We start from the raw sequence: 54,040 nt of genomic DNA, 5'->3' as shown, positions 1-54,040 counted from the left end.
ACGTTAAAAGATTTAGAATTTTCTTATCCTTCTATTGTATGGGTTCATGGAGTAGAGGCATTGGGATGGTACAGAAGGTTATTTAATCTATATAATAAAGGTTTCATTAAATATATTCTTCGTAATATGATACAAATGTATAGTTTGAAAAAATTTATTGAGAAAACAAAGAATAAGAATGTTACTTTTGTTTTTGTTTCAGAGTGGATGAAGCATATTACAGAAACCGACACGTTAACTAAAATCGAGAAATATGAAGTTATTCCTAATGTAATTGATACAAATGTTTTTCAATATGAAGAAAAAGATAAATTTTTAAGAAAAAAAATATTATTAATTCGACCATTTGAGTCTCGAAAATATGCTAATGATATAGCGATACAGGCTATTGTAGAGTTAAGTAAAAGAGATGTTTTTAAAGATATGGAATTCACCATATATGGTAAAGGAAGGCTATTTGATGAGTTAATACAGCCACTATTAAATTTTGAAAATGTTCATATTTATAATAAATACCTAACTCATGGTGAGATTGCAAACGAACACAAAAAAAATGGTATATTCCTATGTCCAACAAGACAAGATTCTCAAGGGGTTTCGATGTGTGAGGCTATGGCCAGTGGGTTAGTCCCTATTACTTCGCACAATACAGCAATTCCCGAATTTGTTACAAATAAAATGACTGGTTTTACGACAAAGAATTATAAAGAAATAGCTGATAGTATAGAACAGTTATATAATAATGCAGATTTATTTTCTAAGATGTCAAAGGCAACAGCTCAGTCTATAATTAGTAAATGTAATCCAGTAGATGTAATTGATAAAGAATTGAACTTAATTATGTCTAAATAAAAGTTTATTGAATGTTGGGAGTATATGTATGAAAGCAGGGTTATTAAAGAAATTTCTCTCTTTTTCTATTGGAAGTTGGTTAAGTATAATAATTGGTTTTATTAGCACACCTATTATTACAAGAATACTTTCCCCAGAAGAATTTGGGAAATCATCATTATTTATGGTGATTTTAAATGTCTTATTATTGATTTCATTATTTGGAACAGATCAAAGCTTTGTCCGTTTTTTTTATGAAAAAGATAAAGAATCTAGAAAAAAATTATTATGGGATTGTTTAAAACCACCGTTTGTTAGTTTTATAGTTCTGTCTATAATTCTTTTAATTTTTTATAAACAAGCTTCATTCTTTGTATTTTCCGAAGAAAGTATATGGCTAGTGTTAATTTTAGTTTTTTCTTTATTTGTGCAGATTGCTAATAGATATGCAGTTTTAGTTATTAGGATGGAACAAAGAGGATTATTATTCTCATTACTACAATTATTTAACAAGTTATTTGAGTTTATAGGTATTTTAGTATTTGCTTATTGTTTAGGGACAACTTATAAAATATTAATTTATTCTCAAGCATTAAGTTATTTCTTTGTTACCATTATTGCGATTGTATGTGCATTATCTTATTGGAATTTTTTTAAAAGAAGTAAAGTGAAATCACACGAGAGTATGAAAGAAATTATATATTATGGAATTCCTTTATCAATTACGTTATTAATTACATGGTTATTTCAGTCAATTGACAGAATTGCTATTAAACATTGGTCTACACTTACAGAGTTAGGATTATATACAGCCGCATTTAAAATCATCTCGATTTTAATGATTATTCAAACTACCTTTACGACATTTTGGGTTCCAGTAAGTTACGAACGTTATGCTAAGAATCCTGAAGAAACAGGATTCTTTTCAAATATGAATCAAATTATTACATTAGTGATGTTTATAGTAGGAATTGGAACTTTAATGTTCAAAGATATAATTATATATCTACTAGGATCTAATTATAGAGAAGCAGCAAATATTATGCCATTTCTTGTATTTCTTCCAGTTATGTATACAATTTCAGAAACTAGCGTGATAGGTATTAATTTTTTTAAAAAAACAAAGTGGCACATTGTGATTTCAATAATCGCTTGTTTGGTTAATGTTATTGGGAATATTATTTTAGTCCCAAATCTAGGGGCTAAAGGGGCAGCGATTTCAACAGGGATTGCTTATTTCATTTTTGCTAGCCTACGTACACATATTTCTTTAATGTATTACAAAGTAGATTACGGTTTAAAGAAATTTTATTTTTCGAGTCTATTATTAATTATCTATTCTTATATTAATACTCAATATGATTCTACATTATTGAATTTCACATTAGGTATAATTAGTATAGTAATTATATGTACTTTATATAAGAACATTTTAATGAGTGTTTTATATAAAAAAATAATTTAGAAGACAAGATACAGAATAGAGAGGAGGGTCATTACATATCATATGTAATGAATAAATATTGAAGGTATTAGGCATTCTATTAATTTTATTATTCACATCAATACCTTTATTTCTTAACTTTAAGAGGGGGAGCACCTTAGTTATATATTTTACTATGGCTTTTATTGCTTCCAATCTATATTTAAATATAGATACAGGTGGCTCAACAGTCTATGTACATTCTCTTTTAATGGTATTAATATTTTATCTATTTGTTATCAAAATTGCTTTATTAAAAGTACGGGGAAATTCAATTTATAAAGATTCATATTTTAACATAGTAATGGCATTGACGTTGGTTAATCTCATTTTTGTGTATCAATTTCTTTTTATAAATAAATTAGAGTCAATTCTTTTTGTTAGAACCTGGGTTAGTTATTTATGCATACAATTACTAATAATTGTATTGTATAACTTATCAAAAAAAGGATTAGCAGAGTATACCATTATAAATAGTATACTGATATTTTCTTTTTTAAATTCAATTTTATCGATATTACAGTTTGTCACTAATAAAACATTATTAATAGGGAACTTTAATAATAGCATAAATTATACAGAAGGATTAATGGTAGTTAAAAGAGTTGTGGGATTTGTAGGAGCAAATAATGGGGCCGGTAATTTAGCGGCGATTTTATATCCAGTTCTTTTATATGCGCTAGTAAAAAGAAAAAATTTATATACGTTGGTAGTATTTATATTAAACGTAATTTTTGTAATATTAACTTTGACAAGGGTTGGTATGCTAGCAATAATAGTCTCAACTACTATTTATTATATTTTTACTCAAACGAAATCTAAGGAAAAAATATTAGGCAGGATGCTTTCTATAGTTTCTATGGCTTTAATGTTAGGTTTGTTTTATGTCTTATATGGAAATAAGTTAATAGATTTATTGTTTAAATATAGAGGAGAGACAGGAGATTATAGATTATATCAATTTGAGTTTGCGGGAAATCTTATTAAGGAAAATTTGTGGTTTGGAATAGGAGCTGGCAATTTTAATGATATAGTTTCTATAAAATTTAATATTCCTCAGATCGGAATTTTACATTCCCAGTGGCTAAATATTATAGTTGAACAGGGAATTATAAGTTTTTTACTAATAATGATTATTAATTTAATAATATTCCTTCGTATGATAAGGGTGTATAACAAACAAAATTTGTGGCTCCCATTATCGTTATTCTTAGGTAATGCTATTGTAATTAATGCAAATGCTAATCAATATTATGAAATAAATAATTTTATTTTTTATTTTATAGTATGTGGTTTATTATTTTCTAAACATGAAAATTCGAGAAATATTATGAAATAAGGGTGTTAAATGATGAAAATATTATTTATTGCGACACAGCTCCCTCCCTTTATTGGTTCTGGTAATGTAAGAGCTTTAAACTATATTAATTACTTAAACCGTTTAGGGCATGAGATAGATGTAATTGCAGTAGATTATCCTAAGGATTCTATCGCATATGATAAAAATTTAGAGGCTGTATTTGATAAAGAAGTGCGAGTTCATAGGGTGAACCCTGGTCTTCTTTATAATCTTTCTTATACTAAGAAATTAAATGTTAACAAGGATGCTATTAAGACAAGGAAAAAATTAAATTTAAAAAAGAAGATTGGTGGACTTGTAAAAAGGAATATCTTAATTCCAGATCCCTTTTTGCAATGGATTAAACCAGCATATAAAAAGGCATTGTCCTTATTAAAGGATAATGAAGGATATACTTGTATATTTTCAATGCACGAAACGCCTTCTAGTCATATCGTTGCGTATAAGATTAAAAAAAAATATCCCAATTTGCCATGGATAGGATATTGGAGTGACCCTTGGAATGGCGATAGTTTAAGAAAAGATAGATCTGGTATAAAAATGTTAATAGAAGAGAAAATTGAAAAGAATCTTATTAAAAAAGTAGATAAATTGCTTTTTACAACTGATAGTACTAGAAATATGTATATTAATAAATATAATTTAAATGAAGATGTTACAGATATTGTATATCGTGGTTTCGATGAAGATTTATATTCAGATATAGAGAATAGGGAAGAAAAGCCATTAGAGTTAAACAATAATAAAATTAATATTGTACATACTGGGACAATTTATAAGGAATTACGTGATATTACCCCACTATGTAATGTACTAGACAAACTGCAAATTGAAGATAGGGAATTATTTGAGAGATTACAGTTCATTTTTATTGGTCAATTTGATAATAAATCGGATGAATTGAGATTAAATAAGCTTAATAATGTGGTAATAAAGCCACTTATTCCTTATAAGGAAGCATTAAAGTATATGGTATATGCAGATGTTTTGTTGTTATATGGAAATAAAAATAGTACGCAGATACCTGGAAAAGTATATGAATATATAGGAAGTAAAGCATCTATGTGGACAATACTAGGTGACGAACAAGATGAACTAGGGCATCTTGTTCGTCAAATTGATAAGGGGCCTATTGTGCTGAATGAGGAAACAGAGATATTAGAGGCAATCCAGTCTTTAAATAATATGATGTTGGGAACAAACACACGGGAAGATTGGAAGAAACCAGCAATTACTTATAATTGGGAGAATATAGCTAGGGATTTAGAGAGTAAGATATCTGGATTAAGGGCCCGCTAACTAAGTGTTTTGTTGAATATAGTTTAATAATAAAGGAGGGAAGAGTTTGAGGATTTTGCATGTTTCGTTAGGTTTACCGCCATATCGTACAGGTGGCTTAACAAAATATTCATTGGATTTAATGATTGAACAATCTAATGAACATAATGTCTTTCTGTTATACCCTGGAAAGTTTACTGTTTCCCAAAAAGTGGCTGTTAAAAAAAATAAACCATATGAAGGCATAGGGGTTTACGAATTAGTAAACCCTTTACCTATTTCTTTATTAAATGGTATTAATCAACCGCCTTTATTTATGAAAAAAATAGATAAATGCATTTATGAAGATTTTCTAAAAAAGATAAATCCAGATGTTATTCATGTTCACACATTAATGGGAATGCATAAAGAATTTTTTGAAATAGCAAAAGAGTTATCTATAAAAATAATATTTACTACACATGATTATTTTGGCCTTTGCCCCAAAGTAAATTTAATGGATGCAGAAGGGAAAATTTGTGAGGATTATGAATCTGGTCGTAGTTGCCTGTCGTGTAATGTTAATGCTCTAAGTATTCCAATGATATATGCCATGCAATCCTATCCATATCGTTATTTAAAAGATAGCCGGATTGTCAAGAGATTAAGAAGAGTAAAAAAGAACCAAACCAAAGAGAATATAGGAATAGCTGATGTAACAGGCGAGGTAAAAAAATTAGATGACAGTCTGGCAATTCAATATGTAGAATTACGCGAGTATTATTTAGACATATTAAAATTGGTAGACTATTTTCATTTCAATAGTTCCATTGCAAAAGAACAGTTTGAAAGTTTTCTAGATTTAAAAGGAAAGGTTATTTCTATTAGTCATAACAATATTCATGATTACCGTAGAGAGCGCCCTTCTAGAAAGAAAAACAGTTCGATTTTAAGGTTGGGCTACTTGGGTCCTATAGATGTGTATAAGGGATTTTATGCTTTAAAAGATACATTGGACTGTTTAAAAGGAAATGGATACAAAAATTGGCATTTAGATGTGTATGGTGATTTTATGAATAATCCAGAAATCTATAGTCCAGAACATTATACTTTTCATGGTCGATATGAATACAGTCAGTTAAAGAAAATGTTTGATCAAATTGATTTATTAATTATTCCGAGTGTTTGGAAAGAAACATTTGGATTTATTGGGCTAGAAGCTCAATCTTATGGCGTTCCAATCATGGTTTCTGAACATGTGGGATTTAAGGATCTAATAAAAGACGAGGAGACTGGATTTATTTATAAAACAGATGGAAATGATTTTATTAGTAAATTATCTTCAATATTAGATAACCCTTTGAAACTAGAGAGAATAAATGAAAATATATCTAAAATGAAATTTCCTTACATTATGCAACAACATACGAATGAAATAATAAACCTATATCAAGAGGTAAGAGCAGGAGTAGAAGAATAAATGAGGCATGTATTTATAATCGGATCCAAAGGGATTCCCGCAAAATATGGTGGATTCGAAACATTTGTAGAATACTTAACAGCTCGAAAGCAAAGTGAAGATATTCAGTATCACGTATCTTGCCTAGCTAATAATAATGATGAGTTCAAGCATAATAATGCAAGATGCTTTAATGTAAAAACACCTGAAATCGGTAGTGCTAAAGCAGTAGCATATGATATTTTAAGTTTAAAAGAGTGTATCCATTATATTAAAAGAAATAGCCTTGCAGATTGCACTGTTTATGTACTTGCTTGTCGTATTGGCCCATTCTTTTCTTTCTATAAACATAAACTAGAAAAAATGGGTGTAAAAGTATTTGTAAATCCAGATGGTCATGAGTGGAAGAGAAGCAAATGGAGTCCTGCTATTAGAACGTATTGGAAAATATCTGAGAAGTTAATGGTTAAAAATGCAGATTTATTAGTGTGTGATTCTAAAGGAATTGAGTCATATATTAAAACAGACTATAAAAAGTATAGCCCTAAGACGACATTTATTGCCTACGGTGCGGATGTTACATCATCATCTTTAGAAGACGATGATGTAAAACTAAACGAATGGTATAAGAAACATGATATAAGTGCCAATGAATATTACTTAGTAGTTGGTCGTTTCGTTCCAGAGAACAATTACGAGTTAATGGTCCGTGAATTTATGAAATCAGATTCTAAAAAAGACTTTGTGATTATTTCTAACGTTGAACAAAATCAATTTTATCAAGATTTATTAGCAAAGACGAATTTTGATAAGGATCCTCGTGTTAAGTTTGTTGGAACTGTATATGATCAAGAACTATTGAAGAAAGTTCGTGAAAATGCATTTGCATATTTCCATGGGCATGAAGTAGGTGGAACGAATCCATCATTATTAGAAGCGTTGGCTTCTACAAAATTAAATATGCTTTTAGATGTAGTGTTTAATAGAGAGGTTGGGGAAGAAGGAGCTGTTTACTTCTCTAAAGAAAGTGGCTCTTTAGCTAACTTAATTCATGATGTTGAGCGATATTCACAAGAGAAAATTGATGAATTGGGTAGTAAGGCGAAAGATAGAATTATCCATGAATACTCATGGGAGAAAATTGTAAGTGATTATGAATCTTTATTTTTAAAGTCATAACAGAAATTAGAAGGGGATGAATCTAGGCAGATTCATTCCCTATTTCTATGATATAAAAAGGAGTGCGAGTAATTTATGAAAGGTATTATTCTAGCTGGAGGTAGTGGAACGAGATTATATCCACTGACACAATCGGTATCAAAGCAATTGTTACCCGTGTACGATAAGCCAATGATTTATTATCCATTATCAGTATTAATGCTTGCTGGTATTCAAGAAATTTTAATTATATCTACACCACAGGATACGCCTCGTTTTAAAGAGCTATTGGGAGATGGTTCACAGTTTGGAATAAAGCTTGAATATGCTGTGCAACCTTCTCCAGATGGCTTAGCTCAGGCATTTATTATTGGAGAAGAGTTTATTGGCGATGACTCTGTAGCTCTTGTTCTTGGTGATAATTTATTCTATGGACATGGTTTAACAAAATTATTACAAAACGCTGTAGAACGTCAAGAAGGGGCAACTGTTTTTGGATATTATGTAAATGATCCAGAACGTTTTGGGGTAGTGGAATTTGATGAAGATGGAAAGGCTATTTCTATTGAAGAGAAACCTCAAGAGCCAAAATCGCATTATGCTGTAACGGGTTTATATTTTTATGACAATCGGGTAGTGGAAATTGCAAAGAATATTAAGCCTTCACCTCGTGGTGAATTGGAAATTACTGATATAAATAAAGTTTATTTGCAATTACAAGAGTTACACGTTGAAATTCTTGGACGTGGTTTTTCTTGGTTGGACTCTGGAACGCACGAGTCATTATTAGAAGCATCTCAATTCATTGAAACAATTGAAAAACGTCAAAGTTTAAAGGTAGCTTGTTTAGAGGAAATAGCGTTTAGAAAAGGATATATTACCCGTGAGCAACTACTTGAATTAGCAGAGCCAATGAAAAAAAATCAATACGGTCAATATTTAATTCGATTGGCAGAACAAAGTAAACAAAAACAACCAATTTATCAATAAAGGAGTACGTATAATGAAGATTGTTGAAACTAAAATTCCTGATGTAGTTATTTTAGAGCCTAAAGTATTTGGCGATCATCGCGGATATTTTATGGAAAGTTATAATAAAGAGATTTTTAATAAGCTTGGTTTAGATTATGAGTTTATTCAGGATAATCAATCTTTATCCGTACCAGCCGGAACATTACGTGGATTACATTTTCAGTTAAATCCTAAAGCACAGACAAAGATAGTACGCTGTATCACAGGTGCTATTTATGATGTAGCTGTTGATATTCGTAAAGGTTCACCTACATATGGCCAATGGATTGGTGTTATTTTAAGTGAACATAATAAGCGCCAATTAGTCGTACCAAAAGGATTTGCACACGGATTTTGTACATTAGTGCCAAATTCGACAGTGGCTTACAAAGTAGATGAATACTATTCTCCTAATCATGATGCAGGTATTCTATGGAATGATCCAGCATTAGGAATCGATTGGCCGGTAAGTGAACCGATTCTTTCAGAAAAGGATACTAAACATCCACTATTAGAAGAAGCAAATATTAATTTTGTGTACGAGAAATAAGGAGGAATAACATGAAAGTATTAGTAACGGGTGGCGCAGGGTTTATTGGAAGTAATTTTGTTCGATATATGGTGAAGAAGTATCCTGAATATAATATTGTAAATTTAGATGCGCTAACATATGCAGGGAATTTAGAGAATCTAAAAGATATTGAAGAATTATCTAATTACAAATTTATCAAAGGCGATATAGCAGATCGTCAGTTTATTAATCAATTATTTAAAGAAGAAAATTTTGATTATGTGTTAAATTTCGCAGCAGAGTCGCATGTTGATAGAAGTATTACAAATCCTGATATCTTTATTCAAACAAACATTCAAGGTACACAAGTATTACTAGATGCTGCTAAAAATGCGGAAGTAAAAAAATACTTGCAAGTTTCAACAGATGAGGTATATGGAACTTTAGGCGAAACTGGTTACTTTACGGAAGAAACACCTTTGGCATCAAATAGTCCGTATAGTTCAAGTAAAGCTGGTGCAGACCTATTAGTTCGTGCTTATCATGAAACGTTTGGTTTACCAGTAAATATTACACGTTGTTCAAATAATTACGGACCATTTCATTTCCCAGAAAAGTTAATTCCTTTAATGATTATTAATGCACTGAATGATAAACAATTACCTGTATATGGTGATGGTTTAAATGTACGTGACTGGTTACATGTGGAAGACCATTGTCAGGCAATCGATTTAGTACTTCATAAAGGAAAAAATGGTGAAGTTTACAATGTTGGTGGAAACAATGAACGTACAAACATTGAAATCGTAAAAACAATCTTAAAAGCATTGGATAAACCAGAATCTCTGATTAAGTATGTTACAGATCGTCCAGGTCATGATCGCCGTTACGCAATTGATGCAACAAAACTCCGTGAAGAATTAGGGTGGTCACCGAAGTACAACTTTGATACTGGTATTGAGCAAACTATTAAATGGTATTTAGAAAATCAAGATTGGTGGAAAAATATTATTTCTGGAGAATACCAAGAATACTTCAAGAATCAATATGCGAATAGATTAGAGGTATAAAACATGAAAGTATTAGTAACAGGGGCTAAAGGTCAATTAGGACAAGATGTATTATGTTTATTAGAAAATCAACAATGGGAAGTTTTTGGATTTGGTAGAGAAGAGCTAGATATTACAAATGAAGAAAAAGTACGTGAAAAAGTACTATCTATAAATCCTGATATTATTATTCATACAGCAGCATATACACAAGTAGATCAAGCTGAGAGCGATGAAGAAACTGCTTTCAAGGTTAATGCTGAAGGTACAAAATATTTAGCGCAAGCTGCCGAAGCAGTGAAAGCAAAGTTTTGTTATGTAAGTACTGATTACGTTTTTGATGGAACGAAAAATGAACCATATAAAGTGGATGATCAAACGAATCCTCAAACTGTATATGGTAGCTCAAAATTAGCTGGAGAACATTATACACAAAAGTACTGTTCAAAAAGTTATATTGTCAGAACGTCTTGGGTATTTGGCTTATACGGTAATAATTTTGTGAAAACGATGTTGCGTTTAGCGGAAGAGAAGACAGAATTAGGAGTTGTTCATGATCAGGTAGGTTCACCAACCTATACACCTGATTTAGCGAGATTTATTATTAATCTTGTGAAAACTGATAAGTATGGCATATATCATGGTTCTAACTCAGGAGTTTGTTCTTGGTATGAATTTGCAAAAGAGATATTCAAGCAATCTAATATTGAAATAGTGGTCAATCCACTAACAACAGAAAACTTTCCAAGGCCTGCTGCACGCCCTAAATACTCAGTGCTGGACAAAGGGATGATTGAAGAAAATGGATTTGAATCATTCCAAGATTGGAAGGAAGCTTTAAAAGATTTTCTCAAGAAGCTATAAGATAGTGGAAGAATGAGTGGTTTACAAATGATTTGTAAATCTGTATAGTTTTATGTGAAATAATAGTAAGTATAAGATTACTGAATTTGTTATTTGAAAGAAGGAAAAATGATGAAGAAAAAGATTCTATTTTGGATTCTAGGTATCATTGGTGTTCTTGTTATTGCTGGTGGTGTATATGCATATACTGTTTACTCTAATGTATCTAATACGTTAAATACAGTTCATAAGCCTTTGGATCGTGATAAGTCTGATAAACGAGATAAGAAAGTAGATGTTTCGGATAATAAACCTATATCTATTTTACTGATGGGTGTAGATCAGGAAGATAATGGGACAGGTAGATCGGATTCACTTATGTTATTTACCTTAAACCCAAAAACAAAATCTATGAAAATTACGAGTATCCCACGAGATTCTTATACGGAGATTGTAGGGAAAGGTAAAAAAGATAAGATCAACCATGCCTATGCTTTTGGTGGTATTGATATGTCTGTAAAAACAGTAGAAAATTTCCTGAATGTACCAGTTGATCATTATATTGAAGTAAATATGGCTGGATTTAGAGATATTGTAGATGCTGTTGGCGGTGTTGATGTAAATAATGATTTAGAGTTTACATCAAGAGATCAACATTTTGCTAAAGGCAATATTCATTTAAATGGTGAAACTGCATTAAAGTATACTCGTATGCGTTACGAGGATCCACGCGGTGACTTCGGTCGTCAAATGCGTCAGCGTCAAGTAATCCAAGCGGTAATTAAAAAGGGCGCAAGTGTATCTTCTCTAGCAAGCTACGGTGATGTATTAAAAGCAATTGAGAAAAACGTAAAAACAAGTTTAACGCAAGAGCAAATGTTTGAGATTCAAAAGAACTATAAAGATTGCATGGAGAACAGTGAAGAGATTCAAATCCCAGGCGACGGCCACAAAGCCGCTGATGGCATTTGGTATTACTATGTTCCAGATGCAGCGAAACAAGATATAACGAATAAGTTAAGAGCGCATCTTGAAGTGACTAAATAATATGTAATAACCCAACTCCTTTGGAAGGAGTTGGGTTTATTTTTGCATGGATTTATATTAATATTATATGTTGTGAGATTAATAGATGAGGTGAATCGATGAATAAGAAAGCAGTACTTGTTCTTGTTGTTTTTGTATTGTTTGTTGCTTCGATTGTGAGCGGTAAATTGTACTGGAATAAGAAAGTTGCAAATGCAACGGGACAGACGAGTGAAGTAACGAAGGCAAAGGCTGAAGTGAAAGATAGCGGAGCGAAGAAAGAAGAGAAAAAAGCAGAGAAAAAGCAAGATGCGAAGTCATCTTTTAATGAAGCATATGCAAAGAATTTGCCAGATGAAGTGAAAGAGAAGTTGCAGAAAGCTGCTAAAGAGAAAAAGGCAGTGAATCTTGTTATTGTTGGTGATGAAGCTTCTTCATCTGAAAAGGATGCTTGGGCAGCTAAGTTAACAGCTAATTTAGAAACTGCTTATGGTAAAGGTTTATGGAATGTGACAGTAAAGGAATATAAGGGTGAAAGTACAGAAGAGTTAATCGCGAATAAGCGTGATAAAGAGATCGCGAAAGAAAAGCCAGATGTGATTTTATTTGAGCCACCATTTATTACTGATAACGGTAAAACTGGTAATGGGAATTCTGTTGCGAGTACACAGAAGTTTGTTCAAGCACTTTCTACTAGTGCAAAAGACGCTACAATTATGATTCAACCATCAAACCCAGTGTATGGTGCGAAAAATTATCCGAAAGCAATTGAGGCATTAAAGCAATTTGCGACGCAAAATGGTTATACATATGTTGATCACTGGGGAGCATGGCCTGATGCAGCAACAAAGGCTATTTTACCGTACTTACAAGAAGAGTTTGGTTTCCCAAGTGCTAAAGGACATGAAGTTTGGGCACAATATGTAACGGATTATTTCGTGGCTAAGTAATGAAAGATACACAAAAGGTATACGAGAAATCGTATGCCTTTTATTTATGTAAGTACGGGGTTACTGTTTAAGCGTAAGGGTTATTTGTTATAGCATAAGTAATTTGCTTGCATTTATACAACACGATCACTCCAAAAATCTGACTTTCCCTTTGAAAAATTTGTTGTCAAATAGTATGATGGTGTAGGAAACGGAGAAAATAACGGAGATATGTGAGTGATTTTATTCCGTTATATTACTTTAAATAGATGTTATTGCGAGGATTTTTATATGGGATTTAAACAAGAAATTAGAAAATTTATTGAAGGAAATAAGCTAGTTCGTACATTGTTAAAAAAGCCTTTAGAATATCGTGCGAATAAGCAATTGCAATTAGTACGAAACAATATTAAACAATATGGAGTAGAGTGTTTACTATTAGTGCAAGAAGCTTTTAAAGAGCATGATCAAGAATTTTGGTTAGATTATGGCACGTTACTTGGCGCTGTGCGAGAAAAAGATTTCATAAGCCATGATTTAGATATGGATATTGGTACTTTTAATATAAGTGAAGAGAAGAAAAGAGCACTAGAGAAAACGTTAAATGATAAAGGTGTTAAGACGTTTAGGGAGTTCACAGTTGATGGTCATGTTGTAGAGCAAACTTTCACTTATAAAGGAACTCATATCGATCTTTTCTATTATTTTTCGGAAGATCCTAATAAAGTATGGTGTTACTTCTTTGAAGGAACTGATGAGATGTCGACGCAGGAAAGAGGAACTGAAAAGATCCTTACAGGATGGAAAACGAAAACAGCAAGTTCTACATTGTTAGGAACGAAATTAATGCCATTCAAGGGCGAAAAATTCCCTGTTCCTTCAAATGTTGAAGAGTATCTTATTGAAAACTATGGTCCTAATTATATGATTAAGGATGAGAATTGGGATTTTGCAAATTCTGCTAGTAATATTAAGGTTGTGACAGCCCATAACGTTGAGGCTATTTATAAATAAAAAGAAGTGCCCCTGTGCAAAATAAGCAGGGGCACTTCTTTTTATTTTAGATGATAGGAGAAATGTAAAACTGTATTTACTGAAATTTTACAACAAATTTACATTGCACCTTATTAGTGATAATATTAATGTTGCGTTCAAATTTTGAATGTATTATCGATGTTATGGGGGACCACAGATGCAACATATGATTGATATATTAGAAATTATTAATAAAGAACCACATTTAAGTCAGAAGAAAATTGCAGAACGTAGTGGGATATCTACCGGAAAAGTGAATTATATTATAAATGATTTGACGAAAAAAAATTATGTTGTTAGTGAAAAAAATGGAAAACATATAAGCTATTATGTGAAAGAACAGGGTCTTAAATTTTTGCAGAGCGAGTTAGCTACAATGCAGCAAAAAAAGATTCGTGTTCATCAGCGAGAGTATAAAAAAGTTAAGCAAGCAGTTATTCTTGCGGCAGGAAATCGTAAGGAATTAGGTAAACCATCTGGGTTATTATCCATTGGTGATAAAATACTTTTAAATCGAAATTTAGAGATATTACACAATAACGGAATTGAAAAAGTTGTTATTGTTTCTGGATATAAAAAAGAAAAATTTGCTTCTTGGAATAAAGAGCAAGGAGTATACTTTGTAGAAAATCCGAAATATAAATGGACAGGCTCTATGGCTTCACTTTCAAGTGTTCAAAGTTTAATTACAGATGATTTTCTATTAATTGAAGATGATATTTTAATAGAAGAAGATGCGATTTCTCAATTGCTACAATATCCGGAACGGGACTGTGTATTGATTACGAATGAAAGTGGTTCTGGTGATGAGGCATTTGTAGAGATTCAAAACGGGAATTTGTATAAAATCTCGAAAGATGTTCATCAATTAAATCGTATTGATGGCGAGATGATTGGAATTTCAAAACTTTCTTATGATGTTTTTCTTAATATGTTGGAGTTGTTTAATCATAATCAAAATCCGTATGTGAATTATGAATATTTACTTCTTGATGTTGCAAGAACATATGATATTGGGCATATCAAATTACAAAATATTGTGTGGGCAGAAATTGATACAAAACAGCAATATGAAGTTGTGAGGAATAAAATTTACCCTCGTTTATTGAGAAAAGAAGCAGAGTTTAAAGAAAAACAAATTAAAGGCCACGTTATGGAGGCTTTAAATATTTCAGAAGATGCTATTACAAATATTCAACCATTTGGTGGTATGACAAATACGAATTTCAAGGTAAGTGTCGGGGATTCAGAATATGTACTTCGTATTCCAGGAAGCGGTACGGAAGAAATGATTAGTCGTCATGATGAAATGGTGAATTCTAATTTGGCAAGTGAGCTAGGAATTGACGCTGAGCTTCTATATTTTAATGAAGAAACAGGTGTGAAGTTAGCAGAGCTTATTTCAAATGCAGAAACATTGAATCCGAAAACGGCGCGACGTAGTGATAACATGCAGTTAACGGCAGCTATTCTGAAGGAATTACATGAATCAAGTGCAGCGATGAGTAATACGTTTAATGTATTTGAGAAAATTGAGCATTATGAAGGTTTATTAAGTAAATCAAATGGTTCAAACTTTGCTGATTATAAAAAGGTAAAGAAGCAAGTTATGCGATTAAAAGCAATGTATGAGAAAATGGATGTTCAGTTAACACCTTGCCATAATGATACTGTTGCTGAAAACTTTGTGAAAAACGGAGAAAACAAGATGTATTTAATCGACTGGGAGTATGGCGGCTTGAATGATCCGATGTGGGATATTGCAGCGCATAGTTTAGAGTGTGAATTCTCAGCTGAAGATGAAGAGTTATTTTTAGATTACTATTTTAATGGAAAAGTAGAAGAAATGCATCGACAAAGAATCTTATTAAATAAAATTTTCCAAGACTTTTTATGGAGTATTTGGACAAAGATTAAAGAAGCAGCGGGTAGTGATTTCGGAACATATGGAATGGATCGATATACGCGGGCAAAAGAAAATTTACAGTTATTTTTAGAGTACTATGGAGGATACCAGTATGAATCGAAAGCAAAGTAGAGGGATTTTTTATGGTGTTTTCTCCGGATTTGCTTGGGCTATAGATACGGTTTTAATTGGAATTATATTATCCTCGACAGTTATGTTGGAAACGGAGCAAGTTATATTCCTTGCGCCGCTTGTTAGCACATTTTTACATGATTTTATGTCGACATTGTGGATGATGGTCTATATGGGACTTAAAGGTCAATTACGAACAGCACTTTCTAAATTAAAAACAAGAAGTGGTCGTTTCGTAATGTTAGGTGCTTTAATGGGCGGACCTTTAGGGATGACTTTTTATGTATTAGCCGTAAAGTATATAGGGGCTTCGTATACGGCAGCAATTTCAGCCATATATCCAGCCGTTGGAGCATTTTTTGCATTTATGTTTTTAAAAGAACGTTTACGCTCTTGGAATTGGTTAGGACTTGTAATAAGCATTAGTAGTATTATTATTCTTGGCTTTACCGGTGATGGATTTGCAACACAAAACTATATGTTAGGTTTTATTTTTGTTTTGATTTGTATTATAGGTTGGGGATTAGAATGTGTTATTTGTGCCTACGGTATGAAGGATGGGGAAGTTTCACCAGAAGAGGCGTTGCAAATTCGCCAACTTGTTTCGTCTGTAACATATGGACTGATCATTTTACCGACATTAGGCGGGCATTTTTTAACGAAAGAAGTTATGGTAAGTAGTGAATTTATCTTAATTATATTTGTGGCGTTAATTGGGACAGCTTCGTACATTTTTTACTATAAAGCAATCCATGAACTGGGCCCAACGAAAGCTATGGGGCTGAATATTACATATTCAGCTTGGGCGATTTGGATTTCTATATTAGTAATGGGAACACCATTTTCTTGGAAATTAATTATTTGTTGTTTATTCATTATTGTAGGTGCTGTTTTAACAGTCGCGGATGCAAATGAATTTATTAAGAGAAAGAAATATAGAGGAGAGGTAGCATGAGAGCGATTTTATTAGCAGCTGGTATGGGGACACGCTTGCGCCCATTAACATTAACGAAACCAAAGTCATTAGTAGAGGTAAACGGGAAACCGATGCTAGAACGACAAATTGAATATTTACAAGAAATTGGTATAGATGAAATTATTGTTGTTACTGGATATTTATCGGGAAAATTTAATTATCTTGTTGATAAATATGAAAATATACGTCTTGTATATAACGATAAATATAATGTGTACAACAATATTTATACGATGTATGTAGTGCGTGAATATTTGGCAGATGCGTATGTGGTAGATGCTGATGTGTATTTACATCGTAATATATTTATTAAAAAACCAGAGTCATCTTTATACTTTAGTGCAAGGAAAGAAGATTTCCGCAATGAATGGATTATTAAGCATGATGAAAGCAAGAAAGTGTACGATATTGAAATTGGTGACGGTCATGATGATTACATTTTATGTGGCCTTTCCTATTGGTGTAAGGACGATGCGGATTATATCGTAAAAGAGTTAGAAAAAGCAGTGGAGCAAGAAGACTTTAGTGAGCTGTATTGGGATAATATTGTGAAAGATAATATTGGTCATCTGAATGTTCATTTATATGAAATTGATAGCAATGACAGCTTTGAAATAGATTCTGTCGAGGATTTAGAGAAGGTTGAAGAGAAGCTTGCCACTTTAAGAAGTTAGTTGTCGTTACGGTTCACATTATATTATTTTAAATGAGTGTTTATGGTAAAATATAGGTAAGCATAAAATGTATGAGAGAAACTATATATTTGTTGTATTGAGTATAGTAGGAGGAATAACATGAGTTCAATTTTGGTTTGTGGCGGAGCTGGCTACATCGGTTCACACGCTGTGAAAAAATTAGTAGATGAAGGTTTATCCGTAGTAGTAGTGGATAACTTACAAACAGGTCATGAAGATGCCATTACAGAAGGCGCAAAGTTTTATAAAGGAGACCTTCGTGATAAAAGTTTCTTAAGAGACGTCTTTACACAAGAAAATATTGACGCGGTTATGCATTTCGCGGCTGATTCTTTAGTTGGTGTTAGTATGGAGAAACCTCTTCAATATTATAACAACAACGTGTATGGTGCACTTTGCTTATTAGAAGTAATGGACGAGTTTAAAGTAGATAAGTTCATTTTCTCTTCTACTGCGGCAACTTACGGCGAAGTAGATGTGGATCTTATTACTGAGGAAACTGTAACAAATCCAACGAATACGTATGGCGAGACAAAATTAGCAATTGAAAAAATGCTTCATTGGTATAGCCAAGCGTCTAACTTAAAATATAAGGTCTTCAGATACTTTAACGTGGCTGGTGCAACTCCAAATGGTATTATTGGGGAAGATCATCGCCCAGAGACGCATTTAATTCCTCTTGTATTGCAAGTGGCGTTAGGTCAACGTGAGAAGATTATGATGTTTGGTGAAGATTATAATACACCAGATGGTACTTGTATTCGTGATTATATTCATGTTGAAGATTTAGTAGCAGCTCATTTCTTAGGGCTTAAAGACCTACAAAACGGCGGAGAAAGTGATTTCTATAACTTAGGAAACGGTAATGGTTTCAGTGTAAAAGAAATCGTTGATGCAGTTCGTGAAGTTACAAATCATGAAATTCCTGCTGAGGTAGCACCGCGTCGTGTGGGAGATCCAGCACGTTTAGTTGCTTCTTCTCAGAAGGCGAAAGAGAAGTTAGGATGGGATCCTAAGTATGTAAATGTGAAAACAATCATTGAGCATGCTTGGAATTGGCATCAAAAACAACCGAATGGATATGCTAAGTAAATATAATAAGTGAAAGAGAGGGTATTGTCGTTCAACATATGTTCGACAATATCCTCTCTTTTTTTGTATGATTTTTGCTATACTAAACTGTACTATAATACAGGATGGAAGGAGGATAAGGATGAAAATACTTGTAGTTGATGATGAATCGAGTATTCGTAATTTGATTCGAATGCAGTTAGAGATGGAAGGATATGAAGTATTAGTAGCGGCTGATGGTAGAGAAGCGCTAGAAAAGTGGAATGAAGGACCGGATGTATTGATTTTGGATGTTATGCTTCCAGATACAGATGGGTATGAGTTACTTCGCTTGTTCCGTGAGAAGGATAGAGATATTCCAGTACTCATGTTAACTGCAAAGAGTCAGATGAATGATAAATTGCTCGGCTTGCAACTCGGTGCGGATGATTATGTAACGAAGCCTTTCAATTATGCGGAGCTCATTCTTCGTGTGAAGAATATGAGTCGGCGTGTGAAGAAGGAAGAGGTTACGGCAAGCCACGAAGTAATTCGAGCTGGAAAGTTAATAATTTGTCCTAAGGAAAGAAAATTACATGTTAGTGGACAAGAGATTCAGTTAACGTACCGAGAATTTAATTTATGTCAGCTGTTTGTTTCAAATCCACAGCGTGTATTTATGAGAGATGAGTTACTCGAGAAAGTGTGGGGCTTTGAGTATATCGGAAATACGAGAGCGGTTGATATTATGGTGCAAAGATTACGTAAGAAGCTTGGTACGAGCGGAGAATATATTAAAACAATTTATGGCGTTGGCTATAAGCTGGATTGTTAAGTGGTGATGATATGTCGTTAAAACGGAATATGGTATTTGGAATAGTTGGATTGTTGATTCCAATTCTTTTTCTTTTGTATACGGTTGTTTATATTTCACTAGAGAAGAATATGTATCATAATGCAGCAGATTCTCTTGAGAAGTTAAGTGTAGAGGCACAAATTTATACGATGAATTATTTAGAGAAAGAAGCAGAAATCGAGACGTTAGGTCCGAATTCGCTTTTAATTGCTTCGTACTTAGCGAAGCGGATGGATGTCCGTGTACAGATGATAGGAAAGAATGGAGATGTTGTTGCAGATACACAAAAAGGAGCGTTACTTCATCGAAATATTGATATTGAGAGTTCTTTGAAGGGTAAGAAAGCTTATGTTTTTGCGGAAGGAGAGCCAGCACCCATTCTTTTGTTTTCAAGCCCGGTTTATTATGGAAACGATGTCATTGGGAGTATTCGTTTTATAGATGAGTTAACGGGTGAGAAGGAAGTTTTAACAAATGTGAGCTGGACTTTTTTAATGACATCTCTTTGTTTAGTGGCTGCAGGTATTTTCTTTGCGGTTCGTTTAGCTAGGTCTCTTCATAGGCCAATTGATCAGTTGAGACAAATGGCAAAGCGGCTTGCGAATGGCGATTATGAAAGTAAGATTGAGCTAAATGAGTATGTGGAAATTGCACAGCTTTCAGCATCCTTTAATGCGATGGCTGATGGAATTGAACTGCATATTAAGCAATTGAAGGAAGAAAAAGAGAAACAGAAAGATTTCTTGGACCGTATTACGCATGAGTTGAAGACACCACTTACGGCAATTATCGGTTATGTTGATTTAATTCCGAAGTTACACTCGAAGGAAGATGTGCAAGAGAGTCTCCGGTATGTAGCTGTAGAAAGTGAGCGTCTATTATCACTTGTAGAGGAATTACTTAAGTCTTCAAAGTACGGGACGAGTACGTTTGAAGTGTCACCTACAGTTGTGAATATAAAAGAATTAGCAGAAGAAGCAGTTTCAATTGTGAAACCTCGTCTGCAGCAATTTGAGATTGAAGTGATAAATGAGTTAACGGATGTACATGTCGTTGCGGATTTTGATAAGACGAAGCAAATCTTTTTAAATGTACTTGATAATGCAATTAAATATAGTGATGCTACGCAAATTCGCATGAATGTAATTGTAAGTGAGCATGAGGCGAAGGTTTTTGTTCATGATGATGGTATCGGTATAGATGAGGATGTACTTGCCGAGTGGAATGGGTCTCCAGGAGGGAAAATGCTTCCTTCTAGTTATGGGAACGGCTATGGTTTGTATATTTGTCAGGAGATTATGAATAAGCAAGGCGGAAGTATGCGAATTGAGAGCAGTGAAGAGATTGGTACTACGATATTTATTACATTTTTGCTTCCAAGACGAATGGAAGACATAAAAAACTTGAAAGCGGTTAAATGATACATTTATGAAACAATTATGCGGTATTTTCGAAACAACGTTTTTTTATCTTGGAGGTAGGCAGAAATGAAAAGGCTATCATTTCAAATTCTTATGTTTGTCTTTTGTATCATTGTTTCTCTTGTTTTGTTTTATGTTGTGGAGAAACAAACATATAATCGAATCACAATTGTGAATGACAAACAAGCCGTTTTACAAAGAGTGAACGAATCTCTTCCAATTGAAGTGAAAGTAAGACATGAAAAGTGGGGAGAAATTGTTGTAACGGATGAAGTTCGTTTACATACAATTGTTTCATTCTTTGACCGAATTCGAATAGAACCGAGAGAGGCAGAGAGCCAAGAACAAGTATTTACTGGAGAAGTAACGTACTTGAATGGACATAAGCGTACTTTTGCAGTAGGTGACTTGTTCCAGTATGAGGCGAACGTATACGGGAAGAAGGGCACTGATCCGATGATCTCGGCATTTCAAACGTATTTGTTAAGCCTGTATTACACGCCAGAGCGTATTAGTGATTTCTTCGCTTCAGCAAAGGATGTCATAGTACGTCAAGGGAATGTAGTACGTACTATCAATCTTACGCACATGCTTGATTCTATTCGGTACGCAAAACAAATTACAGATTACGGAGAAATTCAGAAATTATTACAATCACAGAATGAACCGATTGCTTATATTACAGCTTATAAATCAGGTAAGCATGTAAAGAATGAGCGTGAAGATATTCTTACGATTTCTGTATATCCATCGTACTTTGTTGTGCAATACCTCGGTGATAATAACGGGAATGTCATGTATATGAAAGGCTCTCTAGCAGAGTTATTCGTAAAGGAGAATGCGTCATGAGAAAGATAGCCTTTTTCTTCTTTTTGCTAGTAATTGGAGGAGCGATGTCTAGTTGCTCTCGAGATACAACCTCTATTAAATATAATAAAAGTGGTCTCCCTATTTTGGATGATCGTCATCTTGTTGCATATGTAGCGGCCCGTGAGGAAGTTGGTGAGGCATTGCTTTCATCATTTTGTAAACCGCGTGGATGTACGTATGAATTTATTCGTCTTTCGACAGAAGAACTTCTTCGAAGAGTGGAAGAAGAAGCTGGAAATCCGAAAGCGGATATTATTATTGGCGGTACAGTAGATGCACATCAAATGATGAAGCAAAAAGATCTGTCTATTCCTGTGACGAGCCAGCATGCGAATCGTATTTCAAAAACTGTTAAAGATAAAGATGGTTATTGGTACGGTTACGAAGTAGAGAAATTGGCAATCGCAATTAATAAAGAGCGGTGGAACGAAGAAATAGCACCGCTTGGCCTACCGTATCCATCCAGGTGGCAAGATTTATTAAACTCTGCGTACACAGGAAAGATTGTTATGCCAGATCCAAATGTTTCGGGTACTGCATATACGTTTTTTCAATCACTTATTGATACTTTAGGTGAAGAGGAAGCGAAGGCGTATGTGAAGCATCTTGCAGGACAGGTTGGAGAAGTAACAGTGAATGGTTACATACCAGCAGAACTTGTGGCAAGTGGTGAATATATGATAGGCATCAATTTTATGGGAGATCAGAGAATGCTTCAAAAACGAGGCTTTCCTATTTTAAGTAACGAACCTGAGCAAACAGGTTTGTCTGTCAATGCGATTTCGAAACTAAAACGTGCACCGAGTGGTATTATTGCGGATTTATTTATTGATTATTGTTTATCAGAAGAAGCGGGTCACATTTTAGAAAAAGTTTCGTTTGGCGTACCAACGATGTTTGCGAAGAATGAGAAAGAAATAGAAGGACAGCCGGTTAGAAGGGCGAACCAAAATATATCAAATAGTGGAATAATCGAGATATGGAATAGACAGCGTCTCTCTCAAAAGTGAGAAAAGGAGACGAGTGTATATGTTTAAATGGCTTAAGCCAGCACCTGCAATTGAGAGATTACCAGCGGATATGATCGCGAAAGTATATACGTTACTACGTATTCGTGTGCTAATCGGAATCTCTGTTGGATATGCTGCTTATTATTTAGTACGCAGTAACTTTACGTTATCAAGTACGTATTTAGTACAAGAATATGGTTTTAGTACAGCTGAAATTGGACTACTAGGTTCAGTAATGGCGATTGTTTATGGGTTTAGTAAGTTCTTTATGGGGAATTTATCAGATAAAGCTTTTGCCCAGCGCTTTATCGCAGTCGGATTATTCTTATCAGGGCTTGTAAATATTTGTTTCGGGTTTGCATCTTCATTTGGAATGATTGTTACATTACTTGTCCTCAACGGTATTGTACAAGGTATGGGAGCACCACCTTGTAGTATCGTTATGACGAAATGGTTCTCAAAGAAAGAACGCGGTACGAAAACAGGTATTTGGAATATTTCACATAACGTTGGCGGAATGCTTGTGCCACCACTTGTCGGAATTGGTGTAGGTATTTTCGGTGAAAGTCATTGGCAAGGCGGCGTGTTTATTTTCCCAGCGATTATCGCAATGGTAATTTCAGTTCTTGTTTGGATCAATGCGAAGGATACACCAGAGTCTGAAGGTCTTCCTCCAATTGATGAGTATCGTAATGACTATGAAAATCTTGAAAAAGCAGATAATGCTAACAAGATGTCACCAAAAGAGATTTTAATGAAATATGTAGTAAAAAATAAATTTGTATGGTTCTTATGTATTGCGAATGCATTTGTTTATTTAATTCGTTTCGGTGTTATTAACTGGGTTCCACTTTATTTAACGACAGTTAAAGGTTTTTCAAAAAATGAAGCACATGCAGCATATGCAATCTTTGAAGGTATGGCAATTCCAAGTTCATTAATCGTTGGTCTTTTAAGTGATAAATTATTTAAAGGGAAACGTATGCCATTGTGTATTATTAGTATGGTTGGAGTTGTTATTGGTACGTTTGTATATTGGCAAGCAACTAGCGTACTTGTTGTAAGTATTGCAGTTTCTATTATCGGATGTTTAATTTACGTACCACAGTTCTTAATCGGTTTAAGTGCGATGGAATTAGTACCGAAATTTGCGGTAGGTACGACAGTTGGTATGTGTGGTCTGTTCGGTTATGTGGGCGGAAGTCTTGTAGCAAACGCAGCAATTGGTGTTATTGTTGATCGTTCTGGCTGGGATGGTTGCTTTATCTTACTATTAACAGGTGCGATTTTATCAACAGTCTTCTTGTTCATCGTTCAACGTGGACATGAGAGAAAAGATCCTAAAGCGGCGTAATATTTTGTTTGAAAAGCTATTCAATTTTTATATTGGATAGCTTTTTCTATATAATATAATATTTCCTTAAATCTATCTTAAAAGACAAGATGTCATATTTCTAATCATTGGAATTTTTGTTACAATATAAATGGATGTGTAAAACTCTGTAAAAATAATGTAATAATATGTAATATATTTTCAGAAAGTTTTATACAATTTTTTATATTAAACTATTAAGTTATAAAGGGAGAGAGAATATGTTACCAAATACGGTTCGTACTCCAAATAAGAAGAAAAAATGGATTATTATCGGAGTTATTGCACTAATTGTTATTGTAGCAGCAGTTAATATTTTTATTATGCAAGGTAAGAAGAAGGGCGCATCAACAACGGCTGATGCTGTAAGTTTTGAGAAAGTGACAGAGCGTAAGCTGAATAATACGAAGTTAGTTTCTGGTCAGGTGAAGCCTGGGAATATTGAAAGTTTCTATGCGGATCCGGCCAAAGGAAAAGTGAAAGATATTGAGGTAAAAGAGGGACAAGAGGTAGAGAAAGGTACGAAGTTATTCTCTTATGATAATGAAGAGATTAATCTTCAAATGAAGCAAGCTGAGCTTGATCAGAAGATGGCAGATATGCGTTATGATCAAGGGAAAAAGAAGATTGATTCGCTTAAGAAAGAAATTAAGAAGGTGAAAGATAGCGGAGCTGGGAAAGAAGTAACAGATCCGATGGAAGAGCAAGTAAGTGAGTTAGAAATAGCGCAAAAAACAACTGATCTTGAGAAAGAGAAAGGGAAGTTACAGAAAGAAGAGTTAAATAAAAAGCAGAAAGAGCTTACGATTTATAGTAATTTTGCTGGTGTTGTTCAAAAGTTAGATAAAGATGCGGCGCAAAGTTCATCTCAAGCGTTAGGTGGACAAGGGAAGGCATTTTTACAAGTTGCTTCTAAAGACCCGTTCCAAGTTCAAGGGACTTTAACAGAGCTTCAGAAGTCACAAATCCAAAAGGATCAAACATTCACTGTAACTGCGAAAGCAAATAATAAGAAGAAGTGGACAGGTAAGATTACAGAGGTAAGTGAATTCCCAACGAGTGCAGAGATGGGTCAAGCTGGTGGTGTAGGTGAAGCAACTCAAAATATGTCCCAATATACATATAAAGCAAGTCTTGATAGCCAAGACGGTTTATCTCCAGGTTACCATGTTTCATTACAAGTAAACTTAGAGAATAAGACGATGATTGCTGTTCCAAGTAAGAGCATTGTAGAAAAAGACGATGATGCATTTGTTTATATCGAAGAAAAAGGAAAGCTTCGTAAACAAAATGTGAAAAAAGGTGCTACTGATGGAGATTGGACAGAGATTACTGAAGGCGTAACAGTGGGGCAAAAGGTGGTTAAAAATCCTTCCGACAACGTGTATGACGGAATGGAAGTGAAAGAGAAATGATTACGCTAAATAATATTGCTAAGACGTATTATCAAGGGAAGCTTGCGGTACCGATTTTGCATGGTATTAGTTTAACGATTCAGAGTGGTGAGTTTGTTTCGATTATGGGGCCTTCTGGTTCCGGTAAGTCAACGCTTATGAACATTATTGGTTGTTTAGATCGTCCAACAGAAGGCGAATATATGCTGAATGATGTGAATATCTTAACAGCAGACGAGTCAAAGCTCGCTTTAATTCGTAATGAATATATCGGCTTTGTATTCCAACATTTTAATTTACTGCCGCGTCTCTCTGCGGTGGAAAATGTTGAACTTCCGCTCGTATACGGTGGCGTGAAGAAAGCAGAACGTCGTAAGCGTGCCTTAGAGGCGTTAGGTAAAGTTGGATTAGCGGACCGCGTACATCATTTACCGAATGAATTATCAGGTGGACAGAAGCAACGTGTAGCGATTGCAAGGGCAATTGCGAATAACCCAACGTTCATTATGGCCGATGAGCCGACTGGTGCGCTAGATACGAAGTCTGGTGAGCAAGTTATGGATATTTTTACGAAGCTTAATGCAGAAGGTACGACAATTGTTATGGTTACGCATGAAGAGGAAGTAGCGGCTTATTCGTCTCGCCGCATTGTACTGCGAGACGGGAAAGTTACAGAAGATAGAAGGTGTGCAGTATGAGTTTACTAGATAGTATGAAAATTGCCTTATCGTCTATTTTAGCTCATAAACTACGCTCGGCTTTGACGATGCTTGGGATTATTATCGGTGTAGGCTCTATTATTACCGTCGTTGCGATTGGGCAAGGCGGGGAAGCGGCATTGAAATCTCAATTTGTTGGATCAGGTAATCAAACGGTTCCGATTCATTATAGTGCTGATATGAATGATCCTTTTGGTATGGGGATGGTAGAAGCACCGAAAATAACTGAAGAAGATATTTTTGAAATTAAAAAAATTCCAGAAATCTCACATGTTGTAACAACAAATTCAAGTATGGAACCACTTGATATTGAAGATAAAGTAGAAATGGTGAGTATTACTGGATTAGACAGTGAGTATTTTTCAGTAAATAAAGTAAAGTTGTTAAAGGGACGTTCTTTACAAGAATCAGATGTGGATCAAGGTAATAACGTTGTCATGATTAGTAAACAAATGGAGGAAAAGGTATTTAAGGATGCCAATCCAGTCGGTAAAATTATTGAAATGAAGGGTCAACCGATGCAAATTATCGGTGTCTACAAATCAGATAACGAGTTTATGGGAATGGGACCATCAGAAGCATTAATTCCAATTTCATTATGGCCGACACTGTATGGAAAAGATGAAATTCAAAATATTTCTGTTCAAGCAAAAAATGTAGATAACTTAGAAAAAGCAGGTAAAAAAGCTGCAGATGTCTTAAACAGTCGTAAACCGAGTGATGCAACTGGTAAATACGAAGTTATGAATTTAAAAGAACTTCAAGAAGGTATTTCAAAGATGACCGGTATTATGACAATGATCATCGGCGGTATCGCTGGTATTTCACTAGTCGTTGGTGGTATTGGTGTTATGAACATTATGCTCGTATCTGTAACAGAACGTACGCGCGAAATTGGAGTACGTAAAGCACTTGGAGCGACGCGTAGTAAAATTTTATTACAGTTTTTAATTGAAGCAGTTATGTTGACGCTTCTAGGTGGTTTAATCGGAATTGGTCTTGGCTATGGCGGGGCATATATCGTTTCCACATTTGCGAAGTGGCCACCGCTCGTTTCATGGGAAGTTGTCGTTGGAGGAGTACTATTCTCTATGACACTTGGTATTGTTTTTGGATTAATTCCAGCAAACAAAGCTGCGAAATTAGATCCAATTGAAGCATTACGTTATGAGTAATTAATAGTGTAGTAGAACTACACATTACCGTTCTAGTGGGCGGTTCGTAGCCTCTTACAATGAGGAAGTGAACCGCCCGTTAGAACGGGTTATATAAATAGAAGGAGGCGTTATAATGGAAGCGGATTTGAATACGCAAAAGGTTGGCGGAGAGAAGCCATCATTATTTGGAATGATTACTTCTCCTGGTTTACAGTTTGAGAGAATGAAGGCGAGCGAGAAAGTTTGGGGTATGTTCTTTTTAGTTGCGTTGTTACAAGGGCTTGTAGGTGGTTTGACAACATATGTTGTGAACACGTCACCTGAAATGGTTAAAATGCAGAAAGAATTAGGTGAACTTGCTGGTAAGGGTTCAATAACATCAGAAGTTATTTATGGAATTGGATCTGGTTTTGTTGGAGCGATGATTGGAGCGCTATTTGTCGCAGCTATTTATAAAGTATTTATGATGTTCTTTGGAAATGATACGTCTTATAAGAAGTTATTAACGATTGTTGTATATACTAATATTATTCTTATTATTGGTGGACTTATTAATGGTATTATAGCCCTAATTTTAGATGGTGGAGCAACCCAGTATACAAGTTTAGGACCATTATTTGATCAAGGTTCACTTGCATATGGAATAGGTAATACAATTGAATTGTTCTATTTATGGAATTTAGTTTTAATTTGGTTAGGATTACAAGTTACAGCTGGATTAAGTAAAGTGAAAGCAGCTATTCCAATTATTGTTTTATTCATTATTAAAGCGGCATTCTTAGCTGCATTTGTTGTGTTAATGGCAAAAATATTACCAAATATTCCTGTATAATATGATCTGACAAAAAAGGTGGCTCTCTAGAGTCACCTTTTTTATTTTTGCCCTTACTTCAAATACCACCAACAAAATTTCAAATACTGCCTAGTGTAATTTCAAATTCCTTCGGTAGTATTTGAAATTACTCACAGTGAAGTCTCTTCTTTATTTTTATATTGTAAAGGTACCGCGGAATAACAAAGAGGTATACCTTTTAGAAATAGGTACTATGTGAAGCCAGCCACTTTTACAGAGACGGTTGTTTTGTATGAAGGAATGATTATAAATCAAATAAAGAAGTTAAGTATTTATCAAGATCATGAAGAGTATTATCAATGTGGTTTAATCGGTCTTTGGTATGCGTATGAAAGATATGAGGAGGGGAAAGGAAGTTTTCCTGCTTATGCGGTGATAACGGTACGTGGTTATATATTGGAAAGACTAAAGAAAGAATGCGTAATGCAGGAGAGGTATGTGTGCGTCGGAGAGTACGATGAACAATTTGAGTCTGAAGAAACGGGAATGAGAGCACAGGATTTTATGAGTGTGTTAAATAAGAGGGAGAGACACATTATTTCGGAACGATTTTTTGTAGGGAAAAAGATGGGAGAAATAGCCTGTGAAATGGGAATGACATATTATCAGGTGAGGTGGATATACCGGCAGGCACTTGAGAAAATGCGAGATAGTGTAAAGGGATAAAGAGAATAAGTAGAATGGAAGATAAGAGAAAGATCACCTTCCATTCTATTTGTTTTAAGATAGTAAATGTGGCATGAGGTTTTATGAGTGTAGTGAATCTTGCATGTTCATTTGGGATAAAACATATCCAGCTTTCCATAATTGCTGACTTAACTTATGGGAACTAATTTGTATCGTTACGGTAAATCCGTTTGAGAAAAAAATTTTAGCTTTTTTAGTTTTTTTGAAAAACTCTATTGTATGGATATGCTTGTAGAACAACCAAATACAGTTTGGAGAAGCAGGAGATTCTGTTGGAAAAGCGCAAATATATTCCTTATGATTAATTGGAATCGGAACGTTTTGTTTGAATTTAAAGTTTGCTTGGACTGCATTACGTCTGCCCTGATAAGTAGAATAAACATCTGTTAGACAAGATTTCTGTATGAGCTGGAGAGCGGTTTGGCGGGAGTAAAGGTGCTTCCCGCTACTGTCGATAATTTTTGTACGGTAAGAGGGGTGCTTACATGGCTCTAACATCATTGTAGAACTAGAAATAAAAATATCATTTTCATTGTTCATTAGTATAATGCCTCCCTTGTAATTTTTATTCTGAATATAATTATATATAAATTTTGTAAAGTCACTATTAATATTCTGTTTTATATTGTAAATTTTAGTTATTCGTTTACAATCAACAGATGATAGTCTTTCTAATTTGCATCGCTTGTACATATATATGAAAATAGAAAAGAATAGGCGGTGATATAGCATGAAGAAAAAGTATATTATTATAGTTCTAGCTGTTGTTCTCCTAGTTTATTTAGCGAATAGTAATCCGAGTAAAGGAGAATATACGGATTGGGCAGCGAAGCAGTTTATGAAACGTAATGATGTAAGTAAGAAGCTAGATGAGGTTCAAAAAGAAAATGAAGAGGGTCTTCTTGGCGATTTAGCATCGGCAGGTAAGAAGTTGGCGAAAAAGTATGTTGAGCCACAAGTTGGATTATTAATCGACCATTATACAAAGCGAAATGATTATATTTTCTTCTCAACATATACGACTGATTTCGATTTAGGTGGAGAAAATTATAAATATGTATGCGTCGGTTTTTCAAAGATTTTTATTCCGATTGAAATGCCGAAGAAAAAAGACGAATCTGCAAAATAATGCAGATTCGTCTTTTTCGTTTATTCCGCTGTTTGTGGGCAGTCAGACTCCTAGCTCAAAATTCGGCTGGAGAGAAGAAGTTAGTTGGGAGCCTTACTGCCTGTAAATGCCCGATTGGTGAAGGTTAATAATCAGTAGGGATGAACAAAATCCCCACTGATTAAAGTTTTACTTTATAGAGTAATTGGAACTTCGGATACATTTTTTTCTACGAGACGGGCTCCTTTTTTTCGGGTATTTTCATCAATTGATGAAAATATAGATGACGCAAGAATGGTATCCATTACTTGATTTACGACTTGTGCATCGACGGGTGTGATGGGCTTATCGATAGAAAAAACAACTGTTTTTCCATCTTCTTTCGTGAAAATCAATTCGAGTACTTGCATGCTTTATTCCCTCCTTATTATTTATACGTTAGCAAGATCTGAAGTACTTACAAGTTGTACAGCGTGAAGTGATGATTCTTGTAAGGAAGCAAGGGCACGGGCTACGTTGTGTACTTGCTCTAAGTTTGCATTTGTTTTAACGCGTTTAAATTGTTTGTTCTTCAAAGTTGTTTTTCCATTCTTATCTAATCCATTGTTTAATACAAGACGTAGAGTTAAATCCATTACAATTGTTTCAACTGCCATGTGTATCACCCCCTTTCACTTTATAAATAGGGGGCAAATGTCATGTTTTGGCGTGAAATTTTTTCTTTTTTTTGGTACTCTTAAAAGACTAAGAGAGGGGTTTCGGAAGAATGAATCGTAAATGGTTATTTTGGATTCCTGTATTACTATGGATGGGGCTTATCTTCTATTCCTCAGCACAACCATATAAAAAACAGGATATGCGCTCGGATATTGAACAATATGTAAATGTTGAATTTGTGAAAGAGCATTTTTCGTGGGTATCTATCGATTATGGTGGAGGTACACCTGTTAGTATTGCAAATAAAGGTGTGGGCGGATTTGTTGAATTTTTCCTTCGTAAAGGTGCTCATTTTATGGTGTTCTTCATGCTCGGTTCTTTGACGTATTATGCTTTTCATCGATCGGGTTGTTCGAGAAAAAGATGCTTTATATATGCCCTTCTTTTCGTTGCAGGGTATGCAACATTGGATGAAATCCATCAATGGTTTACGGGAGACCGTACACCGATGTGGCAAGATACATTACTTGATACGTGCGGCGGATTGACAGGAATTATAATAAGTAATTGGTTTTGGAATAGAAAAAGGAGCTAATCTCATTTCGAGATTTGCTCCTTTTGTTTATACACCAAGTAATTCTTTTAATTCGTCTGTTGATAGTTCAGTCATCCAACTATCACTTGTAATGACAGCATTGTTTAGTGATTGTTTTCGTTCTAACATTTCATCAATCTTCTCTTCTAATGTTCCTGTTGTAATAAGTTTGTGAACATGAACGAATCGTTTTTGACCAATACGATATGCACGGTCCGTTGCTTGATTTTCTACAGCTGGATTCCACCAACGATCGTAGTGAATGACATGATTAGCGGCAGTTAAGTTTAAGCCTGTTCCGCCAGCTTTTAAGGATAAGATGAAAATGTCATACGTTCCGTTTTGGAACTGTTCGATCATCTTATCACGCTCTTTCTTCGGCACACTGCCGTTTAAGAAGAGGACGCGCTGACCAAATGTTTCCTCTAATATGCTCTTTAGCATGTTTCCCATGCTGATGTATTGAGTAAAGATTAAACAGCTCTCATTCTGATCTTTAATATTTTCGATTAGTTCCATTACCGTTTTTGTTTTCATAGAACGTTCAACGATATCTTTCGGTTCTGTTTCTTTTAAATAAAGAGCAGGGTGATTGCAAATTTGTTTTAGTTTATTCAACATTAGTAATATGAACCCGCGACGTTCAATCCCGATTAGCCCTTCAACATTTTGTAATGTATCTTGAACAAGTTGCTCGTATAAGGAAGCCTGTTCACCAGTTAGTGGGCAGTAAGCTTTCTGTTCCTGTTTATCTGGTAAGTTTAATGCGACTGTTTGATCTTTCTTCGTTCGACGCAGTAAAAATGGTGAGATAAAGCGTTGGACTTGTTGGATTTTTCTTTCATCACGGTCTTTTTCAATCGGTGTGACGAAGCGGCGCTGGAATTGTCCTAAACTGCCAAGATATCCATGATTAATAAAGTCGAAAATGGACCAAAGCTCGGCAAGTCGGTTTTCCATTGGTGTACCAGTTAAAGCAATTTTATGATTTGCCTGCAAGTTGCGTACTGCTTTCGACTGTTTCGTATGTGGGTTCTTAATATTTTGTGCTTCATCCAAAATAACAGCGTCCCAGCATAACGAAGTAAGTTCTTCCTCGTCAAGTTGAGCTAACGCATAAGACGTTAATACAACATCTGCTGATTGAAGAAAATCTTTAAATGAATCTCCCTTATCGCGGTTACTTCCATAATGTAATTGAACGCGTAAATTTGGTGCGAAACGCTCAAATTCTTTTTGCCAATTTCCAAGAACGGATGTCGGCGCCACGATTAATGCAGGACCTGTTTTGAGCTTGTTTTCTTTTACATATAGTAAGTAAGAGATCGTTTGAATACTTTTCCCAAGTCCCATATCGTCCGCTAATAATGCCCCAAATCCAAGTTGTCGTAAATATAATAACCATTCAATGCCGTGTTGCTGATACGGACGAAGTGTTGCGTTTAGTGAAGTAGGGACATCTACTTTTGGAATATCTCCAATATGGAGTAGCTTTTGGAATAGCTCTTCATAATATCCGTCTAGTTCGATTTCAATATCAGTAAACGGACTATCTTCTTCTACAATTTCTGTTTCAGCAGTGTTTGATAAATGTTGCTGGAGGACATCTTTCATTTCTAGTCCGTATTTATCGGCACGGTTCATTAGTTTTCTTACTTCTTCAATAAAGGCTGGATCCAGTCGCATCCATTGACCATTTATATTGAATAATCGTTTGTTTTGTTCAATGAGTTCGAAAAATTCGCTTTCCGATAAATCAATTCCGTTCGTTGAAATGCGCCAATCAAAGTTAACGAGCGTATTCATGCCGAAGAAAGATTGTGTTTGTGCTGTGCTTTGCTTCAGCTGTACACGCAGCTTCGGTTTTGCTGCTTTTAAATTTTGCCACCATGATGGTAATAAAATTGTAATACCAGCTGCAAGTAACTCGTCACTTGCTTCTGTTAAGAAATTCCATGCTTCCGTTTCAAACAGTTCTTTTCTGAACGTATCCTCTTCTTTTAGCCACGGTACGAGCTTACTAAAGCCTTCTTGCGTTTCCGTAATACGCTCTTCGTAATCGTGCCATCTTTTCGGTAAGGAATCGATGTTTTCATATACATATATGCGATGTGCCCCGCGCTTTGGTGCCACAATCGTTTCAAGCTTCCACATTTCAAATTCCTCTTGTGGTTCTTGCAGTCTTAGTCCAATTGTAAAGGGAAGGTCATCTTCAATGTAACCGATTTTTCGAAGCCAATCTTCTTCATGTAGCGCTGTTTCCAGCTGTCTTTTCGTAAAGTCGTAATGTTCGTATAGTCTCTTTGCATCTTCCCATCCGTCATTTGATCGGTTATCTTGCAATATACTTTCATTTACCGAGGTTGAGAAAAGCGTTGCTAATGTATCATCTTCGATTGGTGTATTTTGAACTTTCCAAGATGGTTGTTTGGACCAACGTTCCATATCGGGTACGAAGCTACCGCTTACGAAGGCATCCCATAATTCATTTGCATCTTTCGTAAGTGCTGTAATAGGATCGTTCATTTGAATATGTGCAAAGGAGTTCATCGGTTTGTTTGCGATGTATTCAAATGCTTGTGCGTTTGTTAGCATAACACCTTGTTTCCCTTCAAAGGTTGCTTCTTTTAGAAACGTGCCATAGAAGGAAGTGGCGTGCCATGTAAATGCATTTCGTTTCCAACTTGTTACGGATAATGGAGTACCGCTGTCATCTTCGCCCCAAAGGAACCAACCTTGACTAACATGCTGGAGCCTAATTGTTACTTCAGTTTGATTGATCATCGATTAATTTTCCTTTCCGTAATTCCTCTTGTAGTGCACGAAGGCGTGAATGTAGATTGGCGATATGAATAATGAAAGCATCCCATTCATCGGTGCGTTTTAAACGTTTATATAATGTACGTAATTTCTTTAAGTAGCGAACTGCACGTCTATATGATTTACGGTTTCGTTCTTCAATGGCCTCTACAGCAGCAAGATGATAAAGAGGAAGTGCCGCTTCTGGCGCTTCTTTTTCAATATCTTTCAATGGCTCTTTCAATAGTTCAATTGCTTCAAATCCATATAAGAGATGAAGTTCGGACCATGTACGATACTGCTTCTTCGCGAGTACGTATTGTTCGTAGTTTGTGAAACTATACGGTAATAGTTCTTGTAAAATCATTTCGAATCCAGCTTGTTCATTTGTATGCGTTGCATATGTTTCGTACATGATTACAAATAACCGAACGATATCTTTTATGAAGATTGTATCCTCGTGCTCATGTATGGTTTTCTTTACTTGTTTATACGTAAACGAAAGCCAGTTTTTTCCGCGATCCCACTGCATGGCGCTTAATAGCTCTTCTAACCAATAGAAATAAAGACTTACAACAGAAGCAGGCTGTTTTTTTAGTAAGTCCATTGCTAGTAGGTCTTCGTCATTTAAAAAGAATAGATGAGAAGAGGCTAATGCTTTGGAAAGTGGATTTATTTTCGTGACAATTCGTTTTTCTTCTTCTTGCAGTTGATCTTTATTGTTTAACAGTTCACTCCATATGTGACGATAAATAAAAAATCTCTCCTGTGTATAGGCATCAGTGGAGAAGAATACTTCGTGAACGAGACGAGCAGTTTCTTGTAAAATTGATTCAGACTCTGAAGGAATCGCTTCTGATTGTAGGTCCCGAACGATGGATTCCACTTTATCCACAAATAGGCGAACGACGTTAACAGGTTGGTGATAAGAATACGTTTTATTTACTTCGAATGCCTGAATTTCTTCTAATAATTTTTGAAAGCAATAAAGTACCGCGTGTAGTCTGAACAATTCATGTATCGCAATGATACGCGGAGCTTTCCGCTCGAGTTTCGTATAGAAGTCTGTAAAAATACTCATAAGAAAATACATTTGTTTATAAGTAAGCCGAGCTTGTTCTTTTTTAAATGATTCATATTCGTTGTCAAAATATGATTGCCAACTTTTATAATCCGTTTCTTCAAAAGCTGATGATTGCAATACTTGTCTTGCAGTTCGAATAGGAGGAAGAGAAGGTTTCGTATTATTTTTAAATAAAGTTAATACATCTCCTACTTGCCCGAAACTAGACGCTGCAGATAGTAACACAGCGAGCATATGCTCACATTGCATTGGTGCGAAGCAATCGCAATAGCTTTCAGCGACGTTACGAATCGGGATATGAACGCTATATACGCTGCCTTCAGCATCTACAGTTCCTGATAGCGTGTAACCATCAAAGTCAACGTTGTAGACAACACCACTACGATATAGGTGCCGAGCTGTAGCGACATGTTCCTGATCAGCTGTTTGCTGTGGATCTAGTCCTTGAACGAACTCATTCGCAATCATCATAATTTCATCTTTCGTAATTGAGTGTTGCAGCATAATATTCCTCCGTACACATATTTCTTTCCTTTACCATTATAAACAAAAAATGCTCAAAACAGAAAAAATGAAATTTAGATTATCATATCGTAACTGTGAATGGGAAGATGCTGTATCATTCTCTTGGTACAAATAATACGTTGAAACCAGGGGAAGTATCTGGTCCGACTCGTTAACGTAAGAAAGACTATCTCTTGTAATTGAGATAGTCTTTTTGCGGTCAGAAGCGTGTCTGCTTTAATGTCGCTTGTACATACGGATCATTTACTATTTGTTCGACTAGCGGTAGCATTGCTTGTTCGAATGGAATATTGATAGGAAATGGCTTTTGTGAGCCTGGTTTTATCCCGTATTGTACAATTTTGTAATGTATATTTCCTTCATGGCCGAGCACAATTAATTTATAGCGATTGTCATCGCCGGCGAGTGAAAAATCAATGGAAGTAGCATCATATGTTACTTCGTCTTTATATATATAAGGTTTTGGTGTACCAATCCAGTCTACTTTTGCTTGTACATTCATGATAATAGCCTCCTCATAGCTATTATAAATAAATAAAAGCCAGCTCTCAACAAAGAGAACCGGCTGTAATTTAGCAGTCATTGGTTATTTTAAAATTTTCACTTTAACAGTTTTGCGTCCCCATTTTTGGGCAGCGCTATCTGATCCAAGTAGAATGTCGATACGGTTACCTTTAATTGCACCACCAGTATCTCCAGCGATAGCTTCTCCATAACCTTCAACCCATACTTTAGATCCTAATGGGATTACTTTCGGGTCAACAGCGATCATTTTCATGTTTGGATTCGCAGTTAAATCATGACCCATTGCAGTTAATACACGGCCGCCATATGTGCCACCGTTTTCGCTCGGGTGAGCTGTATATGCTGTAGCTACAACTGTTAACTCACGACCACCAGAAGGTTCGCTAGTTTCAGCAGCTTTCACAGCAGGCTTAGCAGCTGGTTTTGCTTGTGCTACAGGTGCTTGAGCTTTAGCAGGAGCTGGTGTTTCTTGTTTCTCAATAACAGGTGCTGTACCTGTTAAGAAAGGAACATGAACATAAGCTGTTTTCCCGTTATATTCAAATTGTAACCACTCATTTTGTACTTGGTTCGTTGTTTCGATCATATCGTCCTTCTTCAACGTTCCAAGAATTTCTGAGTTTGTGTTCGCTTCAGCACGTACGTTTAATACGTTAGCTGTTACGTAGTAGATGCTTTTTGTGAACTCTGCACTTACGAATGCGTCTTTACCATCTAAAGTGATTTTTGACCATCCGTTCTCTGTATTTAGAACATCTATTTTATTACCGTTTAGTAATTTACCGACAACTTTTGATTCAGTAGTAGGGTTTTCGCGTACGTTTAGTACGTCTGTTGTTACAACAGTTTCTGCATTGGCAGATGATGTGAAAATCCCAAGACCAAAAACTGCTGCTGTTGCTATACCAATTAATTTTTTCATGATAGCCTCCATTGCGTTTGTTTTCGTGTCCTCATTATAGCAACAGATTTTTTCGGATTTGGGGAAAACACACAATTACAAACCATTCGTAATCAGTCGTTAACATCCTGTAATATAACAAAAAATATAGGAAAGCGTTTTTCATTCTATATGATTAGTAGGTTTCTAGTTATATTCAAAATATTTAATACAACATATTTTTTTCGGCGTAAATAAAAATGTTACGATAGTATTACAAAACGTTTACTATACAGTTACATTCCTTGAGTATTTTACCGTTTTATGGGTAATATAGTTATATAAACATAAACATTTCGTTTGTGAAGCTATAAACATGTGCTATATACTAGTAAAAAAACCGCATAATTGTTACAAGAAGAAAAGGTTGCAAGGAAGGAATTTGCCCTTTTTTACATATGTAACACATCCTTTTTTGGGAAAATACATTCCCATCCGCATTTTTCTCGCACAATTTGGCAGCAGTATTTCTACCTTGTAGCTCTTGCAGAGTGAAAAGGTTATACGGAAGGTAAGGCTGTCTATAAGAATTCTAATTGGTGAAGGTGAAAGTAAGAGATTTGAAAGAAAATCACCGCAAAAATTATAGTTTTCTATCCGATTTAACATATCGGAATTTATGTTATTTACAAAAGTGAAACCTACGAAGGGGGATTTGATGAGGAAACTGACAAAGACATTCATCGTTTCATTAACATTATGTATTGCATTTACAATTTGGGGGATTATTCCCGAATCTATTATTGGACAAGGTAGCCTAGGAAATGTAACAACTGCAATTCAAACTGCACTAGTTAGTAAGTTTGGATGGTTTTATATTATTTCTGTTTCTATCGTTTTAGGTGTGTCCATCTTTTTAATTGTCTCGAAATACGGTTCTATTCGTTTAGGTAAAGATGATGACGAACCTGATTATAGTTATATGACATGGTTTGCTATGTTATTTAGTGCTGGTATGGGTATCGGTTTAGTTTTCTGGGGTGTTGCGGAACCATTAAACCATTTATACGCACCTCCGTTTGGAGATGGTGCAACTGAGGAAAGTGCGCGTCTTGCACTGCGTTTTTCATTTTTCCATTGGGGATTACATCCTTGGGGACTATATGCGTTTGTAGCGTTATGTATTGCGTACTTCACTTTTAGAAAAGGAAAAGCAAGTACAATTAGTGCGACAGTAGGTCCGTTATTTAAGGGCGGGGAACATGGGCGTATTGCTCATTCATTTGATGTGTTAGCTGTGTTCGCGACTGTGTTTGGTGTTGCGACATCATTAGGTCTTGGGGCAAAACAAATTGCAGGTGGTGTTAGCTATTTAACATCTATCCCTAATTCATTAACGACGCAGTTAGTTATTATCGCAATCGTAACAGTTCTTTTCATGTTATCTGCGCAAACCGGTCTTGATAAAGGAATTAAATATTTAAGTAATACGAACATTATTTTGGCATTTGCACTTATGATAATTGTATTATTTGCAGGTCCAACAAACTTTATTATGAATTACTTCACTTCAACGATTGGTTCTTACATTCAGGAATTGCCAGGCATGAGTTTCCGTTTAAGTCCATTGGATGAAGGCGGAAATCAATGGATCCAGTCTTGGACAATTTTCTATTGGGCATGGTGGATTGCATGGTCACCATTCGTAGGTACATTTATTGCTCGTGTGTCACGAGGGCGTACGATTCGTGAGTTTGTTATTGGTGTGTTACTTGTTCCGACCGTAATTGGTGCACTTTGGTTCTCTGTTTTCGGCGGGACTGGTATTCATATGGAGCTGTTTGGTGATGCGCATATCTTTGACAAAGTGAAAGAGATGGGAACAGAAGTAGGATTATTCGCTATGTTCGATCAGATGGGTAGCTTTGGATCAGCTTTATCAGTTTTAGGTATTCTACTTATTGCAACATTCTTTATTACATCAGCAGATTCTGCGACGTTTGTTTTAGGAATGTTAACGACGCATGGTAGTTTAAATCCACCGAACCGCATTAAAATGGTTTGGGGTATCGTTCTAGCCGCGATAGCTTCTACCTTATTATATGTTGGCGGATTAGAAGCATTGCAAACGGCAGCTATTATTGCGGCATTCCCATTCGTCTTTGTTATTTTCTTTATGATGGCAGCATTATTTAAAGAATTGCAAAAAGAAGGACGTATGAAGCAACATAAATAATAGAAGGAAAAGGGCTGATTTCATATCAGCCCTTTTTTATCCCTCTATTTGTGGCAATAAGACACCCACCTCAAAATTCAGCTAAAGCAAAGAAGTTAAGTGGGGGATGAAAAAAGCCTCACTGATTAAAGTTTCATTTTATATAGAAGAGATTTTAAATACAAATCAGGGAAATAAAATACTGTACTATATAAGTAGTATGCCTTTTATACGAAGAAAAAATGATAACTTTCGACAACATTCGATATTTTATGAATTCTATTCATATTTTTGTCAAAAATATGTCGGAAATGTGTTGTCACTTTTATGTATATGTGCTATATTATTTCCTGTAAGCGATTTCAAATAGTTTTAAAGCGCATTCAAGGGGGACATCTAGAATAATGAAACGTTACGAAAGAAAGTGGAAGCATATTTGTTTGAAACGTGTGGCACATCGAAATGTGCAAGAAAGCACGGAACCTAAGACTGAAACGCGCAAAGATCAGCAAGAGAAGCAATTGGTTCTACAAAAATAGCAATCACTTTTTCGTATATAAATGAAGGTCGATCGTTCGTTGGGGGATGGACGTGAAATTACTTTCAGCTAAGGGGTATTGTCTGATATATAATTTATACGGCAATAAATAAGCACAGAGCATACGGCGCTCTGTGCTTATTTTTATTATTTATCTTTTTTGAATCGAACGGTTTTATCCCAGCCGATGACTTGTTTCTTGCTCTTTGCACGTAAGTATAAGATTAGACTGCGAATAAATAAATACGTGAAGAGCTGTGCGTACGTAAAGTACATGATGACGCTAATAAAAATATTCGTCGGTGTAAAGGTTCGTTCGACGCTCTGGGCACTAAATAATTGCGAAACATATGTAATATATGCAACATACCACATAAATAGTAACGGAATACTATATTGAATCTGGAATATCCCGAGTAGTCCAATGACAAACCAAACGTTTGAAATGATTAAAAATAGCCAAAATACGACATACACTAACACTTGCTGTAAGGAATGGACAAGAAGTTTCCCTTTAAAGAAACTTAATGAAGAAAACATCTTTTCTAAAATATAGAGGTTTCCTTGGAGCCAACGTGTACGTTGTTTAATAAGAATTTTTAAATGCTCAGGTTCTTGTTCCCATGTAATCGATTCTGGAACGATTGGTAAGAGATAGCCTTTTTGTGTAATTCGTAATGTTAATTCAGCGTCTTCTGCAATTGCATAAGGATCATAGCCACCAAGCTCTTCTAAGGCAGAGCGACGAAGAAGCATGTTCGTTCCTGTTAGTGAACCTGTTTGGAATAGTAACCAGCGTCCAGATTGCATAAGGAGCTGGAAGATTTGAAACTCTAGTGAAATCATTCGTGTCAGCCAGTTTCTGTTTTCATTGACTGTACGAACGTGTCCAACAGCCCCAACGGCATCTTTGGTTGTTTCAGCATGTTCGACAAGCATTCGCAGAGCATGTGGTTCAGGTTGATTGTCTGCATCGTAAACGCAGAAATATTCACCATCCGAAATACTAAGCCCATAGTTTAATACACGTGATTTTCCTTTTGGTTCACCAGGCGGGACACGAATGTGACGGATATGAGCATAAGCTTTGTCAAAGTCATCACCAATTTCAGGTGTTTCATCCTGAGAATTATCGTTTAATAAATAAACAGTTAGTTTGCCTGGATATTCAATCTTTGCCATCGCCTCTAACGTATCTTTAATAACGACCCCTTCATTATGGGCGGGTATTAAAATATCAACGCTCGGATAATGTTCTAGCGTACGATCTTTTCGTTTACTATTTCGGTGAATTAAGCCTGCGAGTGTTAAGAAAGAATAATAAACGAGTAAGCCAGAGAATAGAAAGGCTGTAAAAATAAGTACGTATTTAATTGAAAATGCGATGCTAATCCAAAAAACGAGTACACAGAATAAAAGAAATAAAAGGAGTATAACAAGCGTCATCATAATAATGTCGGTCCTTTACTTCCGATTTGCTCTCGCGAAATTTTTATATCTTGAATTGCTTCAGCAGCAAGCCATTGCCCCATTTTTGGCTGTAGGCGGTTCATTACAATGTTAGCACCAGCTTCATTTGTGTTTTGTAGTAAAATAACCAGTGTATTGCTATCGTATTCAGCAGCAAGGTCAAAGTCATTTCTTACCGTTTCAACTAATAATGAAGCTACACGGTCCATGACGCTTTCTTTCGTGTATTTACTAAAGGAAGCAAAATCGAAGTAAATGATAATACCTGATTCATTGCGACGATTCATTGCAGTTATTAATAATGCTTGTCTTCTTTCGAATTCTTGTCTCGTTAATAATTTTGATTCTCCAATGTATTGTTCTAGCGTTCTCACACGTTCAGTTAATTCTTTATTCTCATGAATAACTTTCTTTAATAGATGTGTTGAGATATAAACAATGAAGAAGTTTGCTACCATCAGGAAGTGAGTAATAATGTACTCCCATTGATCTGATGTACTCCATAAGTAAAGCCACGCTTGATAGAATAAATAGAATACCGAAATAATGGTTCCCAATATGAAGAAAACAAATGCGGTTTTATCAGGCAAAAATAGAAATAGTACATTAACGATTACATATATAATTGTAAAAATGAGAGCATGCTCATAATGCGTCACATGTACAGTTGTAAAATAAAATAAAATTTGTAAAATCCACATAGAGAAGACTTTATAGAAATTATTTTTCACAAACGTTCCTCCTTAAAGGTAATTCAGGCAAGGATACTTGTAGTATGCGCAATTAATAAGGATTAGACCATGTAACTGCAATTCTTTTTTAATAGAACAAAATGAAGTAGTATCTCTCTTGCACAAAAAAAAATAAACAGACTTACTAATTATTGTATCATAATGTTTTTATATTTCATCATAAAGTATTTTGTATATATAAAAATATATTTATACATACAAAAAAACCTCCTCTATGGAAAGAGGAGATTTGATATAAATTTATAGGAACATCATACCTGCAACTGCTGCGTTTAAGAAGTTCGCTAGTGTACCAGCGATAACTGCTTTAATCCCTAATTGTGCAATTTGTTTACGGCGAGTAGGAGCTAACGTTCCAGTTACACCTAATTGAATTGCAATAGAAGAGAAGTTTGCGAATCCACAGATTGCGAATGTTAAAATCAGATTTGTTTTTGCAGAGAAATCTGCCATATGTGGTCCTAAGTTTGCGTATGCAACGAATTCGTTGATTGCAAGTTTTTGACCGATAAAGCTTGCTGCTTGTATAGCTTCACCTGGAGAAACCCCGATTAAGATTGCAAATGGAGATAATAAGTAACCGAAGATTAAATCTAGGCTAAGTTTAATATCGAACCAAGAACCAACCCATCCTAATAATCCATTTAATAAAGCGATTAATGCGATGAAAGCCATTAACATTGCTGCTACGTTAATAACAAGTTGCATACCTTCAGATGCACCACGTGCAGCTGCATCAATAACGTTTGCGTCTTCACGTTCTGTAGAAAGCTCAACGTTATTATCTACTTCTTCTGTTTCTGGCATAATTAGTTTTGCAATTAATAAACTTGATGGAGCTGCCATAATTGCTGCTGCTAATAAGTGTTCTAACGGAATTCCCATCGCTGCATAGCCGACAAGAACTGACCCGGCAACAGCCGTCATACCACTTACCATAATAGTGAAGAACTCACTATTTGTTAAGCGTGCTAAGTAAGGTTTGATTAAGATTGGTGCCTCAGTTTGTCCTAAAAATACAGTTGTTACTGAGTTTAAACTTTCTGCTTTAGAAGTTCCAAGAAGTTTACTTAATGCACCACCAACGACACTAACAAATTTCTGCATAATACCGAAATGATATAAGATTGCTACTAATGAACTAATAAATACAATTGGAAGTAGTGCCTGAATAAAGAAGACAAATCCCCAAGGGCCTTTTGCGTTGACTAAATCCCCAGCAACGAACTTAATTCCCTCGTAAGAAAAATTAATTAATCCTTGAACACCATCAGCAGCGTGTTTTAAACCTGCTTTACCAGCATCCCAGCGTAATACGATAAATGAAAATGACATTTGTAATGCTAGCGCGATTAAAATTGTGCGCCAATTAATAGCTTTGCGGTTGGAAGATAGTAAAAAAGCAATTGCTAATACTCCAATCACGCCGCCAATTCCCCATAAAAGATTCATGCAGTGTATGCTCCTTCCTCATAGTAAAAAAGTGTATAAACCAGTTGTCTATACTTTTGCGAATATAACATCTTAAGTAACTTATCATAATGGACATCGGAGGTCAAACGTCTAACGAAAAGTTTAAATAAAAAGAAAATTCTTCAAAAAAACACATATGAAATGAATAGACATGAAATAGGTTATGTTTTTTGTGGGAATATATTCATTGTGATAACGTTTTGAGTGATTTTTATAGAATATAGTGTACGAAATAGGAAAATGAACGCATAATTTTTGTGTGGAGAAAGAACGAAAGGGGATTACTATATAGAGTTTTTTTTAAAAAGAGCCTTCTAGTAATCTAGAAGGCTCTGAAACTATAACTTAAGGTGCTTTCGTATAACCTAAGAAGTGGCTCTTCCAATAAGAGTTACTTAGTGAAGCAATTGCTACACCTTTATCTCCAGATTGGATAAATGATCCGCCCCCAAGGTAAATTCCCATATGAGAAGGACCTGCTTTATAAGTGTTTTGGAAATAAATTAAGTCGCCTGGTTGTGGACTTGAAGTTTTCGGTAAGCTGCTCCAATATCCTGCAACACTTTGACGGCTAATGTTATGACCAAATTTCTTAAATACGTGGTAGATGTAACCACTGCAGTCAACACCGTTAGCAGAAGTACCGCCCCAAACGTATGGTACACCTTGCATAGATTTCGCGTATGCAAGTAGAGAAGAAGTGTCACCGCTGTTGTTGCCTGTATTGTTGTTGTTGTTTTGATTGTTGTTATTTTGATTATTATTGTTGTTAGGCTTATCTACTGCACCACCAACTGGTGTTTTAGATAGGAAACGTGTTCCGATATAACCATTTTGGCCATTATAGTTAATTTTACTCCATCCAGAGTTTTCAGAGATTACTTGCACCTTCTGTCCTTGTGAAAGTGCCCCTATGATTCTATAATTTGTACCTTCGCCACTACGTACATTTAGTGCAGAAGCATTAATGTAGTAGTCACCAATTGCACCTTGGTTAGGTTTTTCAGGTTGTTTTGGTTGTTCAGGAGTAGCAGTGCCACCTTTAACGAATTTTACAAACTCGCTACTCACAAAACCAGTTTTTCCTTGGTAATTAACTTTAAACCAGCTACCATCAGATCCAACTACGTTTAATGTTGTACCATTTAACACGCCGCCAATTACACTATGGTAAGCAGCAGGGCCTGTACGAACACGTAGAGACGTTGCGTTAACAACGTAAGTACCACCAGTTTGAACAGTTACGTTATTGTTTTGATTGTTGCCTTGTGAACCGTTTTCGTTAGAACCGCCCTTTGTTACGTAGTCTTTACTTATGTAGGCAGCTTGTCCTGCATAATTGATTTTGAACCAATCTTGAACTTCGCCAACAACTTGTACTACTTGTCCTTTTGTAATAGAAGCTATAGTTGTGTGAGAAGTGCTAGGACCTGTACGAACACGAAGGGAAGATACATTTACTGTATAGTTTCCGCTTGCTGGTTGTACAGTTTGTTGATTCGTATCGTTTGTAGCTCCTGTATTTGCAGAAACACCTGATACGAATTGGCCACTAACGTAACCAGTTTGTCCATTGTGGTTGATTTTCACCCAACCATTTTCTTGACCAATTACGTTTAATGTTTGTCCTTCATACACGCGTCCTGAAACAGAACTAGAAGTGTTAGGAGCCGTACGTACACGTAATACATCGGCAGTAACTTTATTCTTTCCACCTGTTGTACTTACATTGGAATTAGTTGCTCCCTTTTTTGATACAAATTCGCCACTGACAAAGCCAGTTTTTCCATTATGGTTAATTTTGAACCAACCATTTTCTTCGCCAATCACGTCTAATGATTGACCGTTATAAACACGAGAGATGATATCTTGAGAAGTGCTTGATCCTGCACGAACATGTAATACATCAGCATTTACCGTGTAAGATGAATTGTTAGGTGCAGAAGCTTGTACAGTTTGTGTAGCAGCTTTTTGTGTATTTTGTTCCGGGGCAGCTTGCACACTATCAAGTGTAGGGGCTGCTCCTCCTGCTACAGACACTGCCGCAAGACCGGCAAGGTATTTTTTCATAGTTTGTCGATTCCTTTCTGTCTGTAATGTAGTGAAGAAAAATTTACCAACTATTAAAAATTCTAAAAGGCATGTCGATTACTGTCAAGACTTATGCGGGAAACTGAATGTGACAAAAAGATTACAAGAAAAAAATCAAGGCAGGAATTTTTACCTTGATTTTGATTTAAATACATATATTAACATTATAAGGAGTGATAATTATTCGTATTTAAGAAGATGGAGTGTTCGATTTTAAAAGGCTTTGAGAAAATGATTTTTGTATTGTTTTTGTAATGGGGCCAACTTGGCCATCTTGGATCGCAGCTCCATCAAGGTGAGTCATCGGTAAGATTTCAATCGTCGTGCCTGTAAAGAAACATTCATCGGCTTGGTAAACGTCACGAATGCTAAAAAGTTCTTCTTGTACAGGAATGTGAAGAGTATTAGCTAAAGAAAGGACATACTGACGAATAATTCCGTTTAAAATAAGGTGATTGGCCGGATGTGTGTAGAGTGTTCCATTTTTAATTAAAAAGAAGTTGGAACGGCTACCTTCAGTTACAATACCATTTCGTACGAGAAGGGCTTCTTTACAACCTTTGCGTTCAGCTTTCGTAGCAGCTAATACATTTGGTAGTAAATTTAATGATTTAATATCACAGCGAAGCCAGCGAGTATCTGGTTCTGATATAGCACGTACACCATATTCAATCCATAAAGCCGGTCTTTCCTTTTTTGTGATATAGGCATAGATTGTCGGGGGAATGTCATATGAGAATGCATGAGTACGAGCTTGTACACCGCGAGATACTTGCAAATAAATGGTTCCATCTTCGTAGAAATTATTACTTTCAATGAGTTTGTAAAGTAAGGTGATGAGCTCTGCTTTTGAGAAAGGGAGCGATAATTCTATTTCTTCTAGGGAGCGATATAGTCTTGTTATGTGCGGATCTAATAAGTGAAAGTTTCCGTTGTAGAGCCGCATTACCTCGTAGACACCATCTCCAAATTGCAAGCCTCTTTCTTCTAGTTCTATGTATGTTTTTTGTTTTGTTGTATCAATAACTGCATCATTCCAAAGTACAAATCTTTCATATGCCAATTTCCATCCCATCCTTTCGTAAGTACTGAAGTAAGGTGAAACTTTGATTAATCGAGCTATACGGTTAGATCACCCATATGACTTTTGAATCCGGCCAAATTTTGAAGTGGGATTCCTATTGCTAGTTAACGCGGCATAAAATCGCTATAGTAATTTTTATGTAAGTAATACTCTACATATGACGTATATGTATTTGTAAATAATAGGGAAGTAATAGAGATTTATAGCATTTTGTATATACAAATTCGAAAATAAGAAATAAGAATCCTGCCTATAAATAAAAAAAAGCAACATTCATATGGAATGCTGCAAAAGGAGGGTAGCTATCTTTCATAGGGATATCATCTTATTGAAGGTTTTGTACATGAGAACAAAACACTTTAAAAGACAATTAAAAGAAAGTAGAAAACAAACGTTTCGCATATTTCTTTAAGGGATCTTATTGAAGATGAGAGATAAGAAATATGTAGAACCTTGTTTACATATTTTATTATAGAGATGTTTGGTTAATGTGGTGTGAATATTTGGTAAAGGTTATGTAATTTTAAAGTTAATGAATAGGAGAAGAAGGATAGCGGAAAATAAAAAAGAGGCTGAGATTACTCAGCGCTCTTCTTTTCTTCTTTAATAGCTGTTTTTACTTCACCAGTTTTAATCTTGTTACTTTCAGAGAAGCGAAGTAAGTCACCTTCAATGAGTTTGTCTGACATGTTCAATTCATTTTGGGCACGATCAATGAGTGGTTGAGATTCTTCTTTCGGTAATTGTACAACTTCGCCAGTAGCACGGTCGTAGAATGTACTGTTCGTGTACATGTACTTATCTGTAATGAAGCTACCGTCACGAAGAACAACGAATCCTTTATTATCAGGTGAGAATACGTCATGGCCAAATTGAATTTGATTCGTAGAATCTACACCAAGTAAGTTTAGAATAGTTGGTTTAATATCAATTTCACCAGTTGGTTTTGAAATTGTTTTACCTTCTTTTTGACCTGGAACGTGAATAAACATCGGTGTTTTTTGTAAGTTCATATGGTCAAATGCAGTAATTTCTTCTTTTCCTAAGAACTGTGCCATTGCACGGTTATGGTTTTCAGAAATACCATAGTGATCACCGTAGAATACGATCACAGAGTTGTCGTAAATGCCTTCTGCTTTTAGACGCTCAATAAAATGTTTCATTGCTTCGTCTAAATAGCGAGCAGTTACCATGTAACGGTCAAACACGCCATCACCAGAATTATATTCATCGATTAATTTCGTGTTGTCATCATAAGTGAATGGGTAATGGTTCGTTAAAGTAAGGAAGCGAGTATAGAATGGTTGCTTTACTTCTTTTAACATATCGATAGATTGATCAAAGTATTCGATATCTTTTAATCCCCAATTTAATTTTGTTTCTGGCGTAATCTTGTAGTCAAGCTCGTTGTAGTAACGATCATAACCAAGTGCCGGATACATAATGTTACGGTTCCAGAATGTTGCGTTGTTTGCGTGGAATACCGATGTGTGGTACCCTTGCTGACGTAAAATTTCTGGAGTTGCTGTGTATTCGTTGTTACCGTGTGTGAAGAATACAGCACCACGGTCTAGTGGATATAAAGAAGTATCTACTAAGAATTCAGCATCAGATGTTTTACCTTGCCCAGTTTGATGGAAGAAGTTATCAAAGTAATAACTTTCTTTCGTAAATTGGTTTAAGAATGGTGTAACTTCTTGTCCGTTAACTGTTGCGCCAATTAAGAATGTTTGTAATGACTCAAGAGAGACAACAATTACGTTTTTTCCTTTTGCAGTACCGAACATATTTGGATCTGGTTTACTTTGTGTTGTTTTCACATAGTTTTCTGTTTCTTGTAATTTACTACCGTCGGCAAATGCCTTTTGTGAACTTGACTTCGCTTGTAAGCCAAGATCGTATGCTTGGTGTACATATAATCCTAAGTTTTTAACAAGCATAACGCGGTCGAATGAACGTGTTAATAGTTCTGGACGTTCAGCTTCTGCAAACCCTAGGTTTACGAAGAAAATAGCAACTGTTGACACGAAGTATAGAGAACGCATCGGACGTGCTACACGCTCTGTCGGTGCAAAGTTTTTCTTCTTCTTTAATAAGATGAAGAATACGATAATATCCGCAAATGCAAGGATAATTTTGTAGTTAAATAATTCTTTTACACTAGAACCTAAGCTTCCAAAGTTAGAAGTTTGCCCTAGTACTGGTAAAGTAACGAAGTCGTTGTAGAATCCGTAGAACATTACGTTACCAACAAGAATGAACGTTAAAACAAAATTAATTCCAAGTGCTATATAGTTACGTTTTTTTCCTTTTGCAAATAATGCAAGTCCCACAAACAGTAATGATGCTGCTAATGGACTAATGAATAAAATGAATTCTTGCATGAAAGATTCAAGTTTTAAATCAAAGCTTGTGCGTGTAATAATGTAGGTTTTCAGCCATACGGCTAAAGCTACGAATAAAGTGAAACGCACATTTTGAAATTGTGATTTCAAGGTTTCTTTCATTCATTTCCACCCTTTCTCTATCAGGCTTGGTCGATTTTGGAGCGAAAAATGTTAAAATAAAAAATACATAGTTTCTTTTGCCATAATTAGAGCTTCTATATTCACCCATATACGACTTTAACTATGCATACCCTTTTTTGGTTTCTTTTGCTGCTCATAAGTATAACGTCATTTCTGTATTATACAACAAAATTCATTTCTGAGAAACACTATAACATTTTACATTTTTTGTATGTGTTTTGTCACTACCAGAGAAAACTTTATCATTCGTTTATATGTCCGTCAACTAGAAAATATAACAAAGATAGAGAAGAATGTTAAGTGAAAGTGAAAATTTTCATGGTTGAGAAATAAGAAGTGGAAATATGTAATGGTTTGTCTAGAAAACTATTATATGAAGGAAAGGATATGAAAATTAACGAACACTTGTTCTTTTTAAGTTTGTTTGTTAAAATAAAAATTCATTGATAGATTATGTGTAATTTTGATGAACTTTTACTGGTAATATATTGTAGCTTATTTCTTTTAAAAAATAGGGGGGCTTTTACATGAAACAAAAATTTTCAGTTGAAGCGTTTTGGAAAAAAGTAAAGCATGTTGCAAAGCAAGCCGGACAGTCGGTCATTTATGCCAGTTTATTACTGTTTTACGTTTTGCAAAGACCTGATGTTCCAAAGCGGGTGAAAATTATTGTAATTGGAGCACTTGCTTATTTTATTGCGCCGATTGATGCCATCCCAGATTTCATTGCTGGAGTTGGTTATACGGACGATTTAGGGGCATTAACGGCCGCACTAATACAGGCGTCATTATATGTCAATGAAGATGTGAAAGATAAGGCACGAGTGAAGTTGGCAGAATGGTTTGGTTCGGATATAGACACATCATTTATCGATCAGAAATTAGATCAATAGGTGAGAACTGTCATAGAGTGACAGGGCGAACGTAAGCGAGGAAGTGCATTATGCCATCAGGAAAAACGCATACGAAAATAAACTTAATATCCCTTCCGGTTGTTTTGTTTCTGCTCTTTTCGTATGGATTAACAAATTTTGATTTTTTATTAACTTTTGCAATTGGCTTTTTAGTAGGTACTTCATTTTTAACACCTGATTTAGATACGTACAGTAATGCGTATAATAAATGGGGATTCCTGCGTATATTTTGGTATCCGTATAAGAAAGTAATGCCACATCGTTCCTTTCTTACACATACGATTATACTTGGTGATGTAATTCGTATTGCATACATGTTAATCGTATTTTCTCCGTTTTTATTTCTATTAAATGTAATAGCACTGGACGGGAACTTAATAGAAATTGCGAAAAAACATGAGGTGGAAATTAAAACGTTCCTAATGGGAATTGTTGTGGCGAGCACGCTTCACATTATAGCGGATAAAACGAATACGCGCCGAAAGAAAATGATGAGAAAAAAGAAGAAACGAAGAAGATAAAGTGAAACTTTAATCGGTAGGGGCATCCCCCGCTAATTATTAGCTCACACTAATCGGAAAAAGGACACTTGCAATTTGCAAGTGTCCTTTTTTAAACAAACGTTTGTTTAAAGTTAAGCTTTCAGCACTTTAATTCCTTTTACAATGTTCCAGATGAAGTAGTATAAGCTGATGATTCCGCAAATAGCTAAGACAATCATTGCTCCAATTCCAAGTGTTACATCTGGTTGGTCCGATCCGATGCCCATAATTCCTAAAATGGCTACGCCGATAAATGTAGCGATACTTGGAATGATATGTGTCCATAGAGCACGTTTTGCATGTGGCTTTGTTTCAGCATCCCCCACAATCCAAACGATGATTGGGAATAAGATAGGGGCAAATAGTACACTAAAGTATGATAAAGCAGCTAGTATTTTGTTTCCATTCATATATATCACCTCATAAATAATTTCCGTTGTTATACTATTATTATGCAGTAATTTTTACAAGCTTACTATCGATGAACATTACAAGAACGTGACGATTTTGTAAGATTTTTTCTTTAAATAATAAAATTTTCAAAAAAATCTTTTTTTATGGAAAATGCTGTGATAAAGTATAAATGGGATTAGATGAAAACGTTTTCTTGAACGTTTTTTATTTTTAGACTTAAAGGTATGATGACCTGATAGTCTATTGATGAGGTTATTCTATTTAAAAGGGGATTCTTTAGGGGGAGAGAACAATGAACACATGGACACAAGTTTATGATCCGTTCGGTAACATTTGGATTTCGGCAGCAGTCGCACTTATTCCAATCATCTTTTTTTTCTTAGCTTTAGCAGTTTTCCGCATGAAGGGGTATGTGGCAGGGTTTATTACAGTTGTACTTACAATTTTAGTAGCGTTATTCGCTTATAAAATGCCGTTTACGATGGCGATGGCAGCAACTGGATACGGTTTTTTATACGGACTATGGCCAATTGCTTGGATTATCATTATGTCGGTATTTTTGTATAAAATTTCCGTAAAAACAGGTCAATTCGATGTCATTCGTGCATCTGTATTATCTATTACAAATGATCACCGTTTACTCGTTATTTTAATTGGTTTTTCATTCGGAGCATTTTTAGAAGGGGCTGCGGGATTCGGTGCACCAGTAGCAATCACGGCAGCGCTTCTAGCAGGTCTCGGATTAAATCCTTTATATGCGGCTGGTCTTTGTTTAATCGCAAATACTGCACCGGTAGCATTCGGAGCGATGGGAATTCCGATTACAGTTGCTGGACAAGTAACGGGTATTGATCCACATAAAATCGGACAAATGGCTGGACATCAGTTACCGTTTCTATCATTATTTGTTCCGTTCTTCATCGTATTTTTAATGGATGGGTTTAAAGGGGTAAAACAAACGTGGCCTGCGTTACTTGTAGCAGGTAGTTCATTTGCAATTACACAGTTTATTACAGCAACGTTTCTAGGGCCGGAGCTTCCGGATATTACGTCAGCACTTGTAAGTTTAGTGAGTTTAGCGCTGTTCTTAAAAGTTTGGCAGCCGAAAGAAATCTATCAATCTAAACAAGCAAATAGTGAAGTAGCGGCAACAACGACGACATCTATGCCAAAACTCACAATAGGAAAAGTAGTGAAAGCATGGTCTCCGTTCATTATTTTAACGGTTATGGTAGTTGTTTGGAGCCAAAGCTTCTTTAAATCTTTATTTGCTCCAGGAGGCGCTTTAGAAAGTCTTGTATTTAAGTTTGAAGTTCCAGGCTTACACAATTTAGTAATGAAAGCAGAGCCGATAGTAAATAAACCAACGCCTTATGAAGCAATTTTGAAATTAGATGTTTTATCAGCGACTGGAACGGCAATTTTAATTGCTTGTATTATTTCTATCTTTATTTTGAAAATGAGTGCAAAAGATGCAGTAGCGACATTTAAAGAAACGTTAAACGAACTTAAGATGCCAATTCTATCTATCGGATTCGTATTAGGATTCGCATTTATCGCAAACTATTCTGGTCTATCTTCTACATTAGCGCTAGCGCTAGCAGGAACTGGCGGACTATTTCCGTTCTTCTCACCATTCCTAGGTTGGATTGGTGTATTCTTAACAGGATCCGATACGTCAGCGAACGCACTGTTCTCGAATTTACAAGCAATTACGGCGCAGCAAGTTGGCGTATCTGAAGTACTTCTCGTTGCGGCAAATACAACAGGTGGTGTAACAGGTAAGATGATTTCTCCGCAATCGATTGCAATTGCTTGTGCGGCAGTTGGACTTGCCGGAAAAGAGTCGGATTTGTTCCGTTTTACAGTTAAGCATAGTTTGTTCTTCGTTATTATTGTTGGTATTATGACGTATGTACAGGCATATTATTTAACGTGGATGATTCCATAAACAATAAAAGAAATAAACTTTTCATTTTTCAGATTATCGTGTATGATGAGAAAGTATTGAAAATTAAATCAGTGAGAAACTAGGGGTGCCTAACGTATGCGTAGGCTGAGAGAGAAGCGCGTGAACTTCTTAACCCTTTGGACCTGATCTGGCTCGTACCAGCGTAGGGAAGTTAGCGGCTTTACATAATGATGTCTTTTATGAGCCAGGTCCTTATTTTTTTATGGACCTGGCTCTTTTTATGGAAGATGCGCAAATTGGTAATACCAACAGTAGTGGATAGGGTTGTTCAACAAGTAATCAGTCAAGTGCTTGGTCCAATATTTGAAAAACAATTTAGCGAATCTAGTTACGGCTTTAGACCAGGGCGAAGTTGTGAAATGGCAATTATAAAAAGCCTAGAATATATAAATGATGGATATGGCTGGATAGTAGACATCGACCTTTCTTTGAATAGTATTTGGAATGAGCTTGGATACTGTGGGATCTCACTAGAGTCCAAAACATAGCCACAACCTCGCGTATGAGTATTCAATGATTGCCTTCACCTAAGCTGCCCTCCCACCACTATGAGAGGTAAGTGAAGGAAACCGATACAGCTTGTGCGTATGCAGTGCATTTTGGTCTGGGGCACAGTCTTTTAACGTGGTCGAACTACAGGAGGAGTAAGCGTATTCCCGATGGATCCATTTCCATACTTCCATTATCTAGGGAAATCCCCCAGTATCCAAGACTAAATTTTACCCATACATCATTTTTTTGATGTAGCTCTTGAAGATAAAAACTATTTAATTTTCAAGGAACAGTTATTAACTTAAAACTTATTATACGAGGAGGGTGTATCA

General features: G+C 35.4%; 48 protein-coding genes, 1 pseudogene and 1 riboswitch. Of the genes and pseudogenes, 35 read left to right on the top strand and 14 right to left on the bottom strand.

Features of this window, described 5'->3' with window-relative positions; translation table 11 throughout:
• The 27 genes from JDS92_RS15280 to JDS92_RS15150 form a co-directional block, all read left to right on the top strand.
• Positions 1 to 852 (top strand): glycosyltransferase family 4 protein (locus JDS92_RS15280; RefSeq protein ID WP_199632118.1); only part of this gene is annotated, 852 nt, incomplete at its 5' end.
• A 28-nt stretch (positions 853 to 880) separates the two neighbouring features.
• Positions 881 to 2,296, top strand: coding sequence for an oligosaccharide flippase family protein (locus JDS92_RS15275; RefSeq protein WP_000643568.1), 1,416 nt, complete (start codon positions 881 to 883; stop codon positions 2,294 to 2,296).
• A 607-nt stretch (positions 2,297 to 2,903) separates the two neighbouring features.
• Positions 2,904 to 3,653, top strand: coding sequence for an O-antigen ligase family protein (locus JDS92_RS15270; RefSeq protein ID WP_167545128.1), 750 nt, complete (start codon positions 2,904 to 2,906; stop codon positions 3,651 to 3,653).
• 12 nt (positions 3,654 to 3,665) lie between these two features.
• On the top strand, positions 3,666 to 4,973 hold the full coding sequence (locus tag JDS92_RS15265; protein WP_242476001.1) for a glycosyltransferase family protein: 1,308 nt from the start codon (positions 3,666 to 3,668) through the stop codon (positions 4,971 to 4,973).
• A gap of 46 nt (positions 4,974 to 5,019) precedes the next feature.
• Complete coding sequence (locus JDS92_RS15260; RefSeq protein ID WP_199632116.1) at positions 5,020 to 6,411, top strand: glycosyltransferase; 1,392 nt, start codon at positions 5,020 to 5,022, stop codon at positions 6,409 to 6,411.
• Positions 6,412 to 7,569 carry a beta 1-4 rhamnosyltransferase Cps2T gene (gene cps2T / locus JDS92_RS15255; RefSeq protein ID WP_199632115.1) on the top strand — a complete coding sequence of 386 codons (1,158 nt, stop codon included), beginning with the start codon at positions 6,412 to 6,414 and terminating at the stop codon, positions 7,567 to 7,569.
• Positions 7,570 to 7,644: 75 nt separating this feature from the next.
• A complete protein-coding gene (gene rfbA, locus JDS92_RS15250; protein ID WP_199632114.1) occupies positions 7,645 to 8,538 on the top strand; it encodes a glucose-1-phosphate thymidylyltransferase RfbA in 894 nt (297 codons plus the stop codon).
• 13 nt (positions 8,539 to 8,551) lie between these two features.
• Positions 8,552 to 9,109, top strand: coding sequence for a dTDP-4-dehydrorhamnose 3,5-epimerase (rfbC, locus tag JDS92_RS15245; protein WP_000706202.1), 558 nt, complete (start codon positions 8,552 to 8,554; stop codon positions 9,107 to 9,109).
• Positions 9,110 to 9,120: 11 nt separating this feature from the next.
• Positions 9,121 to 10,140: a dTDP-glucose 4,6-dehydratase gene (gene rfbB / locus JDS92_RS15240; RefSeq protein ID WP_000866930.1), complete on the top strand. Its 1,020-nt coding sequence runs from the start codon at positions 9,121 to 9,123 to the stop codon at positions 10,138 to 10,140.
• 3 nt (positions 10,141 to 10,143) lie between these two features.
• On the top strand, positions 10,144 to 10,983 hold the full coding sequence (rfbD, locus tag JDS92_RS15235) for a dTDP-4-dehydrorhamnose reductase (RefSeq protein WP_106080685.1): 840 nt from the start codon (positions 10,144 to 10,146) through the stop codon (positions 10,981 to 10,983).
• A gap of 111 nt (positions 10,984 to 11,094) precedes the next feature.
• Complete coding sequence (gene tagU / locus JDS92_RS15230) at positions 11,095 to 12,009, top strand: polyisoprenyl-teichoic acid--peptidoglycan teichoic acid transferase TagU (RefSeq protein WP_199632113.1); 915 nt, start codon at positions 11,095 to 11,097, stop codon at positions 12,007 to 12,009.
• A 98-nt stretch (positions 12,010 to 12,107) separates the two neighbouring features.
• Entirely contained in the window at positions 12,108 to 12,938 is an 831-nt protein-coding gene (locus JDS92_RS15225) for an SGNH/GDSL hydrolase family protein (RefSeq protein ID WP_199632112.1), read from the top strand.
• 270 nt (positions 12,939 to 13,208) lie between these two features.
• Positions 13,209 to 13,931 carry a LicD family protein gene (locus tag JDS92_RS15220; RefSeq protein WP_199632111.1) on the top strand — a complete coding sequence of 241 codons (723 nt, stop codon included), beginning with the start codon at positions 13,209 to 13,211 and terminating at the stop codon, positions 13,929 to 13,931.
• 178 nt (positions 13,932 to 14,109) lie between these two features.
• Complete coding sequence (locus tag JDS92_RS15215; RefSeq protein WP_199632110.1) at positions 14,110 to 15,990, top strand: phosphocholine cytidylyltransferase/choline kinase family protein; 1,881 nt, start codon at positions 14,110 to 14,112, stop codon at positions 15,988 to 15,990.
• Positions 15,971 to 16,945: a DMT family transporter gene (locus JDS92_RS15210; RefSeq protein WP_001080586.1), complete on the top strand. Its 975-nt coding sequence runs from the start codon at positions 15,971 to 15,973 to the stop codon at positions 16,943 to 16,945. The genes JDS92_RS15215 and JDS92_RS15210 overlap by 20 nt, the downstream gene beginning before the upstream one ends.
• Positions 16,942 to 17,640, top strand: coding sequence for a sugar phosphate nucleotidyltransferase (locus tag JDS92_RS15205; RefSeq protein ID WP_199632109.1), 699 nt, complete (start codon positions 16,942 to 16,944; stop codon positions 17,638 to 17,640). The genes JDS92_RS15210 and JDS92_RS15205 overlap by 4 nt, the downstream gene beginning before the upstream one ends.
• A gap of 120 nt (positions 17,641 to 17,760) precedes the next feature.
• On the top strand, positions 17,761 to 18,753 hold the full coding sequence (gene galE / locus JDS92_RS15200; protein WP_199632108.1) for a UDP-glucose 4-epimerase GalE: 993 nt from the start codon (positions 17,761 to 17,763) through the stop codon (positions 18,751 to 18,753).
• A 121-nt stretch (positions 18,754 to 18,874) separates the two neighbouring features.
• Positions 18,875 to 19,546, top strand: a complete 672-nt coding sequence (locus JDS92_RS15195) for a response regulator transcription factor (protein WP_199632107.1) — start codon at positions 18,875 to 18,877, stop codon at positions 19,544 to 19,546.
• Positions 19,547 to 19,557: 11 nt separating this feature from the next.
• Positions 19,558 to 20,988, top strand: a complete 1,431-nt coding sequence (locus JDS92_RS15190) for a sensor histidine kinase (RefSeq protein WP_000054070.1) — start codon at positions 19,558 to 19,560, stop codon at positions 20,986 to 20,988.
• 66 nt (positions 20,989 to 21,054) lie between these two features.
• Complete coding sequence (locus JDS92_RS15185) at positions 21,055 to 21,837, top strand: DUF3919 family protein (protein ID WP_000826601.1); 783 nt, start codon at positions 21,055 to 21,057, stop codon at positions 21,835 to 21,837.
• On the top strand, positions 21,834 to 22,868 hold the full coding sequence (locus JDS92_RS15180; protein ID WP_098912472.1) for an ABC transporter substrate-binding protein: 1,035 nt from the start codon (positions 21,834 to 21,836) through the stop codon (positions 22,866 to 22,868). The genes JDS92_RS15185 and JDS92_RS15180 overlap by 4 nt, the downstream gene beginning before the upstream one ends.
• Before the next feature lie 19 nt (positions 22,869 to 22,887).
• Positions 22,888 to 24,222, top strand: coding sequence for an MFS transporter (gene pgtP / locus JDS92_RS15175; protein WP_000477572.1), 1,335 nt, complete (start codon positions 22,888 to 22,890; stop codon positions 24,220 to 24,222).
• A gap of 239 nt (positions 24,223 to 24,461) precedes the next feature.
• On the top strand, positions 24,462 to 25,655 hold the full coding sequence (locus JDS92_RS15170; RefSeq protein WP_000937338.1) for an efflux RND transporter periplasmic adaptor subunit: 1,194 nt from the start codon (positions 24,462 to 24,464) through the stop codon (positions 25,653 to 25,655).
• Positions 25,652 to 26,332 carry an ABC transporter ATP-binding protein gene (locus JDS92_RS15165; RefSeq protein WP_000631624.1) on the top strand — a complete coding sequence of 227 codons (681 nt, stop codon included), beginning with the start codon at positions 25,652 to 25,654 and terminating at the stop codon, positions 26,330 to 26,332. Before JDS92_RS15170 ends, JDS92_RS15165 begins: the two co-directional genes overlap by 4 nt.
• Entirely contained in the window at positions 26,329 to 27,528 is a 1,200-nt protein-coding gene (locus JDS92_RS15160) for an ABC transporter permease (protein WP_000054399.1), read from the top strand. Before JDS92_RS15165 ends, JDS92_RS15160 begins: the two co-directional genes overlap by 4 nt.
• A gap of 115 nt (positions 27,529 to 27,643) precedes the next feature.
• A complete protein-coding gene (yknW, locus tag JDS92_RS15155) occupies positions 27,644 to 28,342 on the top strand; it encodes a YknW family membrane protein (RefSeq protein WP_199632106.1) in 699 nt (232 codons plus the stop codon).
• 216 nt (positions 28,343 to 28,558) lie between these two features.
• The gene (locus tag JDS92_RS15150) at positions 28,559 to 29,029 is read left to right on the top strand and encodes a sigma-70 family RNA polymerase sigma factor (protein ID WP_199632105.1); all 471 of its coding nucleotides are present in this window, start codon (positions 28,559 to 28,561) and stop codon (positions 29,027 to 29,029) included.
• An 81-nt stretch (positions 29,030 to 29,110) separates the two neighbouring features.
• On the opposite strand, the gene JDS92_RS15145 is transcribed toward JDS92_RS15150, so the two are convergent.
• A complete protein-coding gene (locus JDS92_RS15145; RefSeq protein ID WP_001058457.1) occupies positions 29,111 to 29,590 on the bottom strand; it encodes a competence protein ComK in 480 nt (159 codons plus the stop codon).
• A gap of 190 nt (positions 29,591 to 29,780) precedes the next feature.
• Here JDS92_RS15145 and JDS92_RS15140 point away from each other — a divergent pair, with 190 nt between their 5' ends.
• On the top strand, positions 29,781 to 30,179 hold the full coding sequence (locus JDS92_RS15140; RefSeq protein WP_000731398.1) for a DUF4359 domain-containing protein: 399 nt from the start codon (positions 29,781 to 29,783) through the stop codon (positions 30,177 to 30,179).
• Positions 30,180 to 30,352: 173 nt separating this feature from the next.
• Here JDS92_RS15140 and JDS92_RS15135 read toward each other — a convergent pair whose 3' ends face one another.
• Both JDS92_RS15135 and JDS92_RS15130 read right to left on the bottom strand, forming a co-directional pair.
• Entirely contained in the window at positions 30,353 to 30,568 is a 216-nt protein-coding gene (locus tag JDS92_RS15135; protein ID WP_001197606.1) for a DUF2922 domain-containing protein, read from the bottom strand.
• Positions 30,569 to 30,589: 21 nt separating this feature from the next.
• Complete coding sequence (locus JDS92_RS15130; protein ID WP_000257697.1) at positions 30,590 to 30,814, bottom strand: DUF1659 domain-containing protein; 225 nt, start codon at positions 30,812 to 30,814, stop codon at positions 30,590 to 30,592.
• 110 nt (positions 30,815 to 30,924) lie between these two features.
• Between JDS92_RS15130 and JDS92_RS15125 the strand changes: the two genes are divergently transcribed.
• A complete protein-coding gene (locus JDS92_RS15125; RefSeq protein WP_001080720.1) occupies positions 30,925 to 31,410 on the top strand; it encodes a VanZ family protein in 486 nt (161 codons plus the stop codon).
• 27 nt (positions 31,411 to 31,437) lie between these two features.
• Here the strand turns inward: JDS92_RS15125 and JDS92_RS15120 are convergent, their stop codons facing one another.
• From JDS92_RS15120 to JDS92_RS15105, 4 genes are all read right to left on the bottom strand, one after another.
• The gene (locus JDS92_RS15120; protein ID WP_199632104.1) at positions 31,438 to 34,194 is read right to left on the bottom strand and encodes a DEAD/DEAH box helicase; all 2,757 of its coding nucleotides are present in this window, start codon (positions 34,192 to 34,194) and stop codon (positions 31,438 to 31,440) included.
• The gene (locus JDS92_RS15115; protein WP_199632103.1) at positions 34,178 to 35,797 is read right to left on the bottom strand and encodes an SWIM zinc finger family protein; all 1,620 of its coding nucleotides are present in this window, start codon (positions 35,795 to 35,797) and stop codon (positions 34,178 to 34,180) included. Before JDS92_RS15115 ends, JDS92_RS15120 begins: the two co-directional genes overlap by 17 nt.
• A 220-nt stretch (positions 35,798 to 36,017) precedes the next feature.
• Positions 36,018 to 36,320: a DUF3910 family protein gene (locus tag JDS92_RS15110; protein WP_199632102.1), complete on the bottom strand. Its 303-nt coding sequence runs from the start codon at positions 36,318 to 36,320 to the stop codon at positions 36,018 to 36,020.
• A gap of 84 nt (positions 36,321 to 36,404) precedes the next feature.
• Positions 36,405 to 37,265 (bottom strand): cell wall-binding protein EntA, encoded by an 861-nt coding sequence (locus tag JDS92_RS15105; RefSeq protein WP_085450712.1) that lies wholly within the window; start codon positions 37,263 to 37,265, stop codon positions 36,405 to 36,407.
• Between the two features lie 676 nt (positions 37,266 to 37,941).
• Between JDS92_RS15105 and opuD the strand changes: the two genes are divergently transcribed.
• Positions 37,942 to 39,459, top strand: coding sequence for a glycine betaine transporter OpuD (opuD, locus tag JDS92_RS15100; RefSeq protein WP_001230123.1), 1,518 nt, complete (start codon positions 37,942 to 37,944; stop codon positions 39,457 to 39,459).
• A 383-nt stretch (positions 39,460 to 39,842) separates the two neighbouring features.
• Positions 39,843 to 39,977: a hypothetical protein gene (locus tag JDS92_RS31245; protein WP_000833064.1), complete on the top strand. Its 135-nt coding sequence runs from the start codon at positions 39,843 to 39,845 to the stop codon at positions 39,975 to 39,977.
• Positions 39,978 to 40,123: 146 nt separating this feature from the next.
• Here JDS92_RS31245 and JDS92_RS15095 read toward each other — a convergent pair whose 3' ends face one another.
• The 6 genes from JDS92_RS15095 to JDS92_RS15070 all read right to left on the bottom strand — a co-directional run bounded on the left by JDS92_RS15095 (position 40,124) and on the right by JDS92_RS15070 (position 49,353).
• Positions 40,124 to 41,425 (bottom strand): glycosyltransferase family 2 protein, encoded by a 1,302-nt coding sequence (locus JDS92_RS15095; RefSeq protein ID WP_000988737.1) that lies wholly within the window; start codon positions 41,423 to 41,425, stop codon positions 40,124 to 40,126.
• Positions 41,422 to 42,177, bottom strand: coding sequence for a diguanylate cyclase domain-containing protein (locus JDS92_RS15090; protein WP_000794326.1), 756 nt, complete (start codon positions 42,175 to 42,177; stop codon positions 41,422 to 41,424). Before JDS92_RS15090 ends, JDS92_RS15095 begins: the two co-directional genes overlap by 4 nt.
• 261 nt (positions 42,178 to 42,438) lie before the next feature.
• Positions 42,439 to 43,650 carry a NupC/NupG family nucleoside CNT transporter gene (locus JDS92_RS15085; protein ID WP_001051016.1) on the bottom strand — a complete coding sequence of 404 codons (1,212 nt, stop codon included), beginning with the start codon at positions 43,648 to 43,650 and terminating at the stop codon, positions 42,439 to 42,441.
• Positions 43,651 to 44,016: 366 nt separating this feature from the next.
• Positions 44,017 to 45,741 carry an SH3 domain-containing protein gene (locus tag JDS92_RS15080; RefSeq protein WP_199632101.1) on the bottom strand — a complete coding sequence of 575 codons (1,725 nt, stop codon included), beginning with the start codon at positions 45,739 to 45,741 and terminating at the stop codon, positions 44,017 to 44,019.
• 211 nt (positions 45,742 to 45,952) lie between these two features.
• The gene (locus JDS92_RS15075; protein ID WP_002060282.1) at positions 45,953 to 46,837 is read right to left on the bottom strand and encodes a D-amino-acid transaminase; all 885 of its coding nucleotides are present in this window, start codon (positions 46,835 to 46,837) and stop codon (positions 45,953 to 45,955) included.
• A gap of 587 nt (positions 46,838 to 47,424) precedes the next feature.
• Positions 47,425 to 49,353: an LTA synthase family protein gene (locus JDS92_RS15070; RefSeq protein ID WP_000665340.1), complete on the bottom strand. Its 1,929-nt coding sequence runs from the start codon at positions 49,351 to 49,353 to the stop codon at positions 47,425 to 47,427.
• A gap of 548 nt (positions 49,354 to 49,901) precedes the next feature.
• On the opposite strand from JDS92_RS15070, the gene JDS92_RS15065 reads away from it, so the two are divergent.
• On the top strand, positions 49,902 to 50,267 hold the full coding sequence (locus JDS92_RS15065; RefSeq protein ID WP_000810376.1) for a YkvA family protein: 366 nt from the start codon (positions 49,902 to 49,904) through the stop codon (positions 50,265 to 50,267).
• Positions 50,268 to 50,317: 50 nt separating this feature from the next.
• Positions 50,318 to 50,809: a metal-binding protein gene (locus JDS92_RS15060; RefSeq protein WP_001139015.1), complete on the top strand. Its 492-nt coding sequence runs from the start codon at positions 50,318 to 50,320 to the stop codon at positions 50,807 to 50,809.
• A 113-nt stretch (positions 50,810 to 50,922) separates the two neighbouring features.
• Here the strand turns inward: JDS92_RS15060 and JDS92_RS15055 are convergent, their stop codons facing one another.
• Complete coding sequence (locus JDS92_RS15055) at positions 50,923 to 51,240, bottom strand: magnetosome magnetite crystal formation protein family (RefSeq protein WP_001014094.1); 318 nt, start codon at positions 51,238 to 51,240, stop codon at positions 50,923 to 50,925.
• A 296-nt stretch (positions 51,241 to 51,536) separates the two neighbouring features.
• Here JDS92_RS15055 and lldP point away from each other — a divergent pair, with 296 nt between their 5' ends.
• Positions 51,537 to 53,195, top strand: a complete 1,659-nt coding sequence (gene lldP, locus JDS92_RS15050; RefSeq protein WP_001099311.1) for an L-lactate permease — start codon at positions 51,537 to 51,539, stop codon at positions 53,193 to 53,195.
• A 71-nt stretch (positions 53,196 to 53,266) separates the two neighbouring features.
• Positions 53,267 to 53,382, top strand: a riboswitch (TPP riboswitch).
• Between the two features lie 58 nt (positions 53,383 to 53,440).
• A pseudogene (locus JDS92_RS15045) lies at positions 53,441 to 53,641 on the top strand (group II intron reverse transcriptase/maturase); the annotation flags it as partial.
• Positions 53,642 to 54,040: the final 399 nt, after the last annotated feature.

It is taken from the genome of Bacillus cereus group sp. N12, from assembly GCF_016483575.1.
Taxonomy (GTDB): Bacteria; Bacillota; Bacilli; order Bacillales; family Bacillaceae_G; genus Bacillus_A; species Bacillus_A toyonensis.
The sequence above is the reverse complement of the archived record's forward strand: the minus strand, read 5'-3'. Positions and strand labels throughout refer to the sequence as shown.

What these genes read in the sequence shown, in the direction of transcription:
- JDS92_RS15275 (WP_000643568.1), top strand. Translation starts at nt 881, where the DNA reads ATGAAAGCAGGGTTATTAAAGAAATTTCTCTCTTTTTCTATTGGAAGT.
- JDS92_RS15270 (WP_167545128.1), top strand. Translation starts at nt 2,904, where the DNA reads ATGGTAGTTAAAAGAGTTGTGGGATTTGTAGGAGCAAATAATGGGGCC.
- JDS92_RS15265 (WP_242476001.1), top strand. Translation starts at nt 3,666, where the DNA reads ATGAAAATATTATTTATTGCGACACAGCTCCCTCCCTTTATTGGTTCT.
- cps2T (WP_199632115.1), top strand. Translation starts at nt 6,412, where the DNA reads ATGAGGCATGTATTTATAATCGGATCCAAAGGGATTCCCGCAAAATAT.
- rfbA (WP_199632114.1), top strand. Translation starts at nt 7,645, where the DNA reads ATGAAAGGTATTATTCTAGCTGGAGGTAGTGGAACGAGATTATATCCA.
- rfbC (WP_000706202.1), top strand. Translation starts at nt 8,552, where the DNA reads ATGAAGATTGTTGAAACTAAAATTCCTGATGTAGTTATTTTAGAGCCT.
- rfbB (WP_000866930.1), top strand. Translation starts at nt 9,121, where the DNA reads ATGAAAGTATTAGTAACGGGTGGCGCAGGGTTTATTGGAAGTAATTTT.
- rfbD (WP_106080685.1), top strand. Translation starts at nt 10,144, where the DNA reads ATGAAAGTATTAGTAACAGGGGCTAAAGGTCAATTAGGACAAGATGTA.
- tagU (WP_199632113.1), top strand. Translation starts at nt 11,095, where the DNA reads ATGAAGAAAAAGATTCTATTTTGGATTCTAGGTATCATTGGTGTTCTT.
- JDS92_RS15225 (WP_199632112.1), top strand. Translation starts at nt 12,108, where the DNA reads ATGAATAAGAAAGCAGTACTTGTTCTTGTTGTTTTTGTATTGTTTGTT.
- JDS92_RS15220 (WP_199632111.1), top strand. Translation starts at nt 13,209, where the DNA reads ATGGGATTTAAACAAGAAATTAGAAAATTTATTGAAGGAAATAAGCTA.
- JDS92_RS15215 (WP_199632110.1), top strand. Translation starts at nt 14,110, where the DNA reads ATGCAACATATGATTGATATATTAGAAATTATTAATAAAGAACCACAT.
- JDS92_RS15210 (WP_001080586.1), top strand. Translation starts at nt 15,971, where the DNA reads ATGAATCGAAAGCAAAGTAGAGGGATTTTTTATGGTGTTTTCTCCGGA.
- JDS92_RS15205 (WP_199632109.1), top strand. Translation starts at nt 16,942, where the DNA reads ATGAGAGCGATTTTATTAGCAGCTGGTATGGGGACACGCTTGCGCCCA.
- galE (WP_199632108.1), top strand. Translation starts at nt 17,761, where the DNA reads ATGAGTTCAATTTTGGTTTGTGGCGGAGCTGGCTACATCGGTTCACAC.
- JDS92_RS15195 (WP_199632107.1), top strand. Translation starts at nt 18,875, where the DNA reads ATGAAAATACTTGTAGTTGATGATGAATCGAGTATTCGTAATTTGATT.
- JDS92_RS15190 (WP_000054070.1), top strand. Translation starts at nt 19,558, where the DNA reads ATGTCGTTAAAACGGAATATGGTATTTGGAATAGTTGGATTGTTGATT.
- JDS92_RS15185 (WP_000826601.1), top strand. Translation starts at nt 21,055, where the DNA reads ATGAAAAGGCTATCATTTCAAATTCTTATGTTTGTCTTTTGTATCATT.
- JDS92_RS15180 (WP_098912472.1), top strand. Translation starts at nt 21,834, where the DNA reads ATGAGAAAGATAGCCTTTTTCTTCTTTTTGCTAGTAATTGGAGGAGCG.
- pgtP (WP_000477572.1), top strand. Translation starts at nt 22,888, where the DNA reads ATGTTTAAATGGCTTAAGCCAGCACCTGCAATTGAGAGATTACCAGCG.
- JDS92_RS15170 (WP_000937338.1), top strand. Translation starts at nt 24,462, where the DNA reads ATGTTACCAAATACGGTTCGTACTCCAAATAAGAAGAAAAAATGGATT.
- JDS92_RS15165 (WP_000631624.1), top strand. Translation starts at nt 25,652, where the DNA reads ATGATTACGCTAAATAATATTGCTAAGACGTATTATCAAGGGAAGCTT.
- JDS92_RS15160 (WP_000054399.1), top strand. Translation starts at nt 26,329, where the DNA reads ATGAGTTTACTAGATAGTATGAAAATTGCCTTATCGTCTATTTTAGCT.
- yknW (WP_199632106.1), top strand. Translation starts at nt 27,644, where the DNA reads ATGGAAGCGGATTTGAATACGCAAAAGGTTGGCGGAGAGAAGCCATCA.
- JDS92_RS15145 (WP_001058457.1), bottom strand. Translation starts at nt 29,590, where the DNA reads ATGAACAATGAAAATGATATTTTTATTTCTAGTTCTACAATGATGTTA.
- JDS92_RS15140 (WP_000731398.1), top strand. Translation starts at nt 29,781, where the DNA reads ATGAAGAAAAAGTATATTATTATAGTTCTAGCTGTTGTTCTCCTAGTT.
- JDS92_RS15135 (WP_001197606.1), bottom strand. Translation starts at nt 30,568, where the DNA reads ATGCAAGTACTCGAATTGATTTTCACGAAAGAAGATGGAAAAACAGTT.
- JDS92_RS15130 (WP_000257697.1), bottom strand. Translation starts at nt 30,814, where the DNA reads ATGGCAGTTGAAACAATTGTAATGGATTTAACTCTACGTCTTGTATTA.
- JDS92_RS15125 (WP_001080720.1), top strand. Translation starts at nt 30,925, where the DNA reads ATGAATCGTAAATGGTTATTTTGGATTCCTGTATTACTATGGATGGGG.
- JDS92_RS15120 (WP_199632104.1), bottom strand. Translation starts at nt 34,194, where the DNA reads ATGATCAATCAAACTGAAGTAACAATTAGGCTCCAGCATGTTAGTCAA.
- JDS92_RS15115 (WP_199632103.1), bottom strand. Translation starts at nt 35,797, where the DNA reads ATGCTGCAACACTCAATTACGAAAGATGAAATTATGATGATTGCGAAT.
- JDS92_RS15110 (WP_199632102.1), bottom strand. Translation starts at nt 36,320, where the DNA reads ATGAATGTACAAGCAAAAGTAGACTGGATTGGTACACCAAAACCTTAT.
- JDS92_RS15105 (WP_085450712.1), bottom strand. Translation starts at nt 37,265, where the DNA reads ATGAAAAAATTAATTGGTATAGCAACAGCAGCAGTTTTTGGTCTTGGG.
- opuD (WP_001230123.1), top strand. Translation starts at nt 37,942, where the DNA reads ATGAGGAAACTGACAAAGACATTCATCGTTTCATTAACATTATGTATT.
- JDS92_RS31245 (WP_000833064.1), top strand. Translation starts at nt 39,843, where the DNA reads ATGAAACGTTACGAAAGAAAGTGGAAGCATATTTGTTTGAAACGTGTG.
- JDS92_RS15095 (WP_000988737.1), bottom strand. Translation starts at nt 41,425, where the DNA reads ATGATGACGCTTGTTATACTCCTTTTATTTCTTTTATTCTGTGTACTC.
- JDS92_RS15085 (WP_001051016.1), bottom strand. Translation starts at nt 43,650, where the DNA reads ATGAATCTTTTATGGGGAATTGGCGGCGTGATTGGAGTATTAGCAATT.
- JDS92_RS15080 (WP_199632101.1), bottom strand. Translation starts at nt 45,741, where the DNA reads ATGAAAAAATACCTTGCCGGTCTTGCGGCAGTGTCTGTAGCAGGAGGA.
- JDS92_RS15075 (WP_002060282.1), bottom strand. Translation starts at nt 46,837, where the DNA reads ATGGGATGGAAATTGGCATATGAAAGATTTGTACTTTGGAATGATGCA.
- JDS92_RS15070 (WP_000665340.1), bottom strand. Translation starts at nt 49,353, where the DNA reads ATGAAAGAAACCTTGAAATCACAATTTCAAAATGTGCGTTTCACTTTA.
- JDS92_RS15065 (WP_000810376.1), top strand. Translation starts at nt 49,902, where the DNA reads ATGAAACAAAAATTTTCAGTTGAAGCGTTTTGGAAAAAAGTAAAGCAT.
- JDS92_RS15060 (WP_001139015.1), top strand. Translation starts at nt 50,318, where the DNA reads ATGCCATCAGGAAAAACGCATACGAAAATAAACTTAATATCCCTTCCG.
- JDS92_RS15055 (WP_001014094.1), bottom strand. Translation starts at nt 51,240, where the DNA reads ATGAATGGAAACAAAATACTAGCTGCTTTATCATACTTTAGTGTACTA.
- lldP (WP_001099311.1), top strand. Translation starts at nt 51,537, where the DNA reads ATGAACACATGGACACAAGTTTATGATCCGTTCGGTAACATTTGGATT.